Origin of the sequence: Actinoplanes sp. M2I2, from assembly GCF_023544445.1 — a bacterium.
Taxonomy (GTDB): domain Bacteria; phylum Actinomycetota; class Actinomycetes; order Mycobacteriales; family Micromonosporaceae; genus Actinoplanes.
Genome location: NZ_JALPVJ010000032.1, coordinates 1 through 57,671, shown reverse-complemented (window position 1 = coordinate 57,671; position 57,671 = coordinate 1). Strand labels below are relative to the sequence as shown.

At 68.9% G+C, this 57,671-nt stretch carries 34 protein-coding genes (1 of these 34 running past the window's edge); 16 read left to right on the top strand and 18 right to left on the bottom strand.

Features of this window, described 5'->3' with window-relative positions:
- On the bottom strand, positions 1–526 hold the 5' end (the start) of the coding sequence (locus HJC40_RS40940; RefSeq protein WP_250009056.1) for an MFS transporter. The gene continues 1,274 nt to the left of window position 1, outside the view; the window shows 526 of its 1,800 coding nt (coding positions 1–526); the start codon lies at positions 524–526; its stop codon lies beyond the left edge, outside the window.
- On the opposite strand from HJC40_RS40940, the gene HJC40_RS40935 reads away from it, so the two are divergent.
- Positions 410–862 (top strand): GtrA family protein, encoded by a 453-nt coding sequence (locus HJC40_RS40935; RefSeq protein ID WP_250009055.1) that lies wholly within the window; start codon positions 410–412, stop codon positions 860–862. The genes HJC40_RS40940 and HJC40_RS40935 overlap by 117 nt on opposite strands.
- 156 nt (positions 863–1,018) lie before the next feature.
- Here HJC40_RS40935 and HJC40_RS40930 read toward each other — a convergent pair whose 3' ends face one another.
- Complete coding sequence (locus HJC40_RS40930) at positions 1,019–1,864, bottom strand: helix-turn-helix transcriptional regulator (RefSeq protein ID WP_250009053.1); 846 nt, start codon at positions 1,862–1,864, stop codon at positions 1,019–1,021.
- A 185-nt stretch (positions 1,865–2,049) separates the two neighbouring features.
- Positions 2,050–3,162: a kelch repeat-containing protein gene (locus HJC40_RS40925; protein ID WP_250009052.1), complete on the bottom strand. Its 1,113-nt coding sequence runs from the start codon at positions 3,160–3,162 to the stop codon at positions 2,050–2,052.
- A 58-nt stretch (positions 3,163–3,220) separates the two neighbouring features.
- Here HJC40_RS40925 and HJC40_RS40920 point away from each other — a divergent pair, with 58 nt between their 5' ends.
- Complete coding sequence (locus tag HJC40_RS40920; protein WP_250009051.1) at positions 3,221–4,132, top strand: LysR family transcriptional regulator; 912 nt, start codon at positions 3,221–3,223, stop codon at positions 4,130–4,132.
- A gap of 57 nt (positions 4,133–4,189) precedes the next feature.
- Here HJC40_RS40920 and HJC40_RS40915 read toward each other — a convergent pair whose 3' ends face one another.
- Complete coding sequence (locus tag HJC40_RS40915) at positions 4,190–4,723, bottom strand: TetR/AcrR family transcriptional regulator (RefSeq protein WP_250009050.1); 534 nt, start codon at positions 4,721–4,723, stop codon at positions 4,190–4,192.
- An 85-nt stretch (positions 4,724–4,808) separates the two neighbouring features.
- On the opposite strand from HJC40_RS40915, the gene HJC40_RS40910 reads away from it, so the two are divergent.
- Entirely contained in the window at positions 4,809–5,597 is a 789-nt protein-coding gene (locus HJC40_RS40910; RefSeq protein ID WP_250009049.1) for an SDR family NAD(P)-dependent oxidoreductase, read from the top strand.
- A 590-nt stretch (positions 5,598–6,187) separates the two neighbouring features.
- Here the strand turns inward: HJC40_RS40910 and HJC40_RS40905 are convergent.
- Positions 6,188–6,781: a hypothetical protein gene (locus HJC40_RS40905; RefSeq protein WP_250009048.1), complete on the bottom strand. Its 594-nt coding sequence runs from the start codon at positions 6,779–6,781 to the stop codon at positions 6,188–6,190.
- A 283-nt stretch (positions 6,782–7,064) separates the two neighbouring features.
- Between HJC40_RS40905 and HJC40_RS40900 the strand changes: the two genes are divergently transcribed.
- From HJC40_RS40900 to HJC40_RS40890, 3 genes are all read left to right on the top strand, one after another.
- Positions 7,065–7,820: a hypothetical protein gene (locus HJC40_RS40900; RefSeq protein WP_250009046.1), complete on the top strand. Its 756-nt coding sequence runs from the start codon at positions 7,065–7,067 to the stop codon at positions 7,818–7,820.
- Positions 7,821–8,061: 241 nt separating this feature from the next.
- Positions 8,062–15,093 (top strand): polymorphic toxin-type HINT domain-containing protein, encoded by a 7,032-nt coding sequence (locus HJC40_RS40895; protein WP_250009045.1) that lies wholly within the window; start codon positions 8,062–8,064, stop codon positions 15,091–15,093.
- A 16-nt stretch (positions 15,094–15,109) separates the two neighbouring features.
- A complete protein-coding gene (locus HJC40_RS40890; protein ID WP_250009044.1) occupies positions 15,110–15,442 on the top strand; it encodes a hypothetical protein in 333 nt (110 codons plus the stop codon).
- A gap of 327 nt (positions 15,443–15,769) precedes the next feature.
- Here HJC40_RS40890 and HJC40_RS40885 read toward each other — a convergent pair whose 3' ends face one another.
- The gene (locus tag HJC40_RS40885; protein WP_250009043.1) at positions 15,770–21,778 is read right to left on the bottom strand and encodes a LamG-like jellyroll fold domain-containing protein; all 6,009 of its coding nucleotides are present in this window, start codon (positions 21,776–21,778) and stop codon (positions 15,770–15,772) included.
- Positions 21,779–22,846: 1,068 nt separating this feature from the next.
- Between HJC40_RS40885 and HJC40_RS40880 the strand changes: the two genes are divergently transcribed.
- Both HJC40_RS40880 and HJC40_RS40875 read left to right on the top strand, forming a co-directional pair.
- Positions 22,847–24,553, top strand: a complete 1,707-nt coding sequence (locus HJC40_RS40880; RefSeq protein ID WP_250009042.1) for an AIPR family protein — start codon at positions 22,847–22,849, stop codon at positions 24,551–24,553.
- 21 nt (positions 24,554–24,574) lie between these two features.
- The gene (locus HJC40_RS40875) at positions 24,575–25,075 is read left to right on the top strand and encodes a hypothetical protein (protein WP_250009041.1); all 501 of its coding nucleotides are present in this window, start codon (positions 24,575–24,577) and stop codon (positions 25,073–25,075) included.
- Between the two features lie 143 nt (positions 25,076–25,218).
- Here HJC40_RS40875 and HJC40_RS45895 read toward each other — a convergent pair whose 3' ends face one another.
- The gene (locus HJC40_RS45895; RefSeq protein ID WP_284044461.1) at positions 25,219–27,945 is read right to left on the bottom strand and encodes a LuxR family transcriptional regulator; all 2,727 of its coding nucleotides are present in this window, start codon (positions 27,943–27,945) and stop codon (positions 25,219–25,221) included.
- 108 nt (positions 27,946–28,053) lie between these two features.
- On the opposite strand from HJC40_RS45895, the gene HJC40_RS40860 reads away from it, so the two are divergent.
- Entirely contained in the window at positions 28,054–28,458 is a 405-nt protein-coding gene (locus HJC40_RS40860) for a MerR family transcriptional regulator (protein ID WP_250009040.1), read from the top strand.
- Positions 28,459–28,494: 36 nt separating this feature from the next.
- Positions 28,495–29,502: a zinc-dependent alcohol dehydrogenase family protein gene (locus tag HJC40_RS40855; protein ID WP_250009039.1), complete on the top strand. Its 1,008-nt coding sequence runs from the start codon at positions 28,495–28,497 to the stop codon at positions 29,500–29,502.
- Between the two features lie 7 nt (positions 29,503–29,509).
- Here HJC40_RS40855 and HJC40_RS40850 read toward each other — a convergent pair whose 3' ends face one another.
- The gene (locus HJC40_RS40850; protein WP_250009037.1) at positions 29,510–29,986 is read right to left on the bottom strand and encodes a helix-turn-helix domain-containing protein; all 477 of its coding nucleotides are present in this window, start codon (positions 29,984–29,986) and stop codon (positions 29,510–29,512) included.
- Between the two features lie 49 nt (positions 29,987–30,035).
- Here HJC40_RS40850 and HJC40_RS40845 point away from each other — a divergent pair, with 49 nt between their 5' ends.
- Together HJC40_RS40845 and HJC40_RS40840 are read left to right on the top strand one after the other, a co-directional pair.
- On the top strand, positions 30,036–32,777 hold the full coding sequence (locus tag HJC40_RS40845; RefSeq protein WP_250009036.1) for an AAA family ATPase: 2,742 nt from the start codon (positions 30,036–30,038) through the stop codon (positions 32,775–32,777).
- 141 nt (positions 32,778–32,918) lie between these two features.
- On the top strand, positions 32,919–33,572 hold the full coding sequence (locus HJC40_RS40840; protein WP_308200997.1) for an NAD(P)H-binding protein: 654 nt from the start codon (positions 32,919–32,921) through the stop codon (positions 33,570–33,572).
- A gap of 23 nt (positions 33,573–33,595) precedes the next feature.
- Here HJC40_RS40840 and HJC40_RS40835 read toward each other — a convergent pair whose 3' ends face one another.
- A complete protein-coding gene (locus HJC40_RS40835) occupies positions 33,596–34,528 on the bottom strand; it encodes a CPBP family intramembrane glutamic endopeptidase (protein ID WP_250009034.1) in 933 nt (310 codons plus the stop codon).
- Positions 34,529–34,742: 214 nt separating this feature from the next.
- Here HJC40_RS40835 and HJC40_RS40830 point away from each other — a divergent pair, with 214 nt between their 5' ends.
- Positions 34,743–35,936 (top strand): LuxR C-terminal-related transcriptional regulator, encoded by a 1,194-nt coding sequence (locus HJC40_RS40830; protein WP_250009033.1) that lies wholly within the window; start codon positions 34,743–34,745, stop codon positions 35,934–35,936.
- On the opposite strand, the gene HJC40_RS40825 is transcribed toward HJC40_RS40830, so the two are convergent.
- From HJC40_RS40825 to HJC40_RS40785, 9 genes are all read right to left on the bottom strand, one after another.
- Complete coding sequence (locus HJC40_RS40825) at positions 35,916–36,995, bottom strand: sensor histidine kinase (protein ID WP_250009032.1); 1,080 nt, start codon at positions 36,993–36,995, stop codon at positions 35,916–35,918. The genes HJC40_RS40830 and HJC40_RS40825 overlap by 21 nt on opposite strands.
- Positions 36,996–37,089: 94 nt before the next feature.
- Positions 37,090–38,196 carry a LuxR family transcriptional regulator gene (locus HJC40_RS40820; RefSeq protein WP_250009031.1) on the bottom strand — a complete coding sequence of 369 codons (1,107 nt, stop codon included), beginning with the start codon at positions 38,194–38,196 and terminating at the stop codon, positions 37,090–37,092.
- A gap of 17 nt (positions 38,197–38,213) precedes the next feature.
- A complete protein-coding gene (locus HJC40_RS40815; RefSeq protein WP_250009029.1) occupies positions 38,214–39,623 on the bottom strand; it encodes an ATP-binding protein in 1,410 nt (469 codons plus the stop codon).
- 63 nt (positions 39,624–39,686) lie between these two features.
- Positions 39,687–42,431, bottom strand: coding sequence for a helix-turn-helix transcriptional regulator (locus tag HJC40_RS40810; protein ID WP_250009028.1), 2,745 nt, complete (start codon positions 42,429–42,431; stop codon positions 39,687–39,689).
- Between the two features lie 138 nt (positions 42,432–42,569).
- A complete protein-coding gene (locus tag HJC40_RS40805) occupies positions 42,570–43,439 on the bottom strand; it encodes an alpha/beta fold hydrolase (protein ID WP_250009027.1) in 870 nt (289 codons plus the stop codon).
- Positions 43,440–43,483: 44 nt separating this feature from the next.
- The gene (locus HJC40_RS40800; protein WP_250009026.1) at positions 43,484–44,584 is read right to left on the bottom strand and encodes a hypothetical protein; all 1,101 of its coding nucleotides are present in this window, start codon (positions 44,582–44,584) and stop codon (positions 43,484–43,486) included.
- A 184-nt stretch (positions 44,585–44,768) separates the two neighbouring features.
- On the bottom strand, positions 44,769–47,627 hold the full coding sequence (locus HJC40_RS40795) for a glycoside hydrolase N-terminal domain-containing protein (RefSeq protein WP_250009025.1): 2,859 nt from the start codon (positions 47,625–47,627) through the stop codon (positions 44,769–44,771).
- Positions 47,624–49,324 carry a ThuA domain-containing protein gene (locus tag HJC40_RS40790; RefSeq protein ID WP_250009024.1) on the bottom strand — a complete coding sequence of 567 codons (1,701 nt, stop codon included), beginning with the start codon at positions 49,322–49,324 and terminating at the stop codon, positions 47,624–47,626. The genes HJC40_RS40795 and HJC40_RS40790 overlap by 4 nt, the downstream gene beginning before the upstream one ends.
- 29 nt (positions 49,325–49,353) lie before the next feature.
- A complete protein-coding gene (locus tag HJC40_RS40785) occupies positions 49,354–52,182 on the bottom strand; it encodes a PQQ-dependent sugar dehydrogenase (RefSeq protein WP_250009022.1) in 2,829 nt (942 codons plus the stop codon).
- Positions 52,183–52,619: 437 nt separating this feature from the next.
- Here HJC40_RS40785 and HJC40_RS40780 point away from each other — a divergent pair, with 437 nt between their 5' ends.
- From HJC40_RS40780 to HJC40_RS40770, 3 genes are all read left to right on the top strand, one after another.
- Entirely contained in the window at positions 52,620–53,999 is a 1,380-nt protein-coding gene (locus tag HJC40_RS40780; protein WP_250009021.1) for a ricin-type beta-trefoil lectin domain protein, read from the top strand.
- A 153-nt stretch (positions 54,000–54,152) separates the two neighbouring features.
- The gene (locus HJC40_RS40775) at positions 54,153–55,592 is read left to right on the top strand and encodes a polysaccharide deacetylase family protein (protein WP_250009020.1); all 1,440 of its coding nucleotides are present in this window, start codon (positions 54,153–54,155) and stop codon (positions 55,590–55,592) included.
- Between the two features lie 559 nt (positions 55,593–56,151).
- The gene (locus tag HJC40_RS40770) at positions 56,152–57,339 is read left to right on the top strand and encodes a cytochrome P450 (RefSeq protein ID WP_250009019.1); all 1,188 of its coding nucleotides are present in this window, start codon (positions 56,152–56,154) and stop codon (positions 57,337–57,339) included.
- Positions 57,340–57,671 lie beyond the last annotated feature (332 nt).

Genomic DNA, 57,671 nt, shown 5'->3' with positions numbered 1-57,671 from the left:
GGCCGACAGCAGCGGCCACGCCGCCGCCGACGACGACCCACCAGGGGCTCCGCGGCCTCGACGCGCGACGGGTGTCGGTACTCATGTGGCTCCTCGAGTGGTGGCCAGCTCGCGGTGAGCGTGGGTCCTGGTGCGCTGCCGGCGCGTCGCCGATGAGGAGCGGCACGGCGCGTAGCCGGCGAATAGGCAACTTTACTGTGACCTTCCCCGCTCGATCACCGCCAGAGGCGACTGTCAGTTCCTCATGCTCGGTGTCGCCGGCCCGGAAGCCGGCGAGGGGGTCTCGTGATCCACGGACTGACAGGCCGTTGTTGTGGAGCCGGGATCCCCGCAGTGTCAGTGGCACAGACACCACGGGAGCGACAGGACCTTCAGAGTGAGCAGATTCCCCGCAAGTCCGATGACCGCCATGGCATGGGCGCGTTCGGACGTCCCCTCGGCGCAGCTCGTCAGATTCGCCGGCACCGGTTTCATCACCTCCGCGGTGCAGTTCGCGGTCTTCCTCCTTCTCGTCGATCTCGGGCATCAGCTCGCGAATCTGGCGGGAGCCGTGATGTCGTCGATACTCGCCAACGAACTGCACCGCCGGGTGACCTTCCGGGCCGGTGGCCGCGTCACCTGGCTGACCGCGCAATGGGAGGGTGGCGCGCTGGCCGTCGTGGCGCTGGCCGCGACCAGCGCCGCGCTGATGGTTCTGGGCGACGTGATGGGCGAGGCCTGGTGGGCGGGGATCCTGGTGATCACGTCGGTGAACGCGATCGTCGGATTGACCCGGTTCGTGGCACTGCGGTCGTGGGTGTTCTCCCGGCCGTCTCCGGCCGGAGGCCGGCTGGGCGGCGTCGTGGCGATCGCGGCGTCCTGAGGTGTCGCACGGATCCATCTGGCGCGGCCCTGTCCCGAGGGCTTCGCCGGGGGCGATCCGACCTCCGCTGTCCAGTGCCCGCGCAACCCGGCCAAGGGCGCCCAGGCCGCAGACCGTATGCGGGGCTCTGTCCGGGGTGCGAAGATCATGTTGCGGTCAACGCGTCGGCTGCGAGCCGCCCACGGTCAGCAGCCGTAGCTTCTCGTAGCTCTCGGTGTCCGGGGGAGCCGTGAAGGCGTGCAAGTAGTGTGCCTGGACCGGGTCGAGCAGGATCTGGCAGTCGAGCTTCAGCCGGCCGAGTTCCGGATGTATGAAGTTCTTGCCGTCGTGCGGGCGAAGGCCGACCTCGTGCCGGTGCCACAGCGTCCGGAATTCTTCGCTCCGCGCGAGAAGCAGCTCCGCAAGACGGGCTGCGCGGGAGTCCGGGCCGCGCAGGGTGGCGATTTCTCGTGTGCCCGAGGCGAACAGGCGGGACAGGAAATCGTGGTCTCCGGCGGCGTACCGCTGCCGGGTGGCCGGATCGGTGAACCACCGGTACGCGATGCTGCGTGCCGGACCGGTGTAGTGGGTTGTGTTGCCGGTCAGCGCGATGCCGGGCGCGTTCTGACGCAACGTTTCGCCGAGTTCGTTGGTGATCTCCGCAGGAGTGTCGTGGAGGCGGCTGAGGACGCGGAGCATGCCGGGGCTGATCTGGTCGCTGTCGTCGGTTCGCGGGGCCGGGTGGTGCCCGGCCAGGAGCAACAGGTGATCACATTCGTCGTGCACGAGGTGGAATCCCCGCGCGATCGAGGCGATCATCTGCTCCGACGGGTGCGGTCCGCGTCCCTGCTCGAGCCGCGAGTAGTAGTCGGTCGACATGTGGCAGAGGCCGGCGGCTTCTTCCCGCCGTAGACCGCTGGTCCTGCGGCGGCGGATTCCGCGGGGCAGGCCGACGTCTTCCGGCTGCAGGAACTCCCGCCGGCGCCGGAGGAAATCCGCCAGACCGATCCGATCAATCGCCATGCGCTGTCCTCTCTCGGGGCAGCCTGGCCGGAGCGATCGTCCACACCGGCCACGGAGCCCAATACACCTTCAAGGGCCGCCGCTCCCGGCTCGGACAACGGTTCCCGATCATCGACGAAACGAATGTCCGACCACGTCGGCTACGCTGGCGCCAGCCGGGTAAGGTCCCGTGTCCAAGACCGGGGTCAAGGCCTGAACGCGTCGTTGACCATGGTCGGGGCGCCGCCGCCACGGTTGCCGCCGCCGGGTAGGTAGATGGTGTCGCGCACGGCGACCGCCGCCCCGCCGTGGCGGGGGACCGGCATGGGGGCCAGGCGCTGCCAGCGGTTGCGGGCTGCGTCGTAGGCCTCGGTCTGCGGGAATACTGTGTTCGCCCCGTCGACGACGTTGCCCTCACCGCCGAAGGTGTAGATCGTGGTGCCGATGACGGCGGTGGCGATGCCGCCTCGGGCGGTGGGCATCGGTGCCCGGGCGGACCACCGGCCGGTGGACAGATCGAGGGCGTAGACGGTGTCCCGCACGTTGACCTGGCCGCGGTCGCGCCCGCCGACGACGTACAGGGTGTCGCCGATGACGGCGCCGCCCGCGTGGTCCCGCGGTTCCGGCAGGTCGGGCAGGCGGGTCCAGCGGCGGGTGACGACGTCGTACGCGTTGACCGTGGCGACCGTGTCCTGCAGGCCACCCGGACCGGGTGTGAGGGTGCGCATCCCGGCGGCCAGGATGATCTTCGTACCGTGGACGCCGATGGCCGCGCTGCCGCGGAGGACTTCCGCGGGCATCGCAGGCAGGGTCGCCCAGCGGTTCTTCGACGGGTCGTACACGAAGCTGTCGCCGATGGCCTCCCAGGATGCGCCGCCGGCGAGGCCGCCGAGGACGTACAACTTGCCGCCGAGCACCGCGGCGTTGGGGTGGTTCATGGCCACCGGCAGGGGGGCGGCGCGGCGCCAGCGGTCGCGGCGGGTGTCGTAGACCTCGACGTCGGTGACCGTGACGACTCCACCGGCGCTGTCCGGCTTGATGCCGCCGATCACGTAGACGTCCCGGCCGATCGCGGCGACGCTGTGCTCCTGGCGGGGACCCCCGGCGATCGGCGTCAGCGGGCGCCAGCCGCGTCCGTACACGGGGTCGGCGGCCGGGCCGTCGAGAGTGAGCTTGGTGATCGTGTGACCCGCGTGGCCGCCACTCGTGGCACCCGGCGCGCGAGGCGCTTGCGGTTCGGCGCGGGCCACGCCGGCCCAGACTGCCAGGGAGACGGCCACGCCGGCGCCGGCGAGGATGGTGATCGATCTCTTCGTCATGAACAGATCCTGGAACGCCCGCATCGATGTCGTCCAATGCATAGCTATGATGACCTGCATGCACGCCACGCATATCGGCCGGGTGGACCTCAACCTGTTGCCGGCCTTGATCGCACTGCTGGAGGAGCGGCACGTGTCCCGGGCCGCCGTCCGGGTGGGCATGAGCCAGCCGGCGATGAGCCGGTCACTGCACCGCCTGCGCCGGACGCTCGGTGACGACCTGCTCGTCCGTACGCCAGAGGGTTACCGCCTCACCCCGCGTGGCGAGCGCATCCTCGACCGCCTCGCCACCGCCGTGCCGCAGTTGGAGGACGTCTTCGCCGGCGCCGAGTTCGACCCGTCCACCACCGAGCTGGAGATGAGGGTGGCCGGCTCCGACTACGCCCAAGCGGTCATCGGACCCGGGTTGTCCAGCCGGGTGGCCACCGCCTCACCCGGCTCGACGCTACGGTTCCGGCCATGGCACCGCGACGTGCTCGCCGAACTCTCCGACGGCGTGCTCGACCTCGCCTTCATCGGTGCCCAGACCCCGGAGCCGCTGCGCCGGGAGGAACTGTTCAGCGACCGGTTCGTGTGCGTCGTCTCGGCCGGGCACCCGCTGGCCGATCGCCCGGCGCTCGGCCTGGCCGAGTATCTGGGCTGCCGGCACCTGATCATCGATCTGGTGGACGGGCGGCAACCCGCGATCGACCGGGTGCTCTCCGCGCGCGGCACGCCCCGGCGGGCCGGCCTCATCCTGCCGGTCCACGCCACGGCCACCCTTGCGCTACCCGGCACCGACCTGGTGCTGACCATGCCGCAGCGGCTGGTCGGGCACTACGCGAGCGGTGAAGCGCTACGCGTCCTGCGAGCGCCGGACGAAATCGGGACCATGACGTACTGGATGGCCTGGCACCCGCGCCTCGACCGCGACCCGGTGCACCGCTGGCTGCGCGACGGTGTGCGCGAAACAGCGGCCGGGCTCCGTTAGCTCACCGTTCGGGTGTGGACGGCTCGGGTAAGGCCGCCGTTCGGGGCGGCGGGCTTGTCAGCGACCGCCAAGGGCACCGAGCACAGTCTTGACCAGCAGGCCGGCCCGCCCGCCGGCGTCAGCCAGCTCCGGCGCGTCGTCGGGGAGCAGATAGACCTCACCCATCAGGGCCAGATAGACCCGGCGGCACCACGAGGGACTGGCAACGGCGATCGCACCCTCGGCCTGCAGGCGGGTGAACAACAGCTCGAGGCCGTCCTGAACCTCCCGGCTGGGCGCCGATGCCAAGGTGATCGAGAACCGGTAGCTGATCTTCAGGTCGAAGACGATCTCCGACGCCCGGTGCAGGGCTATCACGGGCGGCGCCGTCTCCACCTTGGCCTGCTCCATCACGAGCAGGTAGCGGTCGTTGAGCCGCTCGCTGAGCGCATCCAGTAGCGCCTGCCGGGAGGCGAAGCGGCGATGGACGGTCGCGCGGGCGACCCCGGCAACGTCCCCGATGCGTTCCAGCGAGGCGTTCGGGTTGTCGGCGAGCACGGTCTCGGCCGCCTCAAGGATCCGGGCCGTACTGCGTTCTGCGTCCGCTCTCATCCCGGACTACTTTAGGGGAGCATCAAGTGAGACATCAATAACTCATTTCTTGACCTAAACGAGACTCATGTGTTGCAGTTAAGGCATGGATCTTCAGCTGAACGGCAAGCACGTGCTCGTCACCGGGGCGAGTAAGGGCATCGGCCTCGCCATCGTCCGGGCCTTCGTCGCCGAAGGTGCCTCGGTCACCGCCGTATCCCGGAGCAGCACGCCCGAGCTCGAGGCCACCGGAGCCTCCTTCGTGGCAGCCGATCTCGCCGAGGCCGACGGCCCACGGCGGATGGTGGAGGCCGTGCTCGCCGCCGACCCCCGTCTCGACATCCTGATCAACAACGCCGGTGGTGGCACCATGAGCGGCGACGCGTTCGCCGATCCGCTCGACGGCAGCGACGACCACTGGGCCGCCACCTTCGCCCTGAACCTCTACGCGGCCGTGCGGAGCACCCGGGCCGCGCTGCCCGCCCTGATCCAGGCGCGGGGGGCCATCGTCACCATCAGCTCTGACAGCGCCCTGCGCCCCGGGGCGACGCCCCTGCCCTACGCCACCGCGAAGGCCGCGCTCAACGCGTTCTCCCGCGGACTGGCCGAGAAGGTGGGCGCCCAAGGAGTCCGGGTCAACGTAGTCACCCCGGGCGGGACGCGGACCCACTTGATGGAGGGCCAGGACGGCTACGCCGCCCAGCTGGCCGCCCACCTGGGCATCGACCACGACGCACTGCTCGCCGCGATGCCCGGCCAGGGCGGCATGCTGACCGGCACCCTGATCGAGCCGGACGAGATCGCCCGTGCGGTACTGCTGCTGTCGTCCCCGACCATGCCCAGCGTGATCGGCTCGAACTGGCTCGTGGACGCCGGCTCCACCAAATCCGTTTAGGGCTTTCCCGGTCTTGTCGCGGCCCAGCGCGGATAGGTCATTCCTGCGTCTGGGCCAGGCCCGCAGCGAGAAGCTCGCGAAGATGTCAAGCGGCGAGTTCAAGGCGAAGGTCATGACGTTTGCACTGTTCAGGGCGTTGATGATGTCGCAAGTCTCACGATGATTCGTGGTGCTACGAGCTGTACGAGGTCGACACGGGCCCGGCCGAGAACAACTACATCGACGTCCGCATCCCTGACGCGTCCCGGAACAGCGGTCCGTTCATCCCGATGCCCAGCGACCACGTGACGCTGACCATGCGTGGCCGATGGACACTTCCGTGGCCGGTGTTCCGGCGCTTCCTCGACGCCATGCGTGCTGCCGGCGACATAGTCGAATGCGTCAGCGACAAGCACCCGCCCGTGGACCAACCTTGACGATCGCTGCGGATCGTCGCCCGACGCCGTGGGTCCGGTAACAGCTGCCGCACGGCTTCGCGGTCGAGCTGGCCAGGGGTCCGAGCCGTGCGAGCAGGGCTTCGCGGATGTTCACTTCCGTCCTGCTGTGACCCGTGCCCCGTCCGCGCGCCGGCGTGGACGGGGCACGGTCCGTCAGCAGAGGGTCTTCTCGACCTTGGCGGCGAGGGAGCCGGCCTTCGCATTGATGCCGCACTGCACCGCGCCCGTGGTTTTGGCGCCGAATGTCTTGGCCGTTCCGCGCGCCTTCTCGACCACTGCGGTGCCCCGGGAGTTGCACTGGTTCAGGGCCCACTGGACGCTCACCTTGCGGACACCGGAGAAGAAGACGTAGGTCTTCCTCGGCTTCATCGTGGTGGTGACGCTCACCGTCGTGGTCGTTGTCTTCGCCCGTTCGCCCGCGACGGCGAACCCGGCGGAGGCCTTCACCTTGGCGAAGATCGCTCCGGCCTCGGATTCGCCTCCGACGGTCACCGTGACGGTCGCCTTGACCACCGTCTGCACCTCCGCCTTGATCGTGTACGGCGAAGTGCTCTCGGCCGCGTTCTCGTGGCGGGTTGCGTGGGTGATGGTCCACGGCTTCTTCAGCTGCGTCACCTTGTACTTCTTTGCGTTCGGCTCGCACACTGTCGGCGCGAACGCACTGAGTTGCGAGCCGCCGGTGCTGGGAGCAGCCATGGCGGGCACGCTCGGCATGATCACAGCCGCACACAGCGCCGCCACGCCCACACCCACACGATGGGTATTACGCAATCGTCTCACGTCCTTCTCACGAAACTGGCACACGGCAGATCTTCGATCTGCCGACGCGACCCACGAGGTGGTATCCCCTCGTGCTGGAAGGAGCAAAGCGCATCCGCGTACATTCTCCGTACATCGACGAGGATGGCGGCAGACGCCGCTGCCGGCCGACCGGGGCATGACGACCATCGTGGACGCCACAACAGCTTCTACCCTCCTGCCGTGTGTGTGTGGCGCCTGCTGGCAGTCAAGTCGCATCGAGCGAGTGGCCGTGGAAGAGCTGGATTCTTCCGAGGAGCGCATCGCCCGGCTGACCGGATCGTTGAGAGCCGTTACCGAGCGAGGCCGCCCGACCCTGGAGGCGCAAACGCTCCGGATCGACGAGCTGCGCGAGTTCGTGCTGCGAACGGAATCGTCCACGGCGCGTGCCGTGCCGCCGCCGATCCGGGCCGCTGTCCTCGCGAGACCGCGCGGTGACCGGGAGGTCTCCGTTGGGCAGGCGCGATACCGGCTCATCGGCGAAGCCGAGCAAACCGAAGCGCGTGATGGGAGTTACCGGCTTCTGCGCGCCGACGCCCGACAGGCCACAGCGCCGTCGCGAGAGGTTCGCCTGAGCCGGCTGGAGGTGCTGGGAGACGCAGAGCAGCGTCGGGCTGAGTTGAAACACGAGGCGCAGCTGCATGGCACTGTCGTAGGCCTACCGAAGGTGCTCGCACGTGAGGACCGGCGCGAAGGCTTTACGTTCATCACCGAGATGCCTCCAGGCGCCGGCCTTTCCGCCGTCTATGGTCGCGCGCCGTACCCAGGAATCATCCTGGATACGCTGGTGCGTCTGCTTCCACAGGTCGCCCGTACCCTCGAAGGTCTGCATGCCGTCGGGAAGGCTCATCGTGCGCTGCGGCCCGAGGTCCTGATCGCCTCGCGTGAACGGCTTTGGCTGCGGGATGCGGGGTTGGCCGCCGTCCCGGCAACGGCCGGAGAGGCCGGGCGAAGTGTCGCGCTCCCGAGCAGGAACGCCCGACGCTGATGCCGCCTGGGTCGCCTTCCCGGCTGGTCCGTTGGAAACGGCCAGCGGGACCGAATCGCCTCGTCGCGCCGGGCTCACATCCTGACAATGCCGTTTATCAATATGTTGTGAAAAAGATCATCCATGTAGGACCCTGCGTGAGCCTCCTCGTACGCTGTCCGCGCCGGTCACAAGATCGACCGGTGCGGATCAGGCACGGGGGAGTAGCTGCATGCTGTCCAGAAGCAGGTCGGGTGCACGTATGGTGGCGCGGTGGCGCCGGACGGCTGTGCTGTGTTTGGTCGTTGCGGCCGGTCCCGCGCTGATCAGCCTGACGCCGGGTGCCGCGGTCGCGGACCCGAAGGGCGTGGCGTGGCCCGAACCCAAGCCGCTCGAGCGCGTACAACTCAACAAGAAGAAGGCGGCCGCGCCGAAGGTTCCGGAGAAGACGTACGCGAAGTTCGCCGTCGGCGCCAACGCGTCGCTGCCGGGCGCCCAGGACACCACCGTGCGCCTCGCCGGCCGTACGAAGGTCCGGGCCGGCTCGTCGCCGGTGTCGGTCACCCGCGGCGCTCAGGTATCCGCGCCCGATCAGGTACGGGTGACGACCGTCGACCAGAAGGTGGCCCAGGCCGCCGGCGTTCGCGGCGTGATGTTCACCCTGCGGGGCACCGGTGCCGCCGGCCCTGTCGACGTCGAGGTCGACCCGTCCACGTTCCGCAACGCCTACGGCGGCGGCTACGAGTCGCGGCTGCGCCTCGTCCAGCTGCCCGCGTGCGCGCTGACCACCCCGGAGCTCGAGCAGTGCCGCCGGCAGACCCCGTTGCCCGCGCTGACCGGCGCGCCGGTCTCGGCCTCGGCCGCGGTCTCGTCCGCCGTCACAGTGCTCGCCGCAGCCCCGGACGCCTCCGGCCGCAGCGGTGACTACAAGGCCACCGACCTGTCCCCGGGCGGTTCGTGGTCGACCAGCGGCAACACCGGCGCCTTCACCTACAGCTACCCGATCGCGGTGCCGCCGGCCGTCGGCGGTGGCGGCCCGGCGCTGAGCCTGTCCTACAGTTCCAGCTCGCAGGATGCCCGCACCTTGGGCACCAACAACCAGTCCTCCTGGGTGGGCGACGGCTGGAGCACGCCCGACAACTTCGTCGAGCGTACCTACCGCAGCTGCGAGGACGTCGAGGGCTCGGGCGCCCCGGAGCACTCGGGTGACCTGTGCTGGGCCGGGCAGATCCTCACCCTGTCCCTCAACGGGACGTCGACCGAGATCGTCTACGACGACAAGACCAAGACGTTCCGGTCGTCGAACGACAGCGCCACCACGAAAATCGAGAGCCTGACCGGCGCCACCAACGGGACGAAGAACGGCGAGTACTTCCGCGTCATCGAGAACGGCGTCCAGTACTACTTCGGCCTCAACCGGCTGCCCGGCTGGGCCGCGGACAAGGACGAGACCAAATCCGTACGAACGGTGCCGGTCTACAAGGCACACGACGGCGTGGCCGCTTGTCCCGACGGCTCGTTCACCGCGACCTCGTGCAAGCTCGGCTACCGGTTCGGGCTCGACTTCGTCGTCGATCGCAACAGCAACGCGATGGCCTATTACTACGGCCAGGAGACCAACCACTACGGCGCGAACATGAAGGACACCGCTGTCGAGTACGTGCGCGGCGGCACCCTGCAGCGCATCGAGTACGGGCTTCGCGCCGGGTCGGTCTACTCGGCCCCGCCGTCCGGGAAGGTCACCTTCAACACCACCGAGCGCTGCTTCCCCGGTCAACCGGCCGGCAACACCTGCGCGAGTGACCAGTTCGGCCTGGCCCACCCCGAGTACTGGCCCGACGTGCCGGTCGACCTTCACTGCACCAGCGGCAAGGACTGCATCAACCACTCGCCGAGCTTCTGGTCCCGGCGGCGCCTGGCCTCGATCGTCACCGAGGTGACGATCGGCGGCGAGCTGAAGCCGGTGGACCGCTACGACCTGGCACAGACTCTGCCCGACGGTGGCGACCACGCCCCGACCGTCTGGCTGCAGTCGATCAAGCACACCGGGCTGGACAAGCTGGGTGGGGCGACCACTACCGCCGACGGCGGCACGGTCAGCTTCAACCCCACGCAGCTCTTCAACCGGGTCGGCACGCTGCCCGGTCTGCCCAAGATGTGGTACAACCGCATCGGCAACGTGACCTCGGAGACCGGCGCCGAAACCATCGTCACCTACCGGACCCCGACCTGCTCCGGGCTGCCGGCCAGCGACCTGGCCGACGAGAACGACACCAAGGCCCAGGCGTTCGCGTCGACCAACAAGACCGGCTGCTTCCCGGTCTACTGGACCCCGCAGGCACAGCCCCGCCCGTTGATCGACTGGTTCTACACCCACCCGGTCACGTCCGTCGTCACCATCGACAACTGGAACAAGTACCAGGACGGGACGCCGCCCAAGCTGGTCACCGAGTACGCGTACGAGGGTGACCCGGGCTGGCACTACGACGACAACGAAGTGGTCGAGAAGAAGAACCGCACCTGGGGCCAGTTCCGGGGCTATCCCGAGGTGCACGTCACCACCGGTGACACCTCCGTCTTCCACCAGAACAACAAGACCGACGTGTACGACCGGAAGACGCTCACCCGGACGTACTACTTCCTCGGCATGAACGGAGACGTTCTGCCGGGTGGCAAGAGCCGCAGTGGGCTAGCGCTGAGCAGCACCGACGGCACCGTGACGGTCACCGACTCGCCCGAGCTGGCCGGTCAGGTCTTCGAGACCGTCACCTACACCGGCGCCGGTGGCACGCCCGAGGCGTCCACGGTCAACGTCCCGAGGATCATCGGCCCCACCGCGTCGCGGGCCCGCACGGGACTTCCCACGCTCGAGGCCAACATGGTGGTGCCATCGCGGAGCCTCACCCGGCAGAAGGTCTCGTACGGCTGGCGCAAGACCGAGACCGCGACCTTCTACAACACGACGCTGGGTCAGAGCACCACCGGCATGGCGGTGCAGCAGGTCGACCGGGGCGAGATCGGCGCGGCCGGCAACGTCCCCGTCTGTACCTTCAATCGGTACGTCGACCTGACCGTCCCGGTGGTCGGCGGCGGCACGGCGCCGATCGTGCTGCCGTCCGAGCTGATCAAGACGAATCAGGACTGCAACGCCACCGGCGCGGCACCGTCCGGAACGCTGATCTCGGATGCGCGCACCTCGTACGACGCGGCCGGCAATCCCACGCTGATCAAGGCCGCAGCGACGGCCACCGGCGTCACCGTCAGCAAGTGGCTGGACACCACCTCGACCACGTACGACATGTACGGCCGGGCCAAGACGGTGACCCGGACGCCCACCTCGACCGGTCTGGCCCAAGCCGTCCACACCCGGTACTCCCCGAGCACCGGAGAACCGCCGAAAACGGTCACCACCGTCACCACGGTGACCGTCGGGACCGACTGCTCGGCGGTCACCGTGTCGAGCAAGGACTGCCAGGTCGCCACCATGAGCCTCGACCCGGCCCGGCAGCTGCCGATCGATGAGATCGACATCGCGGGCGGGCGGAGCTCGGCCACGTACGACGCGCTCGGCCGGCTCACCAGCGTCTGGCTCCCCAACAAGAGCAAGGCGGCCAACGCTCCGGCGAACCTGAAGTACGAATATCTGCTGCGGTCGACCGCGCCGAGCGTGGTCACGACCAGGACGCTCGCCGACAACGACAAGACCGACGCGCCGCTGACCTACATCGCGAGCAAGGTGTTGCACGATGCCCTGCTGCGTCCGCTGGAAACCCAGCAGACCGGCGAGAACGGCACCACCATCGTCTCCGACACCCAGTACGACTCGCACGGCTGGACCGTGCTGACCAACAACGCGTACGCCGTCGACGGCAGCCCCGGCGACAGCCTGCTATCCGACCACCTGTCCCAGGTGTCGATACCGTCCACCACCGTCATCGACCACGACGCGATGGGCCGGGTCACCCAGACCACGGCCGAGCACAACGGCGTTGAGACCTGGCGCACCCGTTCCGCGTACACCGGCGACAAGGTCACCACGGTGCCACCCGCCGGCGGGATCGCGACGACCAGCATCACCAACGCCCGGGGCAAGCTCACCGAGTTGCAGCAGCACACCACCGCGCCGACGCTGTCCGGCAGTGTCACCGCAGGGTTCACCGCATCGGGCGGCGTTTCGAACAGCGTCAAGTACGAGTACACCGACGCCGGGCTCCCGACCAAGACCATCGGGCCCGACCAGTCGGCCTGGGTGGACTCGTACGATCTGCTCGGCCGCAAGACCAAGCACGTCGACCCGGACACCGGCACGAGCCTCACCCAGTACGACGACGCCGGCAATGCGACCCTCAGCCGGGACGGCCGCGGTGTGCAGCTGAGCTACACCTACGACCTGCTCGGCCGCCGGCTCACCGGTTCCAAGGCGAGCACCAAGTTCCAGTTCGCCTCGTGGACGTACGACACGCTGCGCATCGGCCTGCCGACGTCGTCGACCCGCAAGGTTTCCGGCGTCGAGGGTGGCTACACCGTCGAGGTCACCGGCTACTCCCCGCTGGGACAGCCGATGGGTCAGAAGATCTCGTTGCCGTCGACCGAGGCGCCGTTGCCGGTGTCGTACGAGACGACCTTCGCGTACACCCCGAACAACGAACTGCTGGCCCGGCAGACCGACCCGGCGGTGGGCGGCCTGCCTGAGGAGACGATCACCTACGGTCGCGGCCCGCTGGGCGCGCCGACCAGCACCAAGGGCATCGAGTCGTACGTCTCCGGCACCGTCTACACGGAGTTCGGCCAGCCCAGCAAAGTCACCCTGGGCCCGTCGACCAAGCAGGCCGAGGTCGTGTACGACTACGACCCGCAAACCCTGCGTCGCAGCGGCCGCACGGTCTCGCGGGCCGAGGGAATCGGCCCGGTCGTCGACCGGACGACCTACAGCTACGACGACGCCGGCAACCCGATGTCGGTGACCAACACGCAGACCGAGAACGGCAACCCGGTCACCGACACGCAGTGCTACCGCTACGACGCCCTGGCCCGCCTGGCCGAGGCCTGGACCGCCCCGGCGGCGTGCCCGGCCGCGAGCGTCCTCAAGCCCGCGTCGGCCGGCGTCGCGACCGGCGCCGGTGCGTACTGGCAGTCGTACACCTACGACGCGATCGGCAGCCGGAAGCAGCTGGTGGACCACTCCACCACCGGCGGCACGGACGTCACGACGGCCTACACGCTTGGCTGCTCCACGAGCTGCAACGCCACCGGGGCTCAGCCGCACACGCTGACCGAGACGAAGGGCAACGCCGACCCGACGAAGTTCGTCTACGACGTCGCCGGCAACCTTCTGACCCGCACCGCCACCAGTGGCAAGAACCAGACCCTGAAGTGGGACGACGAGGGCCGCCTGGCCGAGGTGACCACGAGCAACGGAACGACGAAGTACTTCTACGACGCCGACGGCAACCAGCTGATCCGCCGCGATCCCAAGCGCACCAGCCTCTTCGCCGGCGACACCGAAGTCGTCATCGACACGACCAAGTCAGGCAGCGCAGCTTCCCTCGGCGCCGTCCGCACGTACAGCCACGGCGGTGGGGGACCTGTGGCGATTCGCTCCACCCTGCCCGGCGGTGGCGCTCATTACCTGATCAGCGACTCGAACAACAACGCCACGCTGACCATGGACACGACCACCCAGGCCGTCGCCCGCCAGCAGTTCAAGCCGTACGGCGAGGACCGCGCCAACGCCAACCCCACCGCATGGCCCGACATGACGCGTGGCTACCTGGGCGCGTCGAGGAACGTCGACACCGGCTACACCGATACCGGCGCCCGCAAGTACGACCCGGTGCTCGGCCGGTTCATCAGCCCCGACCCGATCCTGGAGCTCACCGACCCGAGCCAGCTGGGCGGCTACACGTACGCCGGCGACAACCCGATCACCCACGCCGACCCGTCCGGCCTCCGAATCGACCCCACCGAGACGGGGTGCGCCGAGGGCAACGGCGGCGCCTGCGGCGGTCAGGAAACTCCGGCCCCCGTCAACGTGGTGGAGGACGGAAACGGCGGCGGCACGGTCGGCGGTGTCCGCGTCACCAATTCCCAGGTCAAGAACAACGTCTACCGGTTCAAGAAGGAAATCGACTGGGCGTACGACTATTACCAGCGCACCTGGGCCGGCTGGGACGCCGTCGACGACGACACGAAGATGCTGCGCATGATGGACTTCGTCTGCCAGGGGGGATCCGGTAACGGCACAGCGTGCTCGAGCATCTATGCGTTGGACGTCAGGGCCGCCCTCAACGTGCGCACCTTGGGTGGCCTCCTTCCCCCGCTGAGTTCCAAGGACATCGCCGAAGGAATGCTGGCGGAGAACGGCGGTGGCGGCGGCTCGGCGCTGCTCTCCGAGGGCAGGGTCATCCGCGCCGCCTCAAAGATCGGAGCCGCAGACGCCTACTCCGACCTCTCTGCTTTGAGCAAAGGCCAAGGCAAAGCAAAACTTTGTGACAGCTTCAGCCCGGACACCAAGGTTCTCATGGCCGACGGCTCGACCAAACCCATCGCGGAGGTCCGGGTGGGCGACGATGTCGTGGCCACCGACCCCAAGACCGGCGAGACGGCCACACGTGAGGTATCCAAACTTCACATCAACGATGACACGGATCTGGCCGATGTCACCGTCGAACTCCCCGACGGCCGTCGAGCGATCGTAAATACCACGGAGCATCATCCGTTCTGGAGCGTCGACCGCAAAGACTGGATCGGTGCGGGAGCGTTGAGGCTCGGCGAGGACCTGTCCACTCTCGCCACGTCGTCGCAGCCGGAGATCGAGGCAGTTCGCGTCTTCACCGGCCGCCGGACGATGTACAACCTCACCGTCGCCGATATCCATACCTACTACGTGCTGGCCGGAGACACGCCGGTCCTCGTACACAATTGTGGGCCGGAAGTCGGTCCATATACCTCAACTGGCACGGGGCCGGACCTTCGGCGATCGGCCAAGGTGGGTGACGACCAATGGCACTTCAACACCGGGCATGGCTTCAACCGCGTCCACACGGGGCCTGGCGGGGTGAAGAACGACCTCAGGACGACAACCCTGACACCGGACCAGGTCGAAGCCGCTATCGTGAAGGACGTCTACGGGTTCAAGGCGGGCGGTGGTGCCGTGCCCCGGGTAGGATCAGACGGATTCTCCGGGCCGCTGGAACGTTACGTCGACGTGGGTGGCGGAAACATCGGATATCGGGTGTCCCAGACGCCGGACGGCGCATTCCGGGTGGGTACCTACTGGAACAACAGTTGGTGAGGCGGGAGGTAAGCTCATGTCGAGTCTCACCGATGTGACCAGGAGCCTGATTCAGGCGACCGATGATGCCGATGCCCGGCGGGCCTCCGAGGCGACGCGCGATTTCATCGAGCAGGTGACGTTCGCGACGGCGGACGACATCGTCGCGATGCTGCGGGAAATTCTGGGTGACGACTGGTCGGCGTTGCCACCCTGGGCTCGTAACCTTGCCTATCGCCTTGCTTGTCTTCAGCGCCCCGGTGATGTGGGGCTGCTGAGAGAGGCGGCAGCGGATCTCCTCTCGTTCGGCCCGGACTGGGACGAACATGCGGAGCGATTGAAGCAACAGGCCGACCGACTGTCGAAATGAGCCTTCGCAGGGGTGCGATTCGGCCGTGGGTCTCTGAGCATCGGTGATTCCCGGCCACCACTTCTTTTTCGTCACGGTCCCTGGCTCAGTTCGGTGATCAGTCGCGTACAACTGTCTCGCCGAGTTGAGCTTCATCGGCGACGAAGTGAAAGCTGCGCTCGAACAGGCCGATGTTGCGGGCCTCGAATATCGTCCGATCCCCGTGACGGCTGATCGCGGCGCCACCCCGAGGAAGACCTGAGGGCCCGGCTCGATCGTCGTGCTTCGTCAATCTGACAAGCGGTGGTGAGGGGTGGTGGCCGGTTGCCGGCCACCACCCCTTTCTCGTTACGGTTCCTGGCTCAGTTCGGTGATCAGCTCGGGAGCGGCCACGCCCTGGTAGGCGCGGACACTGTCTACATCACCGGGGAACCAGCCGGAGGGCTGACCGGCGGAGCGGGTGCGGCCGGCCACGAAGGCTCCGGTCGCGTTCCAGCCGGTGGCCATGAGCGGCGTCGTCGCCGCCTCGGCACCGTTGATGTAGAGCCTGAGCACGCCCGCCCCGGCGTCGTGGACGCCGGCCAGGTGGGTCCACACGCCTACCTCGGCGTTACCCGGACCGTCGGCCTTCGTGACCGCTGATGACGCAGCGTCGGTGTTGCTGGTGCCGAAGTTCCAGCACGTGCACGCCTGTGCGTACTGCAGCTTGAAACGGCCTGTTTGCGTGCCGTCCTGGCCGACCACCGTGTAATCGCCGCCCGTCTTGGTGAGGCGGGCCCAGGCGGCCACCGAGAAGGACTGATCGGTCCGCAGCAGCGCCGGGGACGTGACCTCTCCGCTCGTACCGTTCAGGTTGGCGCTCACCATGTTCCAGTCGCTGCGGCCCGCAGCCGAGGTGACCCCGGCCGACAGGGCTCCGTCGTGGCCCAGCCCGGTGCTGTCCACGGCCACCCCTGGAGTCGACTCGTCCTCGAACTCCCAGTCGACCAGCGGCACAGCCTCGGCCGCGTCGTCGATCTCGTCGGGGTTCACCGAGCGGGCCCACACCTTGAGGTCGGCGATGTCGCCCTGGAAGAACGTGCTGCCGCTGCGGCCGATCCAGGTGGCCCCGTCCGCGTCGTTGAACGGCTTGACCTCCTCGACCGACGTCTCAGCGACCCCATTCACATACAGCGTCAGGGATTCCAGCTCGGAGTCGTAAACGGCGGCCAGATGAGTCCAGACGTCCTCCTTCGCTGGTTCGATCGACAGTGCGTCGTTCCACACCACTGCGTCGCCGGCTGGGGCGGACGGGGCCTGGGCCAGCCAGCGGTCGGTCGACTTCTGGTAGAAGAGCACCAGCGGCGCGTAGCCGGCCGCGTTGCGGGTGAAGACCGCGCGGTCGGCGGACTTGTCCGTGAGCCGTACCCACGCCGACACCGTGAAGCTCTTCGTGGTGTTCGGCTTGAGGTCGGTCTGGCCGTAGCTGCTCGTGCCGTTGAAGGTGCCCGCCACCTTGCCCACCAGGCGGCTGGGGCTCCAGCTCACCTGGTTGAGCCAGGCGTCATGGGTCTCGCGGTCGGGCCCGGTGCCGTAACCCACGTCGTTGGCATTGTCACCGGTACCCTCGTCGAGACGCCAGGCTCCGACAGCCGCCGCATCCGGTTCGGTACCACCGGTCTGGGAGTCGTCGGCCCGGTCACCGAACGGCGAGTCGTCCAGGTACTGCTGAGCCAATGCCGCGTAATACAAATCGTTCGGCGCCGAGCCGGTCAGATAGTCGGCCAGCACAGTGTCCGAGGTCGCGGAGCTCTCGGTGGAGACCGCGGCCGCGAAGTCGATCGCCGCATCCGCGTAGCCGCTCAGCACCGTGCTGTCGTCGCTGCCCAGAATGAAGGCGTTGACGAGTTCTCGCGCGGTTTCCTGGACGGCGGTGTGGCTCGCGGTGAACGGTGGCAGCGTCGCCACGTACACCTTCGGCGCGCCCACCTTGGCCGGCAGCACCTGGGTGTCGTCGGACCGGTATTCCTGCACCTGCGTGGCCAGCGCGACCAGCTTGTCCTTGACCTGCGTGGCGCAGGCGTCGGCGGTGCCGGTACAGGTGAGCAGGTCGCTCGAGCCGGACGAGATCAATACCGTCCGTACGTTGGGCTGGCTCAGGATCCGCCGGTCGACCTGCCCGTTCGCGTTCGCCGTGAGTCGCTCCACGGCGGCAGGCAGCAGGGCCCGGTTCCCGCCGCTCCCGGTTCCCTGGTTGAGGACGCCGAACGGCACGACTCGGTCGCCGTCGGGGGCCGCGGCCAGCGCGGCTGCCAGCTGGCTGTCGAGCTGGCTGACCCCGTTGGCGGTGGCCGTGTCCCCGTTGACCGTCTGGTCACCGAAGAGCACCAGAGCACCGGCCGGCTTGGTGGCCGATGTCGTGACGTCGACGCCGGTGACGAACGGCAAGCCCGCGATGGTCGACTTGCTGAAGCCCGTCGCTGCCTGCTCCCGGGTGTGGTCGGCGCCGTCCGTGGCGCTGGTCCAGATCGGCGTACGGCCGTCGCGGTGCCCGGCCAGCGCCGTGAGTGTGCCCTGCACCTTGAGGCTGATCAGGGCCGTGGTCAACTCTGGCACGGTCAGCGCAATCGGGTCGCTGACGACGTCAGCCCCGGCCGGCACGGTGACGCTTGCCGCGCCGCTGAAGGTCAGCGCGACCGGTGTGGCCGCCGCGGCCGCGCCGCCGGCACTGTCCTGCACCGCGAACGAAGCCGCGCCGAAGGTGACCGGCGCCTTGCCGGTGCTGTTGGCCAGGCGGACCCGTACCTTGTGGGCGTCGCCGCCGGTGGCCAGACTGAGCCGCACCGGGACGCGAACCGTCTGGCCGTTGAGGCCGGCCGCCGTGCCGGCGCTGGTGAGAACGGCCGCAGTGTCCTGGGCGGTCGACCAGCTGCCGACCCAGTGCGCCGAGTCGGTGATCGAGGTCGGACGGATGCCCAGGCCGAAGAAGTGCAGGGCGGCTGCGCCGGCCTGGGCCACGGTCGATACCACCGGCAGAGTGATGCTTTCCACCACGGCGCCAGGGCACTGCAGCGGCACGCTCACGGCGAAGATCCCGACCGGCGAGGTCACCTGGGTGGCGTTGCTCTTGTTGTAGCGCGAGAACCCGAGCACGGTGTCGCCGGCTGGGATTTTGGTCCAGTCGGCGTTCGAGTCGAGCGTGTAGGCCTGGCTCTTGATGCCGCAGCTCTCCTGCGCGTAGGTGATCGTGCCGGTCGCGCCGAGGACCGGCCCGTGCGTGGCGAAGCCGGTGAGGACCACCGCGTTGCCCTTGTTCACGACGCCGGTGGCCGGCACGGTGACGATCTGGCCGGATGCCAGCATGTTGTCGCTCGCTCCGGCGCCGTAGGCCGCGGGCAGCTTGACGGCTGCCCCGTTGACGGTGATCGTGCTGCCCGGATTCCAGCCGGCCGCCTTGAGGTCGGTGGCCTCGAAGCTGGCGCCCGCGCCGTCCGCGTCGGCCACGGTGACGGCCGGCTTCGTTCCCGCGGTGAAGGTGCTGACAGCGGTGTTGTTGAGACAAGCCGTCGTGTTGTTGATCGGGCAGGTGAGCATGGGCGCCAGCCGCACCAGGTCGATGCCCGACTGGTAGCCCGCCGAGGCCGAGTTCAGGCCGGTCATGGTGAACGTGAGGGTGTGCACGCCCTGGGTGAGCGTCATCGGTTTGCCCGTGCTGTCCTGCAGGACGCCGAAGTTGACGAACCGCGTCTCGGCCGGGTTCGTGTAGGTGTCGTACCCGGTCAGCAGGGTCTTGGCGGTCGGCTTGCCCTTGTCGAAGACAAGTGTGTAGATGCCGTTGGCGGTTCCCGTCGTGACGTGGATGCCGACCTCCCACAGGCCGGTCGAGGGCACGTTGAACGAGTACGTCACCGTGTCATTCTTCGACACCTTCGCCGTGCCGTTGTTCGACAGCACCGCCTGGAAACCGTCGCCGAAGTAGAAGCCCCCGCCACCGGCCTGGGTGACGACCTTGCCGGTGGTGGTGGCAGCAGCCGGCGGTACGACCGTGGTCGTGCCGTCGGTGTTGGTCGCAGTTCCACCGTTGACCAGTTTGGTGGCGGTGGCGAAGGTAGGTGTGCTGCGCCCGGCGTAGAAGACGTACGCGGTCTGTGGCGACGTCGAACCGGCCTGGTCGACGGCCTTGACGGTCAGCTTGTGCGCGCCCGAGGTGCCGGGCGTGAACTGCGGGCCGGCGCTGCCGTTGAGCACAGCCGTGCCGGTGCCGGCCGCGTTGTCGGCACTGGCGTAGTAGATCTTGCCCGGCACCGGTGTGGTGATGCCGGTGGTCCAGGTGATCCGCTGATTGGCGGGCAGCGCCTTGTAGGTGACATTGCTCAGGTCACCATCGAGCGAGAACAGGTAGCCGGTGATGTTGTCCTTGTGGCCGCCGGTCTTGTCCGGCGTGATCTGGAAGGTGCCCTTGTCCGAGAAGGCGCCGCCCAGTTGCTTGGGTGGGAACTGCGTGGACTTGACCTTGGGCGCCCACGGCGCGACCGTGTCGATGGTGACGTTCTGCCAGGCGGTCCAGACGTCGCCCCACAGCTTGGACTGGTTTTGGGGTTTGGCCCGCCACCGGTAGTCGCCGTCCTGCAGCCGTGGAATGGTCCAGGGCTGGCCGTACTGGCTGAAGCCGGTCTGCTTACTGACGATCAGCTGGCTCCCGCGGTAGAACTCGTACCGCATGGCGACGTTTTCCTGACTGCCGTTGTGTACGCCGTTGCTCCCCTTGGCGGTCAGCGTGGGGGTGTTCGTCGTGGTCAGATAGCGGCCCATGTCGTAGATCGACGGGGTGACCGTCGGCAGACCGCCCTTGTAGAGCTTCGGCCGGTAGCTGTACTCGATCGAAAGGCGGGCGCCGCCGCCGTATCCGAGCTGTTTCCACGAGTACTTGTCGTCCATGTTCGCCGCCTGCACCAGGAAGTTCAGCTTCTTGGCGCCGCCCTTGGCGTTCGGCTTGACGTAACTGAGGACGTTGAACGCGAAGGAGGCCGGAGTGACCCGGACGTCCTTGGTGCCGCAGTCGGTCTCCCGGCCGGACAGTGTCGAGAGGACCCCGGTCTTCTTGGCCGGCTCGTGCCCCCAGGACAGGCCCGAAGCGGTATAGGAGCTCGGTATGGCCGTCCCGTAGACCACCGCGGAAGTGTTGTAGCAGGACGCCGCCCAGCGCTGGGTGACGTACAACGTCGCCTTGGAGACCTCCGCCCCGGCCACCCCGGACGTGTCCATCTGGTAGTACGTCTTGGCGCGTTCACCGGCGCCGCCGACCCAGTCGTCGAGGCCGATCCGGGCGCTGTTCGCGCCGGTCTTCGCGGTGGAGTTGTAGACGTTCCACCCGTTACTGGAGATGCGGGCCCAGTTCTGCTGGCTCCTGGCGCCGGTCCAGGCCGGGTCGATGAAGACCGGGAAGGTGGTCGTCTTGGCGGTCAGCAGGCCGCGGTCAGGAGTCAGCGTCTGCTTGCCGCCGCCGATCCCGACCTTCACCTGGGCTCGGCGACCGCCGAGCCGGCCGGGGCCGGGACGCTCGTCCTGGACGATGCGGGAGCGCCCGGTCTCCTTCTTGGCAGTGGTCTGCGCCGCCGTCGCCGGACTGCTGTCCCACATCAGGGCGGTATTCGTGTGGAACACCGTCTCGCCGGTCCGCCGGGCGACGGCCTCCGCGCCGCCGTCACCCGTCGGGGAGATGGTGACGCCGGTGCTGGAGAGCCCGAAATCGATCTTCCGTAGGGCCGGGTCGGCGGCGGCTCGCGCGTTCTTCACGACGAGCATCGAGGAGTAGCCGGTGGCGTCGGCGGTGACCTGCAGGTCCACGTCGGGCCGGACGTTCGCGTAGGTCGCGGTGTCACCCGAGACGCTCGGGGTGGGCAGCTCGGCGAGCCAGGCGAAGCGCAGAGACGCGTCGCCGTCCTTGAGCGTGACGAGAGACTTGCTGCCGCCGGCGCCGAAGGACACGTCGGTGATCGCCGCCTTCGGGGCGTAGCTGCCGTCCGGCCGCTTCACCAGCGTGGTGTCGATGGGTACCCACTGCCCGTTCTGCCGGACGCGCTCCGGGCTCGACGAGTAGGTGGTGGTGAGCTTGCCGTCGGGGGCGACCGACGTCGTCGACGACTCGCTGGTCAGCGAGCTGACGGGGACGGCTTCTCCAAGCTTGCGGGCCTGGGTGGCAGCGACGGCCACGGGATCGGTGCGGTCGGGGGCGGCGGGGGACGGGCCGGGTGCTGCGGGGGCTGCGGGGGTTCGTGCCTGGGTGGGCGCGGACAACCCGATCGCGCCGACGGTGAGCAGCGCTGTGACTGTCGAGGTCACCGACAGTCGGCGCCGCCGCGACGAGCGTGACGACATGGTGCGTGGGTACCCTTCTCTGGAGAAACACGATCTTGATCGTGTGCGGCCCCATTGTGGACGGCTTGCCCGCTGACATCGACCCCGGCCACTCTCTGTGGGCCGGATGTGACGAAATCGGCGCCTCGATCGGAGGTGACAAGCCGGACTCGTACCGGTGCTGATTGCGGTGCGCCTGCTGTCGTGGCCCTGGCGGACGTACCCGTCATCGCCGACGCGCTCCACATGCGCCGCGACGCGGCCGCGATCTTTTCGGGGCCCGGCCAAGTCATTTCGGGGCCGGCTCAAGTAGGTGAAAGAGATTTGGCTATGACATAGTCGATGCGATTCTTGCCCACCGCCGGTGCTCCGGAGAGGTGTACGCTTCTCATGGATTGTCAAATCTTTGACGGGAAAATCGCAATGCAGTCACGAATCCTGTCACGCGAGACTTGGCCCGGCGCACCGTGGGCATCCCAGTCGGGCCGCCAGAAAGCTCGTGAATCAAACGGCAGCAACTGCGCTTGATGGCTGTCGTAGCGTGCTTGGTCGCAGCCTTGATTAGCCATTCGAGGATAGGCCTTAATCGGCGAGCGTGATCATGTCATGATGTCCAATAATCCGTACGCTGCAAAGCATGCTGGCAATACGTACTCGAATGGCATTGCGACTCAGAGTCAATGGGTTCGTGTGTTGATCGTTTAAATCTTAACTGTGATTTTAATACATCGGGAAAATCCCAATTTTCTTCAGAATCCTTCCCTTCTCGGGTGGGTCCGTGTGGTCGGCCGGTGAGCTGGTGGCGCTTGGCGGGGTCGAAGAGGGTTCGTCCGACGTCGATGGAACGAGGCTGGCGGCCGTGACGCAGGTTCAAAGTCTCACCGGCCATGTCTTGATCGGCTTTGACCGCAGGTGCTGACCTGCTGACGAACCAATCCCCCAGTGGACGCGGTCTTGCGGTCCTTGACGGCGATGCGCATCGGGGTGCAGCTGTGGCATCGACGGTGCGCCCAAGTTGTCATAGACTTAGCGCGACGTCTCCGTTACCTTCCGAAGTTACCGGCTTCAGGGGTGAAACGGAGATCAAGGATGGATCTCGTTCGAGGTCAGGTAGACAGATTTCAGCAGGAATACGGACTGGAGGCGCTCAAGGACGACGAGCTGTTCGAGTCATTCGCGGCGTACTGCGTGGTCAGCCAGTTCGTCGAAGAAACTTTCCATCCAGACCAGTTGCGCACCGGTCGAGGTGGCGATCTAGGCATTGACGCTCGCGCGATCCTGTTGAATCACGAGCTGCGAACCGACTCCGCCGACGTTAAAGAGATCATGGCGGACCACCGCAGCATCGACGCGCACATCGTGATTGTCCAGGCAAAACGGGGTACACATTTCGAGGGCAGCGTCTTCACTGAGCTCGCGGACAATCTGATTCAGATCGCGAGCGCCGCTGACATGGCGATCCCTTGCTCCGACGACATCCGAGACTTGCGGGTTTCAATAAGATCAGTCTGCGACGATCCGCGCCGGGTTCGCGACGGCCGGCCCAAGGTCAGTGTTTGGTACGTGACCACTGGCGTGTGGACGAAGGACGCCCATCTCGAAGCAAAACGCTCGGCTGCCTCCAAGCGCTTGACAGATACGCAACTGTTCCGGGACGTCGAGGTCAGGGCGGTCGGCGCACAAGACCTTATCCGTCTCGACCAGCGAGCTGCCTCCGCAGCCTCCGCTCGGATCACCTTGACCCGCAAAGTGACCGTGCCGCCGGTTCCTGGCGTCAAACAGGCGTTCCTCGCTCTCTTGCCAGCAAAAGACCTCGTCAACAACCTGCTGACCGACGACAACGGAAATATGCGACGAGGAATCTTCGAGGACAATGTCCGTGATTTCCAACAGTACGACAATCGTGTCAACTCAGAGATTCGACACACGCTGGAGAGCGAAATCGGCCGTCGAGAGTTCGCGGTCCTTAATAACGGGGTGACCGTGGTGGCCCAGCGTGTTGACTCATCTGGCGATGTATTTGACATTCGCGACTACCAGGTCGTAAACGGCTGCCAAACCTGTCACGTGCTGTTCGACCAGAGAGCCGTTTTGGACGACTCCGTATTTGTCAGCCTCCGGCTCATTCAGTCGAGTGACGACGAGGTCATCTCTCGCATTGTGCAGGCCACCAATCAGCAGACGGCGGTTACCGAGGACGATCTGGCTGCTCGCACCAGGTTCCACCGCACACTGGAGTCGTACTTCGCCCATCAGCCTCTCGAACGCCGACTTTTTTACGAGCGTCGGGCTGGGATGTACACCGCCAGAACGATAACGAAGACGCGGATCGTGACTCGATCTCAGTTAGCCCGTTCTTATGCCGCCATGTTCATCAACGGCATGGTCGGCGTCGGGGTCTATAGCCAATTGCGTAGGTCACACGGCGATCTCATCTTCCAGGAAAACCATGACCCGTTGCCTTACTATGTCAGCGCTGCGGCTTTTTACCGGATTGAATGGTTGTTCCGGAACCGCCGATTGCCGTCGACTTATGGACCTTTGCGTTTCCATCTGCTATCCGGCATCCGTCTTTCGTTGACCGGTGCGCAAAGCCCGCGAGATGCCAAAGGAATCCATAGAGTGTGCAAGTCGATAGCAGATCTGGCATGGAATTCAAATGCGGCAGAAAATCTAATTGCGTCATTCATTCCGATCGTCCACAGTGTAGCCGGAAAAGTTAACATCACCGATGTGGCTCGTGACAAAGCATTCGGCGAAAGATTCCAGCGGGCGATCTTGGCCACCAAGAAGTAACGTGACGAGACGGAGGAATTTGTGACGGACGCGGCAGCCGAGATGGCGACGGTATTCCAGCAGCTCCACAAGCTTTTCAAGGGCTCTCCCGGTCAGGTCGGCGCGCTCGCCTCCGGCTCTTCGAGGCTTGTCATTATCGGTCCTGGCCAGGAAGTTGTCGACCGCCGGCCGGGGCTTAAGAGCGCGTTACTGTTCGCTCGCAAATTGACTTCTGAGGAGGCGGCTCAGATAGACAGCGGTCAAGCAAGAATCAGGCTAGTCAGAAAGGGCGGCAGGATTCAGTATCCATTGGACTTGGGCGAGACGGCTGCAGCTGTCAGACAGCTGCTGGGCGCTGAGGCGATCGTCAAGTATCTGGACTCAGACAGCCGCCTCGTCCCGGCGAAGCTCAGGCAGCTCGGATACGAACTCAACATCGAGGTTCCTGCGAAGCTCCGTAGTCGGGGCGACATCCAGTTTCACCTTGCGCAGGTGCTGGCCGGTCATCAAGCGAGGTCGGGCGGGACAAATCAAGGCGACTAATCGGTGGCCAAGGCCTACGCGAGTGCCGACATCGGCACGATGAGCTGCACACTGACCTGATCGGTGCACGGACAAACCTACAACCGGCACCCTATGCCCGATTCGTCTGTGCCCCGCTTCGGTCGATGTCCGCGGTACCGCTCTCAGCCAAGGGACAGCTCCTTGAGCTGCCGTCGCGAGGTGATGCCAAGCTTCCGGAAAATCTTGCGCAGGTGGGTCTCGATGGTCCGTGGGCTCAGGAACAGTTGCGCGCCCACCTCCCGGGAGGTCGCCCCCGCTGCCACCAGCCGCGCGATGTGCAACTCGTGCGCGGTGAGCTCGTCGGTCGGCACAGCAGCCCGTTTGCGAGGCCGGTCACCGGTCGCCCGCAACTCCTGGCCGGCGCGCGCGGCGAATCCTTCCGCGCCGGCCCCGGCCAGGAACTCGTGCGCGGTGCGGAGCTGGTCGCGGGCATCGTGGCGGCGACCCTCGCGGCGCAGCCACTCGCCGTAGACCAGCTGGGTGCGGGCGAGGTGGCTGACCATCCGGCAGGCTCCGAGCCTCTCGATCGCCTCTCGGTAGTGGTCCTCCGCCGCTGGCCCGGTGGTGAGCAGCGCCCGGGAGCGCGCCGCCAGACCCAGCCCCCACGAGGTGCCACTGGCGCCGGCGCGCAATTCCAACTGTTCCAGGGCGGCTGTCGCCACGGCCGGTCGGCCGGCTCGGGAAGCCGCCTCGATGAGTTCGGGCAAGGCCAGGCTCGTGTGTGGTGGCTCGTTCGACTCGGTCGCCCGCTGGGCCGCCGTCATCGCGGTGGGATAGTTGCCCAACCCGTTGTGCAGCAACGCCAATGCGTAGTTGGCCAGGGAGACTTCGGTGCCCCGGGCGCGTGCGGCCGCCTTGCGGACGATGGTCGTGTACAGCTCTGTCGTCTCGGCTTCCCGGCCGCGCCAGGCGGCCAGGATCAGTTGGTCGTGCGGCAGCGGCACGCCCCCGGTGGCCTGGGTGATCGTGACCTGTTCGTCCGCCAGCGCGGTGGCGTAGTCGAGCTGGCCGGTGAACGCCAGCAGCACGGCCTGGAAGAGCAGGGCGCGGGGCAGTGTCGCCAGCGCACCGGTCTCGCGGGCGAGCCGGACGTGGCGGTCGGTCAGCAGCAGGGCCAGGTCGTCGTCGTTGAGGGTCAGCGCGATCCGGCTGGCCAGCCACAGCCAGCGGGAACTGCCACTCTCATCGTCCCGGAACCCTTCCAGCGCGCGACGCAACCCGGGAGCGCCGGTGTCGTAGCCGTGAAGGACGGTGGTGACCAGGCCGTCGAGCAACAGATCGGCCGGCCGGGGTGTCCCGGGCGGTCGGGGGCTTGCGCGGGCTGCCTCCGCCACCTGCGGCATGCCGCGGTCTCCGGTGATGATCGCCGCGTCGATGGCGTGCAGATACGTCTCGCGGGCGAGCGCCGCGTCCAACGGCGCGAGGGTGCGGGCGGCCTCCAGCAGCATTCCCGGCACCTCGGTGCTCCGGGTCAGGTGGAACGTGATCTGTGCCCGCAACAGCTGGAGGCGGGCGCGTTGCAGCGCGTCCAGCGGGCCCGTCGCCGTGTCGGCCAGCAGCTCGAGGGCCGTTTCGGAGGCGCCGGCCTCGTGTTTCGCGTGCGCGGCCTCCAGGGCCCGTCTCGCTCGCCCGGCCGGCTCGGGGCTCAGTTCCGCCGCTCGCTGCAGGAACGCGCCCGCGGCGGCCAGACCGCCGCGGGCCCGGGCCCGGCCGGCCGAGCGCTCCAGGTCGGCGGCGGCCGCCTCGTCGGTGCCCGCTACCGCCTGCGCGCGGTGCCAGGCCCGCCGGTCCGGGTCGGTCAGCGGGTCGGTCGCGGCGGCCAGGGCGTCGTGGGCCAGGCGGCGATCGCCTGGTGAGGCGGCCTGATAGATCGCCGAGCGCACCAGGGGATGGCGAAATTGCACCCGGGTGTCGATGTCGAGCAGGCCGGCGCTCTCCGCGGGTTCGGTCGCCGCACGGACGATGCCCAGCGTGGCGATGGCCCGCCACAGCAGCGCCCGCTCGCCGGTCGGCTCGGCGGCGGCCACGACCAGCAGGAGCTGGGTGTCGGCCGGCAGGCCGCCCGATCGGCGCCGGAAGCTGTCCTCGACCCGCAGCGGAACAGTGAGCACATCGGGCGGCTCGAACCCGCCGGCCAGCCGGGCGGGTGGGGCGCTCCGCGGGAGTTCCAGCAACGCGAGGGGGTTGCCGTGCGCCTCGGCCACGATCCGGTGGCGGATCTGGTCGTCCAGCGGCGTGCTCATCGTGGAGTCCAGCAACGTTCGGGCATCCGCGTCGTCGAGGCCGCTCAGGCGCAGCTCCGGCAGACCGTCCACCTCGCGGACCTCGTTCTCGCCGGGGTCGCGCAAGGCGAACACGAAGGCCAGGCGTTCGGCGCCCAGCCGCCGGGCCACGAAGGCCAGAATCTGTACGGACGCCTGATCCAGCCAGTGCAGATCGTCGACCAGGCACAGCAGCGACGTGTCCTCGGCCGCTTCGGCCAGCAGGTTCAGCGCGGCCAGCCCGACCAGGAACCGATCGGGCGCCGGGCCGCTCTGCCGCCCGAAGGCCACTCCGAGAGCGGCCCGCTGCGGTTCGGGCAGCGCCCCGGCCTGGTCGAGCAGAGGGATGCAGAGCTGATAGAGGCCCGCGAACGCGAACTGCCTTTCCGCCTCGACCCCGACGGAGGACACCACGCGCATGCCCGATCCGGTGGCCGCCTCGCGGGCATGGTTTAGCAACGCGGTCTTGCCGATGCCGGCTTCCCCGCGTACGACCAGGGTTCCGCTGCGCCCGGCCCGTGCTTGCGACAGCAGCAGCCGCAACGCCTCGCGCTCCGGCCTCCGGCCCAGTAACCCCGTTAGCCCCATCCGCGCGAGCGTAGCCGTCGGTGCGCAGGTAAGGGTGTTTCACCGACGCGAACGTCGCGGTGCTGGTGCCAGCGTGGAGTCACAGCCGTACGAGGGGGAGGAACCGACGTGGCCTGGAGCACCCGGGAGCTCGCGGAGCTCGCCGGTACGACAGTCAACACGATCCGGCACTACCACCGGATCGGCCTGCTGGCTGAGCCCACGCGCCGATACAACGGGTACAAGCAGTACGGGATGTCCGACCTTGTCCGTCTGCTGCGGATCCGGCGCTTGTCCGAGCTCGGGGTGCCGCTCGACCGGATCCGGGAGATCTGCGAGGACGGCGGGGCCGCGCCGGACGTCCTGAGGCAGGTTGACGCCGACCTCGCATCGGAGATCGAGCGGTTGACCCGAGCCCGCACCGATATCGCCACCATCCTGCGTACCCGAGCACCGCGCGACAGGCGTGTCACTATCCTCGCGGATATTGGCATTGCTGCCACTGGAGTGAGTGGATCGTGCGCGCGACGCTGAGAGAGCGAACCCCGGACCACGATGAGGAACACCGATATGACTGATCAGATGAAGGCCGTCGTGCTCACCCGGTTCGGTGGGGCCGATGCTTTCGAGCTGCGCGACGTTCCCGTACCGCAGGTCGGACCCCGTCAGGTGCGGGTGCGCATCCATGCGACCGCCGTCAACCCGCTCGACTATCAGGTCCGTCGCGGAGACTACGCGGAGCAGGTGCCGCTCCCGGCGATCACCGGGCACGACGTCTCCGGCGTGATCGAGGAGGTCGGATCGCACGTGACCGAGTTCCGCGCCGGCGACGCGGTGTACTACACGCCTCGCATCTTCGACGGCCCCGGCTCGTACGCCGAGCAGCACGTCGCCGACGTCGACCTCGTCGGCCGCAAGCCGCAGAACCTCAGTCATCTGGAGGCGGCGAGCCTGACCTTGGTCGGCGGCACGGTCTGGGAGGCCCTGGTGACGCGAGCCCAGCTCACCGTGGGCGAGACGATCCTCATCCAGGGGGCCACGGGCGGTGTCGGCACAATCGCGATCCAGGTCGCGAAGGCGATGGGCGCCCGAGTCATCACCACCGCCAGAGCCGGCGAGCACGAGTTCGTACGCTCTCTCGGGGCGGACGAGGCGATCGACTACACCTCGGCAGACTACGTCGAGGCCGTGGCCGAGCTGACGCGAGGAAAGGGCGTCGACGTCGTCCTCGACGCGATCGGTGGCGACACGCTCACCCGGAGCCCGCTGACGCTCGCCGACGCCGGGCGCGTCGTCAGCATCGTCGACATCGCGCAACCGCAGAACCTCATCGAGGCGTGGGGCCGGAACGCCGCTTATCACTTCGTCTTCACGCGGCAGAATCGAGGAAAATTGGATGCGCTCACCACGCTGGTCGAGCGCGGTCTCGTGAAGCCGGTCATCGGCGCGACTCTCCCGCTCGCCCGCATGGGCGAAGCGCACGAACTGCTGGAGAACAGGCGGTCGTATGCGCTACGCGGCAAGGTCGCTATCGATGTGGCGGGCGAGACGGTTGCGCTTCCTCTTCGCATCTCCTGAACGGTCGTCAGCTCCGTCCGGCGAAGGTGGCACGGTACTCCGAGGGGGACACATCAAGGAGCCGGCGGAAATGCAGTCGGAGGTTCGGTGCGGTTCCCAGGCCGACCTGGGCCGCGACGTGGTCGACCGGCAGTCTCGTGTTCTCCAGGAGCTCGCGGGCGGTGTCGACCCGCGCCCGCAGGATCCACTGCAGCGGGGTGCTGCCGGTCTCCTCGGCGAAACGGCGCAGGAACGTACGGGGCGACATGCGCGCGTGAGCGGCGAGCCCGGCGATCGTGAGCTGCTGGTCGAGCCGCGTCAAAGCCCATTCGCGCGTCGCGGCCAGGGTTTCGCCCTGGGTGGCCGAGCTGGTCCTCGGCAGGTACTGGGCCTGACCGCCGGTCCGGTAGGGCGCGGTGACGAGTCCGCGGGCGATCTCGTTCGCCGCGCTCACGCCGAGGTCGCGCCGGACGATGTGCAGGCACAGGTCGAGACCGGCCGCCATCCGTACGCATCGCCTCGTGGACAACGCCGCAGCGCGGAGGGTGAGCGGAATGGCTGATCTGGTGGGCCGACGCGCCGAGCGCGAAGCGGTGGAGCACCTGCTGGACCGGGCGCAGTCGGGGCGCAGCGGGGCTCTGGTGGTGCGCGGGGAAGCCGGTATCGGGAAGACCGCGTTGCTGGAGCAGGCCGGGAACACCGCGACCCGGTCGGGGTTCCGGCTGGAATGCTCGGCCGGGGTGGAGTCCGAGACACAGTTCGCGTTCGCGGGCCTGCATCAACTGTGCGCGCCGATGCTCGACCACATGGGAGCGCTGCCCGACCCGCAGCAGGCCGCCCTGGGCGTGGCGTTCGGGCTGCGTGGCGGCGCCGCACCGGACCGGTTCCTGGTCGGCCTGGCCATCCTGAACCTGCTGGCCGAGGTCGCGGAGGAGGGGCCGCTGCTGTGCCTCGTCGATGACGCGCAATGGCTGGATCAGGCCTCCGCACAGGTCCTCGCGTTCGTGGCGCGACGGGTGGCGGCGGAGCGGATGGCGTTGATGTTCGCGCTGCGCGACCCGACGGACGAGGACGTCCGCGCGTTCGCCGGGCTGCCCGAGCTGCGCCTGGACGGGCTCGGTCACGCCGACGCGCGGGCCCTGCTGGCCGCCGCGGTTCACACGCCGCTGGACGACCGGGTGCGCGACCGGATCGTCGCCGAGGCCCGGGGCAACCCCTTGGCGCTGCTGGAGCTGCCCCGAAGCGTCCCGCCGGCCGGGCTGGCCGGCGGGTTCGAGCTGCCCGACGTGCTCAACGTCCCGCGCCGCATCGAGGAAGGCTTCCAGCGCCGCTCGGGCAGTCTGCCCGCCGAGACGCAGCTGTTGCTGGTGGTGGCCGCGGCGGAGTCGACCGGCGACGTGGCCGTCCTGTGGCGCGCGGCCGCCCACCTGGGGATCGCCCGCGAGGTGGCCGGGCCGGCCGAGGCCGCCGGGTTGCTGGAGATCGACACCCGGGTGCGGTTCCGCCATCCGCTGGTGCGCTCGGCGGTCTATCGGGCGGCCACCCCATCGGACCACCGGCGGGCGCATCGTGCGCTGGCCGCCGCCACCGATCCGGACGTCGATCCCGACCGGCGTGCCTGGCATCGTGCACAGGCGGTGTCGGGCACCGACGAAGAAGTTGCCGCGGAGCTGGAGCGCTCGGCCGGCCGGGCGCGCGCCCGCGGCGGTTCGGCCGCCGCCGCCGCGTTCCTGCACCAGGCGGTCGAGCTGACCCCGGAGCCGGCCGACCGCGCGAGACGGGCGCTGGGGGCCGCTCAGGCCAAGCACGAGGCCGGTGCGTTCGAGGCCGCCTTGGATTTGCTGGTGGTCGCGTCGGCCGGTCCGCTGGACGCCCTGCAACGCGCCCGCCTCCAGTTGCTGCGCGCGCAGGTCGAGTTTCACCTCACCCGCGGCAGTGAGGTGCCGGGGATGCTGCTGGAGGCGGCCAGGACGCTGGGGCCGTTGGACGCCGCGCTGGCCCGGGAGACCTACCTGCTCGCGCTCGAGGCGTCGTTCCACACCGGTCGCCTCAGCCGCGGCCGCGGGTTGCCGGCGGTGGCCGAGGCCGCCCGGGCCGCGCCGGCGTCGCCGGCGCCGCCGCGGCCGATCGATCTGCTGCTGGACGGGCTGGCCACGAGGTTCACCCGAGGGTACGAGGCCAGCGTGCCCACCCTTCAGCTGGCCCTGAAGACCCTGCGGGATCACGACTTCCGAGCCGATCACGACAACCGCCGCCGGCTGTGGCTGGCCTGCCACGTCGCGGCGATGCTGTGGGACGACGAGGCGATCTACGTCCTGGCCGCCCGCGACGTCCAGCTCGCCCGCGAAGCCGGCGCGCTGGCCACGCTCCCCGCCGCCCTCAACGCGCTGGCCTCGGTGCTGGTGCTCACCGGCGAGCTCGCCCGGGCCGCCGAGCTGTTCGCCGAGGAGCGTGCCATCACGGAGGCGACGGGCGCCCCGCCGCTGCCCAACGCCCGGCTCATCCTGGCCGCCTGGCGCGGCCGGCACCACGAGACCTCGGAGTTGTACGCGGTCATGGTCAAGGAGGCGACGGAAAGAGGCGAGGGCGCGACACTCGGCCTGGCCCAGATCGCCCTGGCCACGCTGCACAACGGCTTGGGCAACTACGACCAGGCGCTGGCCGCGGCGACGCCGCCGTGGGAGTACGACGAGCTGGCGTACAGCAGCGTGGCGCTGCCCGAGCTGATCGAGGCGGCCGTGCGCGCCGGTCAGCCGGAGCGGGCGGCCGCCGCGCTCGAGCAGCTCGGCGTACGGGCTCGCGCGAGCGGCACCCAGTGGGCGCTGGGTCTTCAGGCGCGCTCGAGGGCGCTGCTCAGCAGCGGACCGGCCGCCGAGGAGCTGTACCGCGAGGGGATCCGGCGACTCGGGTGCTGCCGGATGGTCACCCACCTGGCCCGGGCCCACCTGGTGTACGGCGAGTGGCTTGGTCGTGAGGGCCGCCGCGACGACGCCCGCGGGCAACTCCGTACCGCTCACGAACTGCTCTCGGACATGGGCGCGGAGGCGTTCGCCGCGCGGGCCGCCCGCGAGTTGCGGGCCGTCGGCGAGCATCCACGGGAACGGAGCGCCCGGCCGGCCGACACCCTGACCACCCACGAACTGCACGTCGCGCGACTGGTAGCCACCGGGGCGACCTCCCGGGAGGTGGGCGCTGAGCTTTTCCTGAGCCCTCGCACGGTCGAAGCCCACTTACGCAAGATCTTCCGCAAGCTCGGCATCACCTCCCGTCGGCAGCTCAAGGAACTGCGCCTCTGATGAGGTCCGGCACCCGTCCCGGATGACCGGCATAGGGGATTTCTACCGACGCGAAGGTGCCACGACCGGTGCCAGCATGGCGTTGTCCAGCTCATCCGGACAACCCGCGCCATCGCGAGATGGCCGGGACGAAGGGACCACGTGTTGAAGGTTTTCATCATCGGAATCAGCGGTGCCGTCGGAAGGTTGCTGGCGCGGAACCTGAGCGATCGCGGCGACATAGTCTCCGGTCTGGTACGCCGCGACGATCAGCGAGCCGAACTCTCGGCCCTGGGCGCCGAGGTGCGCGTCGGTGAGCTCGCGGGTCTGAGCGCCGAGTCCCTGGCCGCCATGCTCGGCGGATGCGATGCCATCGTGTACGCCGCCGGGTCGAACGGAGGCGCCCGGGAGGTCACCTCCGCCATCGACGGTGAGGGCGTGCTGACCGCTCTGGAAGCCTCGCGTCTCGCCGGCGTGAAGCGCTTCGCCCTGGTGTCCGTGCTCCCGGAAGCCGGCCGCGGGCAGCGCTTCGACGGTGATGAGGAGTTCTACTTCGCGGTGAAGAAGCTCGTCGACGTCACGGTCAGCGAGAGCGACCTCGACTGGCTGATTCTCCGGCCGTCCCTGCTTGTCGACCGGGCCGGCGTCGGAACGGTGTCGCTGGGTCCGGCCCAGCCGCACGACGAGATCGCGCGTGAGGATGTGGCCGCGACCCTGGCCGAGCTGCTCCATGAACCCCGGATCCGCCGGCGGATCCTCGAACTCAACCAGGGCTCGACCCCGATCGCCTCGGCCGTCCAGGCGAGCCTTCGGTAGGAGCCGGCCGAGGCGGTCGCGGGCTACTCCGCGTCGGTGCGACGGGCGCGCTCGTGATGCCAGACGAACGCCAGCACCCCCAGATTCACGACGGCCGGGACGATCAGCTCAGGGCCCCCGCCACCGCCCCCGCCGCCGGTGCGGTCGACGACCAGCGTGCCGCCCCCGGCCAGCAGCGCGTTGATGGTCGTCGCGACCACGTTGTTCGCGATGTGGAACGCCATCGCCGCCTCCAGGCCGCGAGTGATCAACCCCATCAGAGCCGTACAGGCCGAGAGGAACACGTAGTAGCCGAAGAGCCAGGGATGGCTGGCCGCGTGCACCACGGCGAACGAGAGACTCGAGACCACCAGGCCGGTGATGAACGCCGGCCGCACAGCATGGAACCAGGACCCCACGGCCGGCAGCACCGCGCCCCGGAACATGATTTCCTCACCGGCCGACTGGATCGGAGTGGAGAACACCACGACGGCCAGCAACGCCACGGTGGTGCCGCTGATCCCGAAGCCCACCCACCCCGTCGCGTCGGGCGCGGCGACAGCCACGAGAGCGATGCCGGCTCCGACGAGCACGACCGAGCCGGCGAAAGAGGTTGCGAGGCGCCGCGGATCGAAGCGCCGAGGGGAGCTGAAGACGCTCCGCCACGGCACCTGCGAGAACCGCGTGAGCAGCACCACAGCGAGCAGCGCGGTCAGGCCGGTGCCGAGATTGGCCGCCAGCAACTTCATCGGGGTGAGCGTCGACTCGAGCGGGTCGCCGTCCTCGACCAGGCCGGCCAGCATGGACAAGCCGAGCTGAGAGACGAACAGCGTCAGCGGTATCGCGGCGATGATGACCAGCGACTTCCACCACGTCATCTGGATGTGCGCCCCGAAAGGACGTCCGTCGTCGCCCGGACGCGGGGTTGATCCGTGGGCGAGACCGACTCCTGGCGCGGTGGGGTTCACGGAGCTCATGGGCGGGTCTCTTTCCTGGCGGACGGTTTGCCGTGATCCCACACTGTGTTCCTGGAACCAGGTCAAGCCCGGCGGCGACCATCGGCCTCACGCGCCGTGACAGCCGGCCAACCTAAGCAGCTTCTACCGACGCGAAGGGGCCGCCTCGACGACGACCATGACAACACGGCAACGACCGACCATCGGCGGGCCGAGAAGCACTCGAGGAGCTGGCATGAGGGCTGAAGGCCCTGCGGAAGAATTGCGGGAAGAACCTCCGGTACGACTGACACTTCTGCACCGTGACAGCCGTCAGCCGGGCGGTGGTGGCCTGGTAGGCGCGGCACCGGGTCCGGCCTTGATGGAGGAGCCGGGCCGGGACCTCATGAACGATGCACTGCTCCGGCGCGGCAGCGCGTCCTGTGCGAGTGAGGCAGCGATCCGCGCCGTCACCAGCCTGTGCCTCGACGACGTGCTCACCGGCGAGTGGGACGAGGCCGTCCGCCTGGCCGACGCGGGCCTGGAGATGTGTGACCTGCATGGCTACCAGGAACTGCGGTGGCCCCTGTGGGTGGTCCGCGCCGTCATCGCCGCCCTCCGCGGCGACGACGAGCAGGCACAGGAATTCGCGGGAAAGCTTACGGACTGGGCCGGCCGCAGGGGATCGGCTGCCGTCCAGCTCTACGCGCAGTACGTGCAATGTCTGCTGGCGCAGGCCCGCGACGACTTCGAGCAGGCCTTCCAGTGCATCTCCGAACTTGCCGTGCCCGCCACGTTCTCCGAGAACCTCCCGCTCGCGCTGGCCGCCTGCGTCGACTTCGTGGAATGCGCCGTCCGCACCAACCGCCCTGACGTCGCCCGCGCCTACGTGGCGATGCTGCAATCCGTCGACCTCACGGGCTTCTCGCCGCGGGCGAGGCTGCTCACCGCCTGCGCCACCGCCCTGGCGTACCCGACCGAGACCGGCCACTTCGAGCGGTCACTGTCCACTCCGGGCATCTCCCACCTGCCGTACGACCGCGCACGTGTCCAGCTCGCCTACGCGGAGCGGTTGCGCCGTAAGGGATCGCTCCGCACCGCACGCGAGCACTTCACCGAAGCCAGAGCCACCTTCATCACGCTGCGAGCCCTGCCGTTGCAGGCCCGGGGAGAACGGGAGTTTCCAAGCACCGTCCTCAACCGGGTCGGGACAACCGCCACGCCCACCGATGCGCTCACCCCGCAGGAGCGAACGATCGCCGAATTGGCTGCCTCCGGGCTCACCAACAAACAGATCGGCATCAGGACCTACCTGTCGCACCGGACTGTGGGCACTCATCTGCATCGGGTCTTCGACAAACTCGGAATTTCGACCCGCGCGGCACTGCGTGACGCCCTCGGCAACACTGTGGCTGACCGATCGTCAGAATCACTGATCGGCCAGCGGTAGACAGGCCCGAACCACCGTGCCGCTACCGCCGGCGCTGGTGAACGTCAGTGTCCCGTCGAGCGCTTGAACGCGGTCGGCCAGACCGGTGAGTCCGCTCCCGCGAGCCGGGTCGGCCCCGCCGATGCCGTCGTCGCGGACCTCGGCTCGCAGGACGGTGCCGTCGACCCGGACGGTGACCTCGGCCCGGGAGGCCCGGGCATGCTTCACGACGTTGGTCAGAGCTTCCGCGACGAAGAAGTACACGGTGGTCTCGAGCCGCTCGGGCAGCCTCGGCATGGACATCTGGAGTTTGACCGGGACGGCGAGGCCACCGACCAGAGACTCCAGACCGGTGCGCAGGCCGCCGTGGGTGAGGGAGGCGGGCATGATGCCGTGGACGACGTCGCGCAGTTCGGCCTGCGCTCGTTGGGCGTGGTGCAGCGCCTCGCCCAGCTCCCGGCTCGGTGTCTCGCCCCGGCCGATGGCCTGAAGCGCGATCTTCAAGGTGATGATGGTCTGCACGAGCCGCTGCTGGGCGCCGTCGTGCACATCGCGTTGCAGCCGTCGGCGGGTCTCGTCGGCGGTTGCCACCACCCGGGCGCGCGACGCTGTGAGGTGGGCCTTGTTTTCCGCGTTGGCGATGGCTGCGGCGACGAGGCCGGTGAACTGCCGCAGGCTCTGTTCACTGCGCTCGGGAAGCGGCGAACCGGTGGTGCCGATGGTCAGCGCCCCCCAGATGCGCCCTTCGACGACCACAAACATCGTCAGCTGGGTGCCGGCGGTCGACACCGTGGGCAATTCGGCGTCGTAGGTGGCGACCGTGGTCACGCTTCCGTCGTGCTCGTGGCGTCGCAGGCCGGCCCGGCTGCCGCCGACGAGCTTCGCCGCCTCCATGGTTACCGCCTGGAACACCTCGTCGAGTGCCGCGCCGCGGGCGACCAGCTCGGCCACGCGACGCAGGGCCACGTGCTCATGGGTGAGAACACGCAGCTCATCGCGGGCCTGGGCCGCCGTGAGGGCGGTGTGGACGAGCTCGGTGACGTGGTCGGCGTGTGCACGGCTGACGGTGGCGATGCCCATGGTTTCTCCTCGGCAGATCGGCTCGTGTCCCTGTCGATCCTGGCCGGGGCCGACGCGCTTCGAGTCCGCCAAAGTGCACAGTCAGGCCGGCAGTTCACCTCTCCGCCGGGGGTAGCGTGGCGCGCAGCTCACGGCGGGAGCTGATGCCCAGCTTGGTGAACACCTTGCGCAGGTGGTACTGGACCGTCCGGGAGGACAGGAAGAGCCGCTCGGCGATCTCCTGGTTGGTGTGCCCGTCACGAGCCAACCGGGCGATGAGAGCTTCCTGCGCCGTCAGGGTGGTAACCGTCGCCACGCTGCGCTTACGCGCGGTCTCGCCGGTCGCGACGAGTTCCTGGCGCGCCCGCTCGGCCAGCCCCTCGGCGCCCATCGCGAACAACATCTCGCCGGCTGTCCGAAGCACACTACGAGCGTCCGACCGCCGGTTGCGCCGCCTGAGCCATTCCCCGTAGAGCAGGTGCCCGCGGGCCACCTGAGCCCCGAACCCGGCGCGCTCCAGGCAGGCAATCGATTCCCGGTATCCGTCCTCGGCTGCTGCATCGTCACCGAGCAGTGCGCGGCCACGCGCCTCCATCCCGGTGGCCCAGTCGGTCGGAGCCACGCTCTGACGTTCTGACAACCATCGCAGGGCGGCACCGGCCGCCGACGGGTCTCCGGCCCGGGCCGCCGCTTCGATCAACTCCGGTACGGCCAGGGGCCCCACCGCGAAGACGTCGAGCTCGAAGGCCCGCCGGGCGTAGCCGACGGCTACCTGGTACCGGCCCAGCCCGTTGTTCAGAACCGCGCCGGCCAGCATCGCGTACGACACCGGCACCTCCACGTCACGGGCGCTCGCCTCATCCGTCATGGCCCGCATCAACGCGCCCGTTCGTGCTTCGTCGCCGTTCCAGGCAGCGAGCAGCATTCGGGTGACCCCACCGGTCAGCCGGCCGGTCATCTCGCGGATCAGATCGTCTTCGGCCAGCAGCCGTACGGCCTTGTCGAGCTCCCCCTGGTGGATGTGGAACAGGGCCCGGTGATGCAGCGAGAGCTGCAGCGGCACCATGGCCCCGGCATCCCGGGCGATCTGGACGTTGCGGGCAGTCAGGATCTGCCACGACTCGAAGTCGGACAGCTCCATGGCCAGGAGGCAGCCGGCCGGGCGGGCCCCGGACTGCAGCAGACGCTGGGCGTCCTCGGAACCGGCGTCCATGGCGAGCATTCGGCCCAGCGTCCGGGTCAGTGCCGGGGCGGCGTGGACGAACCCGTCGGTGAACCGCAGGGCCAGCGCGTCAAGCAGGTCATCGACGACCCGACCGGGTTCGGGGGCGGGCGGCGCGGCTCGGGCGGCTCGGGCGGCGTCCTGCCGGAGGCCGTGCCGTTCACCGGTCCACATGGCGATCTCCCAGAGCGCCTCCAGGTAGGTCTCGCGGGCCACGTGGACGTCGAGCTGCCCGAACAGCGGGGCCGCGCCGAGAAGGAGCCGCCGGCGTTGCGGTTCTGACCGAGGCCGGCAGCGATCTGCCCGCGCAGTCGCTCGGCCTCCGCCGTCTCCAAGGCGCTCAGCGGCCCGGTCCGGGCCGCCTCGAGCAACGGCGTGGCCGCCTCGAACGCCCCCGCGTCGCGTTTCGCCCGGGCGGCGGTGAGCAGCCGGCTCGCCCGGCGGGCCGGGTCCGGCGTCAGCAACGCCGCCCGTTCGCGGAAAGCGGCGGCCGCGGCCAGGCCTCCGCGGGCCTGCGCCCGGCTCGCCGAGGACTCCAATTCGGTGGCTAGCTGCTCGTCCAGGCCGATCGCGGCTTGGGCTCGGTGCCAGGCTCGGCGATCAGGGTCCGTGACCGTGTCGGTCGCTTCGGCCAGGGCAGTGTGCACGGCTCGTCGTTCTGACGGGGTGGCCGACCGATAGATCGCGGAGCGCAGGAGGGGGTGCCGGAACCGTACGTGGGTGCCGAACTCGGCCAGGCCGGCTTCCACGGCCGGTTCCCCGGCGGTCTTGGGCAGACCGAGCCGGTCGGCAGCTCGCCAGACCAGCGGCGGGTCGCCGGACGGGTCGGCCGAGGCCAGCAGCATCAGCCGCCGCGTGGCAGCGGGCACGGCGTCCATCTGGCGCAGGAAGCTGTGCTCGATCCGGCCGGCCAGCGGCATCGCACCGGGCAGCCCGAACCCGCCGGCCAGTTCGTCCGGGGACAACCCGCGCGGTAGTTCCAGCAGAGCCAGCGGATTGCCCCGCGCCTCGGCCACCAGCAGATCACCGGCTCGGCCGTCCAGGGGCGCGGTCAATGCCGAGTTCAGCAAGGCCCGGGCCTCCTCGTCCGGCAGGCCTTCGACGGGGAGTTCGGGCAGACCGGCGAGCTCGGCGCCGGGTTCGCGAGCCGCGAACACCAGCCCGACCGGGTCGGCCCGCAGACGGCGCGCGACGAACCCGAGCACCTGGGCCGAGCTCGCATCCAGCCACTGCTGGTCGTCGATCACGCAGATCAGCGGGCGGTCGCCGCCGGCCGCCGACAACAGGCTGAGCACCGCCAGGCCGACGTGGAACCGATCCGGCGGCGGGCCCGTGATGGAGCCGAAGGCCGTCAGCAGAGCGTCGCGCTGGGGGACCGGCAGCCGCTCGATCCGATGAAGCAGCGGCGCTGGTTCAGCGCAGCGCACTCGGTGCGTCGCCCGGTCAGCATCGTCGAACGCCCCCGCTCGCCCGGCCTGCTCCAGGTCGGATCATGTTTCCGCTGAGGGAAGCGCATCGCGCAGCTCCCGGCGAGAACTGATGTCCAGCTTGGTGAAGACCTTGCGCAAGTGATACTGGACCGTACGGGACGACAGGAACATCCGCCCGGCGATCTCCTGATTGGTGTGTCCGTCATGGGCCAGCCGGGCGACGAGCGCCTCCTGCGACGTCAACGTGGTCACCGTCTCCACCGTCCGCTTGCGCGCGGTCTCGCCGGCCGCGACCAGTTCCTTACGCGCCCGCTCGGCGAACCCCTGCGCACCCATCGCGGTCAACTTCTCGTACGCCGTCCGGAGCTGGACGCGGGCATCGGACCGCCGGTTCTGCCGCCGCAACCATTCCCCGTACAGCAGATGCGAGCGGGCCACCTGAGCACCGAACCCGGCGCGATCCAGGTACTCGATCGACTGCCGGTAGCCGATCTCCGCCGCGTCGCCCTCGCTGAGCAGTGCCCGGCCCCGAGCTGCCATCCCGGAGGCCCAGTCGGACGGAGCCGAGTCGGCGCGCTCGGACAACCACCGCAATGCGGCATCGGCCAGCTCCGCATTCCCCGTCCGGGTGGCCGCCTCGAGCAGCTCCGGGGTGATCAGGGCTCCGACGGCGAAGACGTCGAGATCGAAGCCCTGCCGGGCATGTCGCACAGCCACCTCGTAGCGGCCCAGCCCGTTGTTCAGGACCGCGCCGGCCAGCATCGCGTACGACACCGGCACCTCCACGTTGCGGGCGCCGGCCGCATCCGTCATGGCCTTCATCAGCTCACCGGCTCGGGCCTCGTCGCCGAGCCAGCCGGCGAGGAACATCGCGGAGACGCCGCCGGTCATATGGCCCGTCATGGCCCCGATCAGGTCGTTCTCCTCGAGGAGCCGTGCGGCTTTGTGGAGATCGCCCTGATGCATGTGGTGCTGGGCCCGGTTGTGCTGCCACATCTCCACCTGTACGAGGGATCCGCCGTCCCGGGCGACCTGCACGAGCCGGGCGGTCACCGCCTGCCAGGCCGGGAAGTCGGCCATCTCGATGCTGAGCAGGGCGCCGGCCGGTCCGACCGTGAACCACAGCAGACGGCGATCGTCCTCGGAACCGACGTCCATGGCGAGGTAGCTGCCGAGGGCCCGGGTCAGGGCCGGCGCGGCGACGCCGAACTCCTCGGTGAACCGCAGCGCCAGCGCATCGAGCAGGTGGTCGACAACACCGGCGGGCTCGGAGGCAGCGGGTGCGGCCCGCGCGGCCAGGGCGGCTTCCCGCCTGAGCCCGTGCCGGTCACCGGTCCACATCGCGATCTCCCAGAGCGCCTCCAGATAGGTCTCCCGCGCCAGGTCGACATCGAGCGGTTCGAACAGCCGCGCCGCTTCGAGCAACAACTGCCCGGCCTTGCGGTTCTGATTCAAGTAGCCGGCGATCTGCCCGCGCAGGCGCTCGGCGCCCGCGATCTCCAGGGCGGTCAGCGGGCCGGCCCGGGCCGCTTCCAGCAACTGTGCGGCCGCCTCGAACGCGCCCGCGTCGCGCTTGGCCCTCGTGGCGCTGAGCAGCCGGCTCGCCCGGCGGGCCGGTTCCGGCGTCAGCAATGCCGCTCGTTCGTGGAAGGCGGCTGCCGCGGCGAGACCCCCACGGGCCCTGGCCCGGTCCGCCGACGATTCCAGTTCCACCGCGATCTGCTCGTCCAGACCGACCGCGGCCTGGGCCCGATGCCAGGCGCGTCTGTCCGGGTCCGCCACCACGTCGGTCGCCTCGGCCAGCGCGGCGTGTACAGCCCGTTGCTCGGCCGGCGCGGCCGATCCGTACACCGCGGAGCGCACCAGCGGATGCCGGAACCGTACATGCGTCCCGAACTCGGCCAGACCGGCCTCGACAGCAGGCTCCCCGGCGTCCGGTGGCAGACCGAGCCGGTCGGCGGCCCGCCAGACCAACGACGGGTCGCCCGACGGGTCGGCCGAGGCCAGCAGCATCAGCCGCCGGGTCGTCTCCGGCATGGCGTTCAGCTGCCGTCGGAAGCTGTCCTCGATCCGGCCGGCCAGCGGCACCGCACCAGGCAGCCCGAACCCGCCGGCCAGCTCGTTCGCGGACAGCCCGCGAGGCAGCTCGAGCAGGGCCAGCGGATTACCCCGCGCCTCGGCGACGAGCAGGTCGCGCACCCGCCTGTCCAACGGCGCGGTCAACGCCGACTCGAGCAGCACCCGGGCGTCATCGTCCGGGAGACCCACCACTTCGAGCTCGGGCAGCCCGGCGAGCTCATCACCGGGTACCCGGGCGCCGAACACCAGTCCCACCGGATCAGCCAGCAATCGGCGCGCGACGAAACCGAGTACCTGAGCCGAACCCACGTCCAGCCACTGCTCGTCGTCGACCACGCAGATCAGCGGGCGATCACCGCCGGCCGCCGACAACAGGCTGAGCACCGCCAGACCGACATGGAACCGGTCCGGGGGCGGACCGGCGACCATACCGAACGCGGTGAACAGGGCGTCCCGCTGCGGCGCCGGCAGAAGCCCGGCCCGATCCAGCAGCGGCAGGCACAACTGATGCAGACCGGCGAACGCCAGCTCCATCTCGGACTGCACACCGACCACACGTACCAGTCGGCACTGTGCCCGGGACGTCTCCTCGGCGAGGTGATGCAGCAGCGCCGTCTTGCCCACTCCGGGATCACCGCGCACCACCAGGGCGCGACTTCGCCCGGCCCGGACCGCTTCCACCACCCGGTCCAGCACGTCCCGCTCAGCCCGGCGCCCCGTGAACATCGTCGACCGCCCCCCACCGGCCCCGGCCGACGGGGGCGCCCTGGACGAAGGCTAACCCTCAGGGCAGAGGCGGCCAAGACCGTCCCGGATCATCTGATCAGGGCCGGGGCAGGTGCGATCGGTCGGGCTGCGCGCAGGTCAGAGGACTTTGCCGAGGAAGGAGCGCAGATACTGACTGATCTCCGCGCCGTGGGTCTCGAGCGCGAAGTGCCCGGCATCGAGCATGTGGATCTCACCGTCCGGGAAGTCGCGCCGGAAGGCCTGGGCACCCGCGGCTCCGAAGATCTCGTCGTTCTGGCCCCACGTGACCAGCAGCGGCGGCTGGTAGGTGCGGAAGTACTCCTGGTACGCCGGATAGCCGTCGAGGTTGAACTGGTAGTCCCAGAAGAGCTGCAGTTGGATCGCGTCGTTGCCGGGCCGGTCCAGGCCCGCCTGGTCGAGCAGCCAGGTCTCCGGCGCTATCCGGTCCAGCCGGTCGGCCGGGACGCCGTGGGTGTACTGCCACAGCGTGGTCTCCCTGGTCAGGTACTTGCGGACGCCGGCCTCGTTCGCCGGGCGGTCCTTGGCGTGGGCGAACAGGATGTCCCAGAACGGGGTGAACCCCTCGACGTAGGCGTTGCCGCTCTGGCTGATCAGGGCGGTGATCCGCTGCGGGTTGCGGCTGGCGATCCGCAGGCCGATCGGCGCCCCGTAGTCGTGGATGTAGACGGCGAAGCGCTCCAGGCCGAGCTGATCGACAAAGGCCTGGGTGATCTCGGCGAGAGAGTCGAAGCTGTAGGTGAACTCGGTGACCGGCGGCATCGAGGACCGGCCGAAACCGATGTGGTCCGGAGCGATCAGATGATACTCGTCGGCCAGGGAGGAGATCAGGTTGCGGAACATGTGCGAGCTGGACGGAAACCCGTGGAGAAGAAGAAGGGTCGGCTGCGACGGATCGCCGGCTTCCCGGTAGAACACCTCCAGGCCGTTCACCGTGGCCGTCCTGTAGTGCGTGACGAAGGGGCTCATTGCTCTTCCTCCTGGTCTGCCTGAGTTGGCGGGACTGTGGGCTGTCATCGGCTGCGGAAGCCGGGTAGGACGTCGAGTAGCGGAACGATCAGCGCCGTACCCGCCGCCATGGACATCGTGTTGGCGACCAACAGCGGTAGGTGTGCGGGCAGCCTTCTCGCGATGAACGCGGCCAGGGGTGGTCCCACGAGCGCGCCGAGAACCGCCCCGGCCAGCACCGCCGGTACGGTGCCTCCGTAGGTCAGCACCACGGCCGGGGCGATCGACACCACGGGGATGAAGGTCGGGTACCAGCCGGCCCGCGCCCACTGACGCCGCCACAGCACCACCCCGAGCGCGGCCGTCGACACCTGCGCGATCAGGATGTGCGAGACCAGCCCGGAGCCGTAGGCGGCGGAATCAGGGTTGAGCCCGTAACTCAGCAGAATGCCGGCTATCAGGCCCACGCCGGCCCATTCGTTGCCGTAGAACTGTGCTTCGGTGAAATCCGCGACCGTGCGCCGGACGGTCCAGAAGGGGCGCCCGGTGGGACTCGGCTTCTTGCGGCCATCGATCGCCGGTCGGGGCATCCACGGCAGGGAGCGGCAGAGCGGCAAGGCGATCAGCGTGCTCACGGCCATGGCGGTGGTCGTCCCCACGACGTTCGGAAGGCCCGTCGGCCGGCAGACGAGGTTCACCAGGAGCAAAGCGATCGGCGTGGTCAGACCGGCGCCGAGGACCGCGCCGGTCACGGCCACGGCCCACCCGCGTCCGTGGACGAGGACCAGGGCGCACGGCAACGACACGAACGGCACGAAGGTCGGCTGCCACACGCCGGACACGGCGACCGTCCACCCCCAGGCCACGTTGCTGATGAGCAGACCGAGCGCGGCGCTGCCCGCCATCCACGGGAACAGTGCGCCTCCGCTCAGGCCGAAGCCCGCCCACCTTCTTCCTCGGCGGGCACCCCAGTAGGCCGTGGCGGCGCCGGCCATCATGAGGACACCGGCCGGCGTGTCCCTCTGGAAGCCAGCTTCAGTGGTGTCGCCGATGACCCAGGTCAACCACAGGCGTACCTGGGTGTGATCGCCCGCCCAGAGCCGGAAGCCCGACGAGAAGACGGCCGGGAGCCCGACCAGGTTGCCGATGGCGGCTGTGGTGGCCATCAGCGCTCCTCGGGTCGTCGGGTCTGCTCCCAGCCTCGCGATCGCCGGCCACGCCGGCCAGGACGGCGAACCCTAAATCGGTGTGTGTTCACCGGACGAGGAGTAGGGCTGACCGGATGGCATGGAAAAGCCCGAACCTGCGAGTCGCAGGTTCGGGCTGTCCGGGTCTCGGGTGGGGGAGAGCTCAGTCGATGCGCTGGAGCTGGAAACGTTGATGGGCGCCGCTGCCGGGCGTCCACTGCGAGATACGGGCGCCGTCGGCGGTGGCGGCCTGCCACACGTCCATGGCCAGTCCGCTCAGGCGGTTGAGGAGCCGGACCACTCCGCCGCCCTGGTCCTCGACCCGCCACTGCTGGGCAGTGGTGCCGGCGTCGGGCTGCTGGGTGATGTCGGCGCCGGTGCCGGTGCCGGCGACTTGCAGCACCAGGCGGCTGTGCCGGGCACGGATCCGGTAATACCCAACGTCCGACGGCAGGAATTCGAACTGTTGGTTGAGGGCGGTGGTGGTCTGCCACTGGATGAGCTGCGCGCCGGCGGCGGCGGACGCGCCGTTGATGTCGGCGGCCTTTCCGCTGTGCTGGGCGACCAGCCGGTAAATCACGCCCGTCTCCACCGGCCCCGACGGGGTGGCCGTCGCGCGGTAGGTGTGGCCGGCCTGTCCGGTGAACTGGACGAGGTCGGTCTCCAGCCGGGTCGGCTGCACGGCGACGCCGCTCGTCTCGTCGCGCAGGTCGAAGGCGCCGGTGAAGATGCGGCTGCGGACCCGGACCGCGCCGGCGCGGTCCGGGGTGATGACGAGTTCGGTGCGGGTGCTGCTCCAGGCGGCGCCGACCGTGTAGCCGCCCCGGCCGCGCAGACCGGTGAAGCTGCCGGTCGGCCAGGCCGACGGAAGCGCGGGCAGCACATGCAGCTCGCCGTTGTGGCTGTGCAGCAGCATTTCCGCGATTCCGGAGGTGGCGCCGAAGTTGCCGTCGATCTGGAACGGGGGGTGCAGGTCGAACATGTTCGGCGCGAGCCGGTCCGTCCGCGCCAGGTCGCGCAGGAGCTTGTGGGCGCGCGCGCCGTCCTCGAGCCGGGCCCAGAAGTTGATTTTCCAGGCCAGCGACCAGCCGGTTCCGTCGTCGCCGCGCAGTTCCAGGGTCTGACGCGCGGCCTGGTGGAGCTGGGGTGTTCCCCGCCGGGTGATCTGGTTGCTGGGATGCAGACCGTACAGGTGGGAGACGTGCCGGTGGTTGCGCTCGGTCTCCACCCAGTCGGCCAGCCACTCCTGGATAGTGCCGCGCGAGCCGACCCGGGTGGGCGCCAGCCGGTCCCGCGCCGCCGTGACCTGGGTGCGGAAGGCGGCGTCGAGGCCGAGGACTTCGCCGGCGCGGGCGACACCGGTGAACAGGTCGCGCAGGATCTGGTTGTCCATGGTCGGCCCGGCGCACACGCTGGCGTTCGCGTGGTGGGGCAGTTCGGGGGAGTTCGACGGGTTGGTGACCAGGTGGCCCAGGGTCGGGTGGGTCACCAGCGAGTCGAGGAAGAACTGCGCGGCGCCCTTCATGGCGGGGTAGTTGGCGCGCAGGAAGGCGACGTCGCCGGTGAACTGATAGTGGTCCCAGATCATCGTGGCGAGCCAGGCGCCGCCGGTCTGCCACATGCCCCAGACGGCGCCGTCGACGACCGACGAGCCGCGCCAGGCGTCGGTGTTGTGGTGGGTGACCCAGCCGCCGGCGCCGTATTGCGCGGTGGCGGTGCGGGCCCCGGTCACCGCCAGATCCTCGATCATGTCGAAGACGGGCAGGAAGCATTCGGACAGGTTCGTGGTGTCGGCCGGCCAGTAGTTCATCGGCAGGTTCGCGTTGATGGTGTATTTGGAATCCCAGGACGGGGCCATCTCCTGGTTCCAGATGCCCTGCAGGTTGGCCGGCTGGGTGCCCGGCCGGGACGAGGCGATCAGCAGGTACCGGCCGTACTGGAACAGCAGCGCCGACAGCTGCGGGTCGTTGACGCTCGCGTGCTGGGCGATCCGCACGTCGGTGCTCTGATCGGCCGCCGCCGTACGGCCCAGGTCGATCGTCACCCGGTTGAACAGCGCCTGATGGTCGGTCACGTGCCGAGCCCGCAGCTGGTCGAAGCCGGTGGTACGCGCGGCGGCGAGGTGTCGCCGGGCGATGCCCTGGTAGTCCCCGTTGACCGTGCGGTAGTCGACGTAGCTCGAGCCGATGGACACCAGCACGGTGACGCTGGTGGCCCCGGAGACCCGCAGCGTGCCGCCGGAGCTGCTGACCGTGCCGCCGGTGACGCTCGCGCCGGCCAGGGCGAGGAACCGGACCGAGCCGGCGATGCCTTCCATGTCGCCGGAGATGCCGTCGAGGGCGATCGTCGTGGAGTCGGGACTGGACACGGTCGTGCGCTGGGGGCTGTCGAACGTGGCGGTGAAGGTGATCGCGCCGGCCCGGTCGGCCGTCAGCCGGACCACCACCACCTGGTCCGGCGCGCTCGCGAACACCTCCCGCTGATAGCGCACGTCGTTCTGCACGTACGTGGTGGTGACCGTCGCCGTGGTCAGATCGAGCGTCCGGTTGTATTGAGACGCTCCGGAGGCGCTGCCGAGGGCGAGCCGCAGGTTGCCGACCGGCTGGTACGCCAGCTGCCCGACCGGATTGCCGAGCATCGTCTGATTGATCAGATCCTGGGCCGGGACCCACTGGTCGGCGAACACCCGGCGCCGGATCTCCGCGAGGTTGGCCGCGCCCCGCGTGTTGGCCGAGTCGTAGGGCCCGCCGGCCCACACGGTGTCCTCGTTGAGCTGGAGCCGTTCGGTGTCGATGGTGCCGAACACCATGGCCCCGAGGCGCCCGTTGCCGATGGGCAGGGCGCGCAGCCAGTCCGTTCCCGCCGGTTCGTCGTACCAGAGCGCCAGGTCCCCGGCGGCCAGCACGCCCGCCGGTGGCGCGGCGCCGGCCTTGGCGACCGCTGTCCACCCGGCCGGCAGCAGAGCGGCCCCGGCCCCGGCCATCCCGGCCGCGAGGAGCTTTCTGCGTGTCACGTCGGTCATGACGGAAGGGTCCAGCGCTGGTTGGCGGCGCCGTGGCAGGTCCAGATGATCAGCTGGGTCCCGTCCGCGGAGCCCGCGCCGTTCGCGTCCAGGCATTTGCCGGACTGCGGGTTCACCAGGGATCCGTTGGCCCCCGGAGCCCAGTTCTGGCCACCGGAGCCGTTGCAGGTCGACAGCTGGATCGGCGCGCCGTTGGCGGTGCCGCCGGCGACACTCAGGCACTTGTTGAGCGTGCGCAGCGTGTTTCCGTTGACCGTCCACTGCTGGTGGGCGCTGCCGGTGCAGCCCCACAGCTGAATCTTCGTACCGTCGGCGGAGTTTCCACCGCTGACGTCGACGCACTTGCCCGTGGCGCCGGTGATCGGGCCGGTCCGGGGGGTCGTGCCGGCCGACTCCTTGATTCGGATGTTGCGGAACGACACGTCGTCACCGGCGCCGTGGTTCTGGATGCCGATGTAGCCGGAAGTCAGCGACCGCGCCGGGTCGGTGTTGGTGAAGTCGTTGACGGTGACGCCGTTCAGCAGGACCTGCAGCCGTTCCCCCTCGACCAGCAGCTCGTACGTGTTCCATTCACCCGGCGGGTTCAGCGCCGCGTCGCGGGCGGCGAGGTCGGCCGACTTGACGCCGTACACCGCGCCGGTGGTCCGGTCCGTGGTGTCGGTGGCGTCGATCTGTACCTCGTACCCGTTGGCCATGGCCGCGTTCGGGTCGCTGCCGGCCGGGAACCCGATCAGCACCCCGGAGTTGTCGTCGCCCGGCATCATCCAGTCGAGCTTCAGCGAGTAGGAGCGGAACTCCTTGGTGCTGTACCACAGCATGCCCAGCCCACCGGACGAGGTCAGCGTCGCGTTGCTGTTGCTGAACCCGCCCGGCCCGGCCTGGGTCCAGCCGGTGGTGCCCCCGTTGTACAGCGCGGTGTAGCCGGTTTCCGGCCGGCAGTCGGCCTTGGTGCGGTTGGCCGCGTACCGGATGCCGCCCAGCAGCAACGCCCGGAAGCCCGGCTCGGCGTACGAGGCCTGGGTGTGGCCGCTGCCGGTGTAGAACGAGCGCCCGCCCTGCAGGGTCTTGCACCAGGTGTACGGGTGGTCGCCGCCCATGGTGCCGCCGGAGTAACTCGACTCGTCCAGCGTCGACAACACCCGGGCCGAGGATCGGGGGTTGCTCCGGAAGTTGTACCACTCGTCGGTCCGCGTCACCGTCGGCGCCAGTCCGGCGGTGGCGGCGTGGGCCCGGTTCTCCACCCGCTCGGTCGCCTGCTGGATCGCCGGGTGCGAGGAGAAGTACGCCCCGACCAGCTGACCGTAGAACGGCCAGTCGTATTCGGTGTCCGACGCCGAATGCACACCCACATACCCGCCGCCGGAACGGATGTAGCTCTCGAAGGCGCTCTGCTGGGTGGCGTTGAGCACGTCGCCGGTGGTGTTGAGGAAGACGACGGCCTCGAACCGGGCCAGGGTGGCCGCGGTGAACTGGCCGGCGTCCTCGGTCGCGGTGACCGTGAAGCTGTTGGCCGCCCCGAGATCACGGATCAGCTGGATGCCGGCCGGGATCGCATCGTGCCGGAAGCCGGCCGTCTTGGAGAACACCAGGACGTCGTACGGTGCGTCGGCGGCCTGCGCCGGTGTCCCACCGGTGCCGGCGAGGGTCAGCAGCACCGCTGCCGCCGCGCCGAGGATGGTGCGGGTCAGTGCTCGCATGGTCGGGCCTCTCATGGCCGGTGTTTCGCTCATGGCAGGGTCCAGCGCTGATTGGTGCCGCCGTGACAGGCCCAGATGATCAGTTGGGTGCCGTTGGCGGAGCCGGCGCCGTTGGCGTCCAGGCATTTGCCGGAGGCGGCGTTGACCACTGAGCCGTTGGCCCCCGCCGTCCAGTTCTGTGCGGTGGAACCGTTGCAGGTCGACAGCTGCACCAGGCTGCCGTCGGCGGTGGCGCCGCCGGCCACGCCCATGCACTTGCCCAGCGACCGCCAGGTGTTGCCGGTGCGGGTCCACTGCTGGTTGGTGCCGGTGCCGCAGGTCCAGAGCTGAATCTTGGTGCCGTCGGCCGAACTGGCCGCGTTGACGTCGACGCACGAACCGTTCGCGCCGACGATCCGGCCGGTGCCGCCGCTGCTCGGCGCCGCGCCGATCGTGAACGCGTCCACGTCGAACAGCGTCCCGGTGCCGCCGCTGAACGTCAGGTACAGGGTGGTGGTGCCGGACGGTGCCGCGGACAGCGTCGTCGACACGTCGGTGAAGGTCTCCCAGCTGCCGGTGGTCGGCACCGTGACGGATCCGAGAACCGTGCCGGTGGGTGACCCGGTGCGCACCGTGAGCGTGCCGCCGCTGCCGCCCGACGAGACCCGGGCCGTGAAACGGTTCTCGCCCGCGAGCGCGTACCGCTGGAACGCGATCCAGTCGCCGTTCTGGATGTCGCCGACCGTCTGCCCGCCCTCGGCGGTGGTCTTGCTGAACAGGGAGGTGCCCGACTGGGTGTTGCGGTGCTCGGCCTGCCGGTGCCGGGGCTGGAGGATCTTCTGCGCCCGGGTGGTCAGCGCGGGCTGGCCGTTGGCGCCCCGGTCGGTGTACTCCGCGTCGAGCACCGCGAACAGGTTGGCCGCTGTGTCGTGCTCGCCGTCCACCGGGATCCGCAGCGTTCCCGAGCAGCCGGTGCTGGAGCTGATCGGGTGCGCGTGGTCGTCGTGGCCGAGCAGGTAGCTCAGCTTGACCCGGGTGCAGTCGACGGCGCCGTCCTCAGGATCCGACACCGTGATCGTGTAAGGCACGTTGTCGCCGAAGGCGAAGAGTGCTCCGTCGGCCGGCGTGTTCAGCACGACGGTGGGGGCGGTGTTGCCGACCGAGATCGTGGTCGAGGCGCTGGCGGTGAGGCCGGCGGAATCGGTCACGGTGAGGGTCACCGTGCGCTGGCCGGTACTGGCGTAGGTGTGGCTGGGATTGGCCGCCGACGAGGTGGTGCCGTCACCGAAGTTCCAGGAGTAGGTGAGAGCCCCGCCTTCGGGGTCGGACGAGCCGCTCGAGGAGAAGCTGACGGTCAGCGGCGCGGCGCCGGACGAGGGGTTGGCCGCGACGCGGGCGATCGGCGACTGGTTGTTGCCGGCCCCGTTGTACTCGATGCGGTACAGGGCCGAGCTCGCGTCCCCGTTGCCCCAGCCGGTGCCGTAGTCCAGCACGTAGAGGGCTCCGTCGGGACCGAAGGCGCTGTCCATGATCTGCGTGCCGCGCCACGGGAAATCGCTGATCTGCCCGGCCGACCCGTCGGCGTTGATGTCGACGCTCTTGATCCAGCGCCGCCCGAACTCCATCGCGAAGTAATGCCCGTCAAGGGTGGACGGGAATTTGACCGTGGACGGGTTGGCGGCGTCGTAGCGGTACACCGCGCCGCCCATCGGCGACTCCGAGCCGCAGCCGAACGCGGCCAGCGAGCAGTTGTCGTACTTGATCCAGGCCGGGCGCGCGGCCGGCAGATTGGTCAGCCCGGTGTTGCGGGGGGAGTTGTTGACCGGCGCGGCGCAGTTGAACCGGCTGCCCGACGGCCCGGACGGGAACGTGTAGTCCACGTAGGTCTCATTGGTCGTGTTCGAGCCGGTGCAGTAGGGCCAGCCGTAGTTGCCGGCCGAGGTGATCCGGTTGAACTCCACCTGACCCGCCGGCCCGCGCGTCGAGGTGGTCGTGCCGGCATCGGGTCCGTAGTCGGCGACGTACACAGCCCCTGTGGGCTTGTCGACGCTGAGCCGGAACGGGTTGCGCAGCCCCATCGCGTAGATCTCCGGGCGGGTCCGGGCGGTGCCGGGCGCGAACAGGTTGCCCGAGGGGATCGAGTACGTGGCGTCCGGGTTCACCTTGATCCGCAGCACCTTGCCGCGAAGGTCGTTGGTGTTGCCCGCGCTGCGCTGTGCGTCGTAGACGGGGTTGCGATCGCTGCGCTCGTCGATGGGCGTGTAGCCACCCGAGTCGAACGGGTTCGAGTCGTCGCCGGTGGACAGATAGAGGTTGCCGGCCGCGTCGAAGTCGATGTCACCGCCGACATGGCAGCACATGCCGCGATTCGTCGGCACCTCCAGGACGGTCACCTGGCTGGAGGTGTTGAGGGTGTAGTCGGCGTTGAGCGTGAACCTGGACAGCCGGTTCACCCCGTTCCACGCGGAGAAGTTCGTGCCGGTTGCCGGTGCGTCACCGCCGGGTGTGGAGAGCGGCGGCGCATAGAAGAGGTAGATGAACCGGTTGCTGGAGAATCCCGGATCCACGCCTACGCCCTGCAGGCCCTCCTCGTCGTGCGTGTAGACCGGCAGGGTGCCGATCGCGGTGGTGACCCCGGCGCTGGTGGTCCGGCGCAGCACGCCGTTGCGGGCCGTGTGCAGCACCGAGCGGTCCGGCAGCACCGCCATCGACATCGGCTCGCCCAGCTCGCCCAGCCCGCGGGCCAGCTCGACCTGCTGGAAGTCGGCCGCGACGACTGGGTGGGCGGCGGCGGGCGAATCGGGGCCGACAACGGTCGCCACCAGGCCGGCGGCCGTGAGAATGGCGGCCGCTGCGGCCGCCATCGCGCGTCTTCTCATGGATGGTCACACCTTCGTCGTCGGCTTGTGAACGTTCACACACTGTTGATCGCGGTTTTGCTCGAAAGATTCGTGTGACGTCATACGTTAGATACCGGATCGAAACAAGTCAATGCTCCGTGCCCGGCGCCCGCGGCTGTCCGCGAAGAGTCCCTCAGTGCCGGTACCGCCGCTACCTGTTCCTTCCCCCTTCTGCGCATCCTGCGATTTGGCGCGATGGACTGTGGAAATTCGTATGACGTGTGTTGTATAGATGGATCCCGATGTCATGGGCGCCGCGCCCACTACCGAGGGGGGGCGCCATGATCCGACGGCAATGGACGGATTCCGGAGCCACAGCCGGTCCGGTGGAGCCTCCGCCGTCCCGGCGCCATCGGACCGAAAGGCTAGCTGGGGGCCGGGTCCTGGCGCGGCTGGCCGGCGTCCTGACAACCCTTATGGCGATCCCGCTTGCCCTGGTGGCCACCGCGCCGAGCGCGTCGGCGGCGACGAGCCAGTTCCGGGGAGTCAACTGGGCCCGTACCGGCGACAACTTCACCGGAGAACCGCTCGTCCTGTACGGGTTGAGCGGCAGCGACAGCTACACCACCGTTCGCGCCAAGGCGGACGCCGTCCTCGCCGGTTTCGAGCGCAACCTCGGCGCGAACACCGTCCGGCTGCCGATCAACACCGCTTCCGTCGGTACGGCGTGGTGGAATTCCTACACCGGCGTCACCGACTCGGCGACTGCCCGCGGCATGAAGGTCATCCTGTCGTTCTGGGACGACGGCCGGGCATCCTCCGGTGGCCGGGTCACCGACACCGCCGCCTTCAACGCGATGTGGAACACGGTCGTGGCCAAATACGGAGCCAACCCGCTGGTCTACTTCGAGCCGATGAACGAGCCGGCCGGCTACAGCGCGGCGGACTGGAAGAACGTGGCCGCCGCGTGGCTCGCCGCGCGACCGTCGGTGCCCCCCAACCGCGTGTTCATCAGCGGCTCCGGCTTGAACCAGGACATCAAGACGATGTGCGCCGACAGCCGCTTCGACGGGACCTACCTGTCCCTGCACCACTACACGTTCTTCAGCGGCGCGAAAACGTACGACGGGTGGGTGAACTTCCTGCGTGATGCTGTCGGAACCTGCGCCGACCGCACGGTCATCGACGAGTTCGGCGCCCCCATGGACACCGGCCTCAACTACGACGACGCCAACAGCACCGACAATTTCGTACGCTACTTCCGCGCCACCACCCAGGTGCTGCGCGAGCTCGGCATGGGCTCGGTCTACTGGCCCGGCATCGGTGGCAAGGTCACCGCCGGGCAGAACGACGACTGGTACGCGATGCAGAAGCTGCAGGGCAGCGGCACCAACCTGACCCTGACTACGCCGAACGTCACAGGGGCCGGGCGGCTGCGGTACGGGTGGGGCCTCACCGGCACCGACCCGGCGCCCGGCAACCGGCTCCGCAACGGCGGCTCGGGCCGCTGCCTCGACGTCCCGGGCGCCGTCACCGTCAACAACACCCAGGTCGCCATTCATGACTGCGGAACGGGCACGAACCAGCAGTGGACCACCACCTCCGCCCGGGAGCTGCGGGTCTACGGCACCAAATGCCTCGACGCCCGTGCCCGGGGAACCGCCAACGGCACAGCGGTCGTCATCTACGACTGCAACGGCGGCACCAACCAGCAATGGGTCAACGTCAACGGCACCATCACCGGTGTGGCCTCCGGGCGCTGCCTGGATGTGACGCAGAACGGCACCGCGAACGGCAGCCGCCTCCAGTTGTGGGACTGCACAGGCGGAGGCAACCAATTGTGGTCCCGCGCATGACCAGGTGATCTGACGGCGGGCGGTGGCTGAGCCGACCGGATCGCTGGGGTCTGAACAGTATCGTCAAGTCTTGTACTGAAGGCCCGAATCTTGTCCGGAGTCCCGCAGTACCGGGCTCGTTCCTCGGTCGGCCCGGGTATTAAGGTGGCCGCCATGAGTGATCCGGAAGGCCCCCGATCCCACCGAGCGCCGCGGCGGTCCCTGCTCAAAGTGGGCGCGGTCGGGGCTGGTGTGGTGGTGGCCGGGGCCGGGGCGACAGCCCTGGCCCGCAGCGGGATCTTCCAGAGCGATGCGGCCCGCCCGGTGCTGCTCGGCGCGGCCACCGTCGCGGGATTGTCTAAGGCTTCCTGGTCGCAGAACTTCCAGCCGGGCCATGGCTGGAAGAGTGCCGGTGGCAACGTCCAGAAGGTCGTCCTCGATGACACCTCCGAGTTCGTCCGGGGCACGCAATCCATCTCGCTGACCACCGCCGGAAGGGCGGGCGCGGGCGGGACCAATGCCGACCAGGCGTGCGTGGAGCGGCTGGGCGGCCCGGCGGTGAACCTGAAGGGCAAGGCCATCCGTCTGATCTTCGCGGTGTCCGACGTGGAGAAGTTGCGCTGGATCAACTTCTACGTCGGTACGGCGGGCCTGGACAACGCCTTCCGGTGGCGAGTGCACACGCACGCGAAGGGCCAGAACTGGGTGCAGTCCGGCGAGTGGGTGGCGGTGACCCTGCAGTGGGGTGACCTCAACGCCTCCAGCGGGACATACAAGATCAACCCGGCCCGCATGCCCTCGGTTCAGGGCGGGTTCACCGACATGCGCTTCTCGGTGATCGACGCCGGCACGGGCCCGTGCACCGTCCGGCTCCAGGCGGTCGAGATCGTCCCCGACATCAAGTCGTCCCACCCCAACGGCCTGGTCTCGATCACCTTCGACGACTCGTGGCAGGACGTCTTCACCAACGGCCGTCCCCTGATGGAGAAGTACGGGTTCGCGGGCACCACGTACACGATCGCCGACCAGATCAACACGGGCGGCAAGTTCACGACGGATCAGCTGCGGGCGGCCCAGAACCTGTCCGGCTGGGAGGTGGCCGGGCATTCCTATCAGGGCGCCGTGCATGCCGCCCGCTACAGCGGGGTGACCGCCGAGGTGGTCGACAAGGACGCCGGCGCGCTGCGCCGCTGGATGCGCGAGAACAACTTCAACAGCGACTCGTTCGCCTATCCCGGCGGCCAGTTCGGAACAACGACCGACGGGCAGAGCGTCGAGTCGATCGTTCAGCGCTACTTCACCACCGGCCGGTCGATCATCGGCGAGGACACCCGCGAGAACACCCCACCGCCGATGCCGATGCGGCTGCGGTCCCTGACCGGCATCAGCTCCACCCAGAAGGGCATGTCGAACCCGAACACCCTGGTCGCCCGGGGTGGCGTGCTCGACCGCACCCAATACGCCGGCGGCTGGCTGATCCTCTGCTTCCACCGGGTCGTCACGACGACACCGAGAAACAGCTCCGAGTGCCACAAGAACGACTTCGCCAAGATCATGAAGGCGATCAAGGGCCGCGGCATGGAGGTCCGCACGGTCGGCGAGGTCATGGGCTGACCGTTTCCCGGTCAGCTCGATCGGCCGGCCAATGGCGCCGTCTTGGGTGACGGGACCTGACGTTCGCCGCCCACAACAGCCCGAGCTCGGAGACGGGGTCGGGTGCGGCGAACCGGTTCGCGTACGCCGAGGGTGATCCGCTGTCGAACACCGACACCACCGGCAGTGCGGTCAGGACGACCACGCCTGCGCGCTGCGCCGCTATCAGGCCGCCATGGATGTCTACAACGACGCGATGGATCAGCGCGACCGGACACGCAGGCCGCGGATATGCGGTGGCTGAGTTTTGCCGAGGCCGCGTCGGTACGGGCTGGCTCGACCATGATGGCGAGCAGGCGGCTGGTGTGATGTCTTCCCCGCACCGCTATCGATGAATTTGACCGATGCCGTCGGCGGCACGCCTGCCGACGCTGCCCGGTCACGAACCCCTCCCGCCGGCTACCGGCCATGCCTCGCACGTCTCCGTTCAGGCTCGTCAGCTGCGTCACTAGAGCTCCCTGCGCCCATTCGCGATATGTAAAGTGCAATATATCGCGCGCTCGAGACGTTGGGGGTTGGTATGACGACAGAGGTGTTTCCGTTGCAGACGGCCGAAGGCTCGCTCCAGGAGGACGCGGCCCGGCTCCAGGCGGCCGGGCCCGCCGCCCGGGTCGAGCTCCCGGGTGGCATCGCGGCCTGGTCGGTGACTCGGCACGACGTGCTGAGGCGACTGACCGAGGACGACCGGCTGTCCCGCGACGCCGGGCAGCACTGGCCCGGGCTGGACAGCGTGCCCGCCGACTGGCCCCTTGCCCCCTTCCTCATCTCGCCGACCGTCCTCAACGCGTACGGGAAGGAGCACCGGCGTCTCCGGCAGATCATGGAGGTCGCCTTCACGCCCGCTCGCGTCGAGGCGTTGAGCACCAACTTGCAGAAGCGGCTGCCGGCCCTGCTCGACGCTCTCGGCTCGGCCGACGTCATCGACGTCCGGGCGGAGTTCGCCCAGGTGATCGCCGTCGAGACGCTGTGTGACCTGTTCGGGGTGCCGGTCGGCGAGTGGCCCGCGGCCAAGAAGGCGATGCTCGACCTGCTCACTCCCTCCGGCGACGCGGACGTCGCCGCCGCTCAGCTCGAGGGGGCGATGGGTTTCTTCGCCGGGCTGGTCGCCGGCAAGCAGCAGGCTCCGGGCGACGACATGGCCACGACTCTGGCCCAGGCCACGACCATGACCGCCGAGGAGCGAGTGCTGGCGCTGGCGGTCACCGTCGCCGGGGGCGTGCCGGCGACCACGGACCTCATCACGAACGCCGTCGTGGATCTGCTGGGCCACCGCGATCAGCTGTCCGCCGTGACCGGGGGCAGTGTTCCGTGGTCGGCTGTCGTCGAGGAGGCCTTGCGGTTCGACGCGCCGGTGCAGCACATGCCGTTGCGGTACGCCGTGGAGGACATCGACCTCGGCGAGGGCGTCGTGATCCGGCAGGGCGATCCGGTGCTCATGGGCTTCGGGGCCGGAGGCCGCGATCCGCGGCGGCACGGGGAGACGGCCGACCAGTTCGACGTTCACCGGGCGGACAAGGCGCACCTGGCCTTCGGGCACGGCGTGCACTACTGCATCGGCGCGCCGCTCGGCCGGGTCGAAGCCGAGGCGGCTCTGCCGGCGCTGTTCGAGCGTTTCCCGGACCTCGCGCTGGCTCGGCCGGCCGACAGCCTGCAGCCGCTCCCCATTTTCATCTTCAACGGCCGGACCGAGGTTCCCGTACGCCTGTGACATGTCGATTCATTAGGTGAACCTGTTGGACTTGCCACACGATTGAACAGCGATATTGCACGTCGGTTACGCAAGAGTGGTGGAGCACCGACCGGTGCGCCATTGTTCGAAGGCCCACAAGGCCGAGGGAAGTGGATTTCATCAGATTAGCCGGCGCCCGGGAAACCCGGGCGCCGGCTAGAACTGTATGCGTTATCCGTGTCACTGACGTGATCTCAGCAAGGTTCGTTGAGGTACCGGTATTCGAAATGGGTGAGGTGTAGCGCTGCGGCGACGACGTCGCCGATTCTGCGGGGGCTGATCGTGCTGTGGCGCAAGGTTTTCCAGCGGCT

Bases quoted from the DNA above. Each gene is read 5' to 3' on its own strand.
- HJC40_RS40825 (WP_250009032.1), bottom strand. From the start codon at position 36,995: ATGGGCATCGCCACCGTCAGCCGTGCACACGCCGACCACGTCACCGAG.
- HJC40_RS40805 (WP_250009027.1), bottom strand. From the start codon at position 43,439: ATGAGCCCCTTCGTCACGCACTACAGGACGGCCACGGTGAACGGCCTG.
- HJC40_RS40775 (WP_250009020.1), top strand. From the start codon at position 54,153: ATGAGTGATCCGGAAGGCCCCCGATCCCACCGAGCGCCGCGGCGGTCC.
- HJC40_RS40930 (WP_250009053.1), bottom strand. From the start codon at position 1,864: ATGGCGATTGATCGGATCGGTCTGGCGGATTTCCTCCGGCGCCGGCGG.
- HJC40_RS40895 (WP_250009045.1), top strand. From the start codon at position 8,062: ATGGTGGCGCGGTGGCGCCGGACGGCTGTGCTGTGTTTGGTCGTTGCG.
- HJC40_RS40880 (WP_250009042.1), top strand. From the start codon at position 22,847: ATGGATCTCGTTCGAGGTCAGGTAGACAGATTTCAGCAGGAATACGGA.
- HJC40_RS40890 (WP_250009044.1), top strand. From the start codon at position 15,110: ATGTCGAGTCTCACCGATGTGACCAGGAGCCTGATTCAGGCGACCGAT.
- HJC40_RS40925 (WP_250009052.1), bottom strand. From the start codon at position 3,162: ATGACGAAGAGATCGATCACCATCCTCGCCGGCGCCGGCGTGGCCGTC.
- HJC40_RS40830 (WP_250009033.1), top strand. From the start codon at position 34,743: ATGAGGGCTGAAGGCCCTGCGGAAGAATTGCGGGAAGAACCTCCGGTA.
- HJC40_RS40810 (WP_250009028.1), bottom strand. From the start codon at position 42,431: ATGTTCACGGGGCGCCGGGCTGAGCGGGACGTGCTGGACCGGGTGGTG.
- HJC40_RS45895 (WP_284044461.1), bottom strand. From the start codon at position 27,945: ATGGGGCTAACGGGGTTACTGGGCCGGAGGCCGGAGCGCGAGGCGTTG.
- HJC40_RS40785 (WP_250009022.1), bottom strand. From the start codon at position 52,182: ATGAGAAGACGCGCGATGGCGGCCGCAGCGGCCGCCATTCTCACGGCC.
- HJC40_RS40780 (WP_250009021.1), top strand. From the start codon at position 52,620: ATGGCGATCCCGCTTGCCCTGGTGGCCACCGCGCCGAGCGCGTCGGCG.
- HJC40_RS40795 (WP_250009025.1), bottom strand. From the start codon at position 47,627: ATGACCGACGTGACACGCAGAAAGCTCCTCGCGGCCGGGATGGCCGGG.
- HJC40_RS40855 (WP_250009039.1), top strand. From the start codon at position 28,495: ATGACTGATCAGATGAAGGCCGTCGTGCTCACCCGGTTCGGTGGGGCC.
- HJC40_RS40845 (WP_250009036.1), top strand. From the start codon at position 30,036: ATGGCTGATCTGGTGGGCCGACGCGCCGAGCGCGAAGCGGTGGAGCAC.
- HJC40_RS40790 (WP_250009024.1), bottom strand. From the start codon at position 49,324: ATGCGAGCACTGACCCGCACCATCCTCGGCGCGGCGGCAGCGGTGCTG.
- HJC40_RS40915 (WP_250009050.1), bottom strand. From the start codon at position 4,723: ATGAGAGCGGACGCAGAACGCAGTACGGCCCGGATCCTTGAGGCGGCC.
- HJC40_RS40770 (WP_250009019.1), top strand. From the start codon at position 56,152: ATGACGACAGAGGTGTTTCCGTTGCAGACGGCCGAAGGCTCGCTCCAG.
- HJC40_RS40920 (WP_250009051.1), top strand. From the start codon at position 3,221: ATGCACGCCACGCATATCGGCCGGGTGGACCTCAACCTGTTGCCGGCC.
- HJC40_RS40910 (WP_250009049.1), top strand. From the start codon at position 4,809: ATGGATCTTCAGCTGAACGGCAAGCACGTGCTCGTCACCGGGGCGAGT.
- HJC40_RS40800 (WP_250009026.1), bottom strand. From the start codon at position 44,584: ATGGCCACCACAGCCGCCATCGGCAACCTGGTCGGGCTCCCGGCCGTC.
- HJC40_RS40935 (WP_250009055.1), top strand. From the start codon at position 410: ATGGCATGGGCGCGTTCGGACGTCCCCTCGGCGCAGCTCGTCAGATTC.
- HJC40_RS40885 (WP_250009043.1), bottom strand. From the start codon at position 21,778: ATGTCGTCACGCTCGTCGCGGCGGCGCCGACTGTCGGTGACCTCGACA.
- HJC40_RS40835 (WP_250009034.1), bottom strand. From the start codon at position 34,528: ATGAGCTCCGTGAACCCCACCGCGCCAGGAGTCGGTCTCGCCCACGGA.
- HJC40_RS40850 (WP_250009037.1), bottom strand. From the start codon at position 29,986: ATGGCGGCCGGTCTCGACCTGTGCCTGCACATCGTCCGGCGCGACCTC.
- HJC40_RS40820 (WP_250009031.1), bottom strand. From the start codon at position 38,196: ATGCTCGCCATGGACGCCGGTTCCGAGGACGCCCAGCGTCTGCTGCAG.